General features: G+C 39.7%; 49 protein-coding genes (1 of these 49 running past the window's edge). 10 read left to right on the top strand and 39 right to left on the bottom strand.

Translation table 11 applies throughout. The features are described from left to right. From nrdD to lplA, 5 genes are all read right to left on the bottom strand, one after another. On the bottom strand, positions 1–474 hold the 5' portion of the coding sequence (gene nrdD, locus AC6FXG_RS00245; protein ID WP_500571089.1) for an anaerobic ribonucleoside-triphosphate reductase. It extends 1,674 nt beyond the left edge of the window; the window shows 474 of its 2,148 coding nt (coding positions 1–474); the start codon lies at positions 472–474; its stop codon lies beyond the left edge, outside the window. A gap of 383 nt (positions 475–857) precedes the next feature. Then, on the bottom strand, positions 858–2,216 hold the full coding sequence (brnQ, locus tag AC6FXG_RS00240) for a branched-chain amino acid transport system II carrier protein (protein ID WP_500571088.1): 1,359 nt from the start codon (positions 2,214–2,216) through the stop codon (positions 858–860). Positions 2,217–2,667: 451 nt separating this feature from the next. Beyond that, complete coding sequence (gene lpdA, locus AC6FXG_RS00235) at positions 2,668–4,062, bottom strand: dihydrolipoyl dehydrogenase (protein WP_500571087.1); 1,395 nt, start codon at positions 4,060–4,062, stop codon at positions 2,668–2,670. 17 nt (positions 4,063–4,079) lie between these two features. After that, a complete protein-coding gene (gene lipA, locus AC6FXG_RS00230) occupies positions 4,080–4,991 on the bottom strand; it encodes a lipoyl synthase (protein WP_500571086.1) in 912 nt (303 codons plus the stop codon). A gap of 4 nt (positions 4,992–4,995) precedes the next feature. Further along, positions 4,996–5,964: a lipoate--protein ligase gene (gene lplA, locus AC6FXG_RS00225; protein ID WP_500571085.1), complete on the bottom strand. Its 969-nt coding sequence runs from the start codon at positions 5,962–5,964 to the stop codon at positions 4,996–4,998. Positions 5,965–6,138: 174 nt separating this feature from the next. Between lplA and yedE the strand changes: the two genes are divergently transcribed. From yedE to AC6FXG_RS00205, 4 genes are all read left to right on the top strand, one after another. After that, entirely contained in the window at positions 6,139–7,194 is a 1,056-nt protein-coding gene (gene yedE, locus AC6FXG_RS00220; RefSeq protein ID WP_500571084.1) for a YedE family putative selenium transporter, read from the top strand. Continuing rightward, positions 7,194–7,400: a sulfurtransferase TusA family protein gene (locus tag AC6FXG_RS00215; protein WP_099950311.1), complete on the top strand. Its 207-nt coding sequence runs from the start codon at positions 7,194–7,196 to the stop codon at positions 7,398–7,400. The genes yedE and AC6FXG_RS00215 overlap by 1 nt, the downstream gene beginning before the upstream one ends. Positions 7,401–7,415: 15 nt before the next feature. Beyond that, positions 7,416–7,652 (top strand): putative Se/S carrier protein, encoded by a 237-nt coding sequence (locus AC6FXG_RS00210; protein ID WP_500571083.1) that lies wholly within the window; start codon positions 7,416–7,418, stop codon positions 7,650–7,652. Positions 7,653–8,121: 469 nt separating this feature from the next. Beyond that, positions 8,122–9,495: an MATE family efflux transporter gene (locus tag AC6FXG_RS00205; RefSeq protein WP_500571501.1), complete on the top strand. Its 1,374-nt coding sequence runs from the start codon at positions 8,122–8,124 to the stop codon at positions 9,493–9,495. Positions 9,496–9,684: 189 nt separating this feature from the next. Here the strand turns inward: AC6FXG_RS00205 and AC6FXG_RS00200 are convergent, their stop codons facing one another. From AC6FXG_RS00200 to AC6FXG_RS00180, 5 genes are all read right to left on the bottom strand, one after another. Beyond that, positions 9,685–10,887 (bottom strand): ATP-binding protein, encoded by a 1,203-nt coding sequence (locus AC6FXG_RS00200; RefSeq protein WP_500571082.1) that lies wholly within the window; start codon positions 10,885–10,887, stop codon positions 9,685–9,687. Between the two features lie 864 nt (positions 10,888–11,751). Then, positions 11,752–13,137, bottom strand: coding sequence for a tryptophanase (locus tag AC6FXG_RS00195; RefSeq protein ID WP_500571081.1), 1,386 nt, complete (start codon positions 13,135–13,137; stop codon positions 11,752–11,754). Positions 13,138–13,565: 428 nt separating this feature from the next. Beyond that, positions 13,566–17,462 (bottom strand): Rib/alpha-like domain-containing protein, encoded by a 3,897-nt coding sequence (locus tag AC6FXG_RS00190; protein WP_500571500.1) that lies wholly within the window; start codon positions 17,460–17,462, stop codon positions 13,566–13,568. A 334-nt stretch (positions 17,463–17,796) separates the two neighbouring features. Then, positions 17,797–18,567 carry a hypothetical protein gene (locus AC6FXG_RS00185; RefSeq protein WP_500571080.1) on the bottom strand — a complete coding sequence of 257 codons (771 nt, stop codon included), beginning with the start codon at positions 18,565–18,567 and terminating at the stop codon, positions 17,797–17,799. A gap of 399 nt (positions 18,568–18,966) precedes the next feature. Further along, complete coding sequence (locus AC6FXG_RS00180) at positions 18,967–19,116, bottom strand: hypothetical protein (RefSeq protein ID WP_500571079.1); 150 nt, start codon at positions 19,114–19,116, stop codon at positions 18,967–18,969. 759 nt (positions 19,117–19,875) lie between these two features. Here AC6FXG_RS00180 and AC6FXG_RS00175 point away from each other — a divergent pair. From AC6FXG_RS00175 to fic, 3 genes are all read left to right on the top strand, one after another. Further along, entirely contained in the window at positions 19,876–20,835 is a 960-nt protein-coding gene (locus tag AC6FXG_RS00175; protein WP_500571078.1) for a 2-hydroxyacid dehydrogenase family protein, read from the top strand. A gap of 433 nt (positions 20,836–21,268) precedes the next feature. Next, a complete protein-coding gene (locus AC6FXG_RS00170) occupies positions 21,269–22,654 on the top strand; it encodes a glycine--tRNA ligase (RefSeq protein ID WP_500571077.1) in 1,386 nt (461 codons plus the stop codon). Positions 22,655–22,657: 3 nt separating this feature from the next. Then, the gene (fic, locus tag AC6FXG_RS00165; protein ID WP_500571076.1) at positions 22,658–23,218 is read left to right on the top strand and encodes a protein adenylyltransferase Fic; all 561 of its coding nucleotides are present in this window, start codon (positions 22,658–22,660) and stop codon (positions 23,216–23,218) included. A 278-nt stretch (positions 23,219–23,496) separates the two neighbouring features. Here fic and AC6FXG_RS00160 read toward each other — a convergent pair whose 3' ends face one another. From AC6FXG_RS00160 to AC6FXG_RS00090, 15 genes are all read right to left on the bottom strand, one after another. Next, positions 23,497–24,114, bottom strand: a complete 618-nt coding sequence (locus AC6FXG_RS00160; protein WP_500571075.1) for a hypothetical protein — start codon at positions 24,112–24,114, stop codon at positions 23,497–23,499. Further along, positions 24,115–24,759 (bottom strand): DUF3841 domain-containing protein, encoded by a 645-nt coding sequence (locus tag AC6FXG_RS00155; protein ID WP_500571074.1) that lies wholly within the window; start codon positions 24,757–24,759, stop codon positions 24,115–24,117. A gap of 7 nt (positions 24,760–24,766) precedes the next feature. Beyond that, positions 24,767–26,023, bottom strand: coding sequence for a uracil permease (gene uraA / locus AC6FXG_RS00150; protein WP_500571073.1), 1,257 nt, complete (start codon positions 26,021–26,023; stop codon positions 24,767–24,769). A gap of 58 nt (positions 26,024–26,081) precedes the next feature. Beyond that, positions 26,082–26,606: a TDE2712 family protein gene (locus AC6FXG_RS00145; protein ID WP_500571072.1), complete on the bottom strand. Its 525-nt coding sequence runs from the start codon at positions 26,604–26,606 to the stop codon at positions 26,082–26,084. Then, positions 26,603–27,400 carry a S1 RNA-binding domain-containing protein gene (locus AC6FXG_RS00140; RefSeq protein WP_500571071.1) on the bottom strand — a complete coding sequence of 266 codons (798 nt, stop codon included), beginning with the start codon at positions 27,398–27,400 and terminating at the stop codon, positions 26,603–26,605. The genes AC6FXG_RS00145 and AC6FXG_RS00140 overlap by 4 nt, the downstream gene beginning before the upstream one ends. Continuing rightward, a complete protein-coding gene (gene citF, locus AC6FXG_RS00135; protein WP_500571070.1) occupies positions 27,400–28,857 on the bottom strand; it encodes a citrate lyase subunit alpha in 1,458 nt (485 codons plus the stop codon). Before citF ends, AC6FXG_RS00140 begins: the two co-directional genes overlap by 1 nt. Next, the gene (locus AC6FXG_RS00130) at positions 28,844–29,695 is read right to left on the bottom strand and encodes an HpcH/HpaI aldolase/citrate lyase family protein (protein ID WP_500571069.1); all 852 of its coding nucleotides are present in this window, start codon (positions 29,693–29,695) and stop codon (positions 28,844–28,846) included. The genes citF and AC6FXG_RS00130 overlap by 14 nt, the downstream gene beginning before the upstream one ends. Further along, entirely contained in the window at positions 29,695–29,958 is a 264-nt protein-coding gene (gene citD, locus AC6FXG_RS00125) for a citrate lyase acyl carrier protein (protein ID WP_500571068.1), read from the bottom strand. Before citD ends, AC6FXG_RS00130 begins: the two co-directional genes overlap by 1 nt. Continuing rightward, entirely contained in the window at positions 29,943–30,500 is a 558-nt protein-coding gene (locus AC6FXG_RS00120; RefSeq protein ID WP_500571067.1) for a Fe-S-containing hydro-lyase, read from the bottom strand. The genes citD and AC6FXG_RS00120 overlap by 16 nt, the downstream gene beginning before the upstream one ends. Positions 30,501–30,512: 12 nt before the next feature. Further along, positions 30,513–31,358, bottom strand: a complete 846-nt coding sequence (locus AC6FXG_RS00115) for a fumarate hydratase (protein ID WP_075573946.1) — start codon at positions 31,356–31,358, stop codon at positions 30,513–30,515. Between the two features lie 61 nt (positions 31,359–31,419). Beyond that, the gene (locus AC6FXG_RS00110; RefSeq protein WP_500571066.1) at positions 31,420–32,667 is read right to left on the bottom strand and encodes a methylaspartate ammonia-lyase; all 1,248 of its coding nucleotides are present in this window, start codon (positions 32,665–32,667) and stop codon (positions 31,420–31,422) included. Between the two features lie 28 nt (positions 32,668–32,695). Continuing rightward, positions 32,696–34,159 (bottom strand): methylaspartate mutase subunit E, encoded by a 1,464-nt coding sequence (locus AC6FXG_RS00105; RefSeq protein ID WP_500571065.1) that lies wholly within the window; start codon positions 34,157–34,159, stop codon positions 32,696–32,698. A gap of 16 nt (positions 34,160–34,175) precedes the next feature. Next, positions 34,176–35,633: a methylaspartate mutase accessory protein GlmL gene (glmL, locus tag AC6FXG_RS00100; protein WP_500571064.1), complete on the bottom strand. Its 1,458-nt coding sequence runs from the start codon at positions 35,631–35,633 to the stop codon at positions 34,176–34,178. 24 nt (positions 35,634–35,657) lie between these two features. Further along, positions 35,658–36,077, bottom strand: coding sequence for a methylaspartate mutase subunit S (glmS, locus tag AC6FXG_RS00095; protein WP_500571063.1), 420 nt, complete (start codon positions 36,075–36,077; stop codon positions 35,658–35,660). 342 nt (positions 36,078–36,419) lie between these two features. After that, complete coding sequence (locus AC6FXG_RS00090; RefSeq protein ID WP_500571062.1) at positions 36,420–39,809, bottom strand: S-layer homology domain-containing protein; 3,390 nt, start codon at positions 39,807–39,809, stop codon at positions 36,420–36,422. A gap of 198 nt (positions 39,810–40,007) precedes the next feature. Here AC6FXG_RS00090 and AC6FXG_RS00085 point away from each other — a divergent pair, with 198 nt between their 5' ends. After that, the gene (locus AC6FXG_RS00085) at positions 40,008–40,982 is read left to right on the top strand and encodes an asparaginase (protein WP_500571061.1); all 975 of its coding nucleotides are present in this window, start codon (positions 40,008–40,010) and stop codon (positions 40,980–40,982) included. Beyond that, complete coding sequence (locus AC6FXG_RS00080) at positions 40,982–41,866, top strand: ribonuclease H-like domain-containing protein (RefSeq protein WP_500571060.1); 885 nt, start codon at positions 40,982–40,984, stop codon at positions 41,864–41,866. Before AC6FXG_RS00085 ends, AC6FXG_RS00080 begins: the two co-directional genes overlap by 1 nt. 388 nt (positions 41,867–42,254) lie before the next feature. Here the strand turns inward: AC6FXG_RS00080 and AC6FXG_RS00075 are convergent, their stop codons facing one another. Together AC6FXG_RS00075 and AC6FXG_RS00070 are read right to left on the bottom strand one after the other, a co-directional pair. Continuing rightward, entirely contained in the window at positions 42,255–42,491 is a 237-nt protein-coding gene (locus AC6FXG_RS00075) for a hypothetical protein (protein ID WP_500571059.1), read from the bottom strand. Between the two features lie 80 nt (positions 42,492–42,571). Beyond that, on the bottom strand, positions 42,572–43,456 hold the full coding sequence (locus tag AC6FXG_RS00070) for a fructose bisphosphate aldolase (protein ID WP_500571058.1): 885 nt from the start codon (positions 43,454–43,456) through the stop codon (positions 42,572–42,574). 136 nt (positions 43,457–43,592) lie between these two features. On the opposite strand from AC6FXG_RS00070, the gene AC6FXG_RS00065 reads away from it, so the two are divergent. Further along, positions 43,593–45,002 (top strand): UDP-N-acetylmuramoyl-L-alanyl-D-glutamate--2,6-diaminopimelate ligase, encoded by a 1,410-nt coding sequence (locus AC6FXG_RS00065; RefSeq protein ID WP_500571057.1) that lies wholly within the window; start codon positions 43,593–43,595, stop codon positions 45,000–45,002. A gap of 48 nt (positions 45,003–45,050) precedes the next feature. On the opposite strand, the gene serS is transcribed toward AC6FXG_RS00065, so the two are convergent. The 12 genes from serS to AC6FXG_RS00005 form a co-directional block, all read right to left on the bottom strand. After that, a complete protein-coding gene (gene serS / locus AC6FXG_RS00060) occupies positions 45,051–46,313 on the bottom strand; it encodes a serine--tRNA ligase (RefSeq protein ID WP_500571056.1) in 1,263 nt (420 codons plus the stop codon). A 26-nt stretch (positions 46,314–46,339) separates the two neighbouring features. Beyond that, a complete protein-coding gene (locus AC6FXG_RS00055; RefSeq protein ID WP_500571055.1) occupies positions 46,340–47,272 on the bottom strand; it encodes an ATP-binding protein in 933 nt (310 codons plus the stop codon). Next, positions 47,272–48,279, bottom strand: coding sequence for a DnaD domain-containing protein (locus AC6FXG_RS00050; protein WP_500571054.1), 1,008 nt, complete (start codon positions 48,277–48,279; stop codon positions 47,272–47,274). The genes AC6FXG_RS00055 and AC6FXG_RS00050 overlap by 1 nt, the downstream gene beginning before the upstream one ends. Beyond that, positions 48,260–48,862: a GNAT family N-acetyltransferase gene (locus AC6FXG_RS00045; RefSeq protein ID WP_500571053.1), complete on the bottom strand. Its 603-nt coding sequence runs from the start codon at positions 48,860–48,862 to the stop codon at positions 48,260–48,262. Before AC6FXG_RS00045 ends, AC6FXG_RS00050 begins: the two co-directional genes overlap by 20 nt. Positions 48,863–48,885: 23 nt before the next feature. Next, positions 48,886–50,085: a carboxylate--amine ligase gene (locus AC6FXG_RS00040; RefSeq protein ID WP_500571052.1), complete on the bottom strand. Its 1,200-nt coding sequence runs from the start codon at positions 50,083–50,085 to the stop codon at positions 48,886–48,888. Further along, a complete protein-coding gene (locus AC6FXG_RS00035) occupies positions 50,085–50,339 on the bottom strand; it encodes an HPr family phosphocarrier protein (RefSeq protein WP_500571051.1) in 255 nt (84 codons plus the stop codon). Before AC6FXG_RS00035 ends, AC6FXG_RS00040 begins: the two co-directional genes overlap by 1 nt. 8 nt (positions 50,340–50,347) lie before the next feature. After that, positions 50,348–51,115, bottom strand: coding sequence for a hypothetical protein (locus AC6FXG_RS00030; protein ID WP_500571050.1), 768 nt, complete (start codon positions 51,113–51,115; stop codon positions 50,348–50,350). Between the two features lie 7 nt (positions 51,116–51,122). Then, positions 51,123–53,762 (bottom strand): phosphodiester glycosidase family protein, encoded by a 2,640-nt coding sequence (locus AC6FXG_RS00025; RefSeq protein ID WP_500571049.1) that lies wholly within the window; start codon positions 53,760–53,762, stop codon positions 51,123–51,125. Between the two features lie 325 nt (positions 53,763–54,087). Further along, positions 54,088–54,729 (bottom strand): pyroglutamyl-peptidase I, encoded by a 642-nt coding sequence (gene pcp, locus AC6FXG_RS00020; protein ID WP_500571048.1) that lies wholly within the window; start codon positions 54,727–54,729, stop codon positions 54,088–54,090. A gap of 20 nt (positions 54,730–54,749) precedes the next feature. Further along, positions 54,750–55,745, bottom strand: a complete 996-nt coding sequence (locus tag AC6FXG_RS00015; RefSeq protein ID WP_500571047.1) for a DUF979 domain-containing protein — start codon at positions 55,743–55,745, stop codon at positions 54,750–54,752. Further along, positions 55,738–56,412 carry a DUF969 domain-containing protein gene (locus AC6FXG_RS00010; protein WP_500571046.1) on the bottom strand — a complete coding sequence of 225 codons (675 nt, stop codon included), beginning with the start codon at positions 56,410–56,412 and terminating at the stop codon, positions 55,738–55,740. Before AC6FXG_RS00010 ends, AC6FXG_RS00015 begins: the two co-directional genes overlap by 8 nt. A 1,162-nt stretch (positions 56,413–57,574) precedes the next feature. Further along, the coding region (locus AC6FXG_RS00005) for an EF-Tu C-terminal domain-related protein (protein ID WP_500571499.1) at positions 57,575–57,671 on the bottom strand (97 nt) is incomplete at its 5' end.

Genomic DNA, 57,671 nt, shown 5'->3' with positions numbered 1-57,671 from the left:
GATGGCACCAGAATCGTGGGCCATTACAATATCTGTAGGCATAATAATTCTGCGAGCAATATCCTTAGAAACTTCCCCTGCAATGAGATCGCGTTGTGTTGAAACGATCTTTGCGTCCTTGTTGGAGTTTTCATCCATAACGCTAGTGTTGGAACGATTTAAAATTCCTACAATTTCATCGTCAATGGTATTTATCTGACGCTTAAAAGCTTGTACAGACCTATAGCTTTCATAGGCCTTAGCAGTCGCAGGGTTATTGTATTGTAAAAGCTTGTAGTAAACTTGCTCTTCAATCCCGTGAATTGTCATTGGCTCCTTTATAACACGAGCAAAATCTTCAATTTCATTTGCAATTCTTTCTGCTTGTCCTTCTTCGTAAACACCCGATGATGAGTGCATGGCCTTTTCTATGGCAACAACGATTTTGTTCTTATCAAAATCTACGCATTCGCCTGTACGCTTGATAACCTTCATCTTCCTGATCCTCCTGAAATGTTTTTATAAGTATCCACAATATCTTGTGGGCAAATTTATCAGCCACACTATGTTGACTAAGTTTATATTAGCAGGTCCACAAAAATAAATCAAGTCTTTTTGCCCATATTTTTAAAAAAAATATACAATATATTGTGCGTATTTTGAACTATTTTTTATAAAAAGCGGATTACCAAGCCTTTTGGAAGATGAAAATATCAATTGTTAAGATTTCTACATATTGTGCATGGGTCTAAGCGCTATCAGACTAAAATCGTAGACTATAATTGCAATTTATAAAAAATATTTTTCAAATAAAAAGAGCCAGGCCTGACCCTTAAAAAATCTTGCCTAGCTCTAAAAAATTATTTAATTTTAATTTACTATAAAGCTTTCTTGCTCTTTCTTGCTTCATAAATTGCAAAAGACACGCCAAGAACTATGGCAGGAATAATCCAACCAAAACCTTGAGATGCCAGTGGCAATGATTCAATAATTGAAATTGGCGTGTCAAAGTTTACTCTCTCAGGTGTGATGTTAGCAAAGAATGGACTAACCCTTATCGCTTCCAAAAATCTATTTATACTATCTTCTGCATTTAAAATATTTTGAATTAGAGACATTATAAAGGCTCCCAAGCATGCCCCCCTATAAGCGGACTTGTGCTTGATCAAATCGTCAGCCAAACTCATAACTATGAGGACAATCGTTACCGGATAAATTACTGTAAGGATTGGAACAGCAAAGGCAATCAGGGTATCTACGCCATTGATTGCAAAGAAAGCTGAGAAAGCACAGGTGATCCAAACTATTGATTTGTATGAAACCTTGTGGTTAAAAACAGCTTCAAAAAAATTTCCTGCAGTTGCTGTCAAACCAACAGCTGTTGTGATACATGCCAAGGAAATTGCCAGGCCTAAAATAACTCCGCCCCATGAACCCAAAATGCCATTTACCAGTTCTATAACGAGCTCAGCCCTGGATAAATCTTTTGGCAAAACTCCAGAAGAACTTGCACCCAAGTAAATAAAGCCGCCGTATACACAGAATAAACCAAGAGCAGCTATAAAACCCGAAATACAAGTCATCCTAACTTGGTCTTTTCTTTCCTCATAACCCTTTTGGGCAATAGATTGAATAATAATAGTTGCCAAAACCAAAGAACCAATACCATCCATAGTTTGGTAGCCCTCTTCAAAACCCCTCAAGAAGTTTTTTGTATTGCCAGTTACAACAGGCGAGCCAATAGGATTTGTAACCCCAACTATAATCAAAATCGCAAGCACTGCAATCAAAATTGGAGTTAAAATGGATCCGACCTTGTCGACTACAGACATAGCATTCAAAGTAAAATATAAAACAATTGCAAAAAATACAACTGCAGAAATAACTGGGCTTATACCAAATACAGGTTTAACACCAATTTCATAAGTAACCGCTGCTGTTCTAGGAATAGCAAGTAATGGTCCAATAGCCAAAATAATTATAAAAGTCATAATATTTGCAGCCTTGGGTCCTAAGTGTTTAAAAACGTCAATGGTCCTGCCGCCAGCCTTAGCCGCAGCTATAATTCCCAAAACCGGAAGACCAACGCCCGTCAACATAAAACCAGCCATTGAGCTGGCCCATTTAGTTCCCGCTATGTAACCAAGTGTTGGTGGAAAAATTAAATTCCCCGCCCCTAAAAAAATCGCAAAAAGTGCGAAACCCGTAATCAAAGTATCCTTTTTCTTCTTATTCATTTCACCAGATCCCTCCTCAATATACTATTATAATAGATGTTAACTTTCGATTCAAGTACTTATTTATAAATTTTTAAATTTTTCTTTAAAACTTTTTAAATAAGTAAAGTAATGACGGCGGATGTTATTGGATATGAATTTAATAAAATTTTATGATTGCATAATTAAAAACATTCTTAACAATAACCATAGGAGAAATATGTTCATCCATTATAAAATTCTCTTAATTTTTAAAAATAAAAAAATAATCGGTTTTGGCAACCATAAAGGATTGCCGCTACATACCGATTATTTTTCATTAACATATTTTTATTTATCTCTACCGTATTTCGCTGGAAAATTCGATGAGAAAGGCGATGTACAGAAATGTTGCGAATGAGGTGGGCTCGAGTGCCCTCCGCAGTGAGCGACATTTCGAAACAAGCCTTTATCGCGAATTTAACGCGAAATACTATTTTCCGCCGCCGGGAGTGTTGATACTCTTCCCTTCAAAAATCTGTACCGCATCCATAAACAGTTCCGATACAGTTGGGTGAGCGTAGATCATATCTGACAATCCTTCAACGCCGATGCCATTATTCATAGCAATAGCTGCGAAGTGGATCAGATAATCTGAGTAGGCACCAACTATGTGGCAGCCAAGGATTTCCTTGCCATCTTTTGAGGCTAAGATTTTGATAAAGCCTGCGGTTTCATCTGCTGAAACTGACTTTGAGTTTGAAGCGTAGAGGAATTTGGATTTTTCATATTCAATTCCCTCTTCTTTTAATTCTTCTTCAGTCTTACCAACCATGGCGATTTCTGGGATTGAGAAGACGATTGATGGAACGATTTCCAAATCTGTCTTTGGTTCAAGACCAGATAATTTTTCAACCAAGCTAATACCTTGGGCGCTTGCCAAGTGAGCAAGTTGGGTATTGCCGTAGACAACGTCACCAATTGCGTAGATATTTTTTGTTGCTGTTTCGAAGTTTTCATCGACCACAACTCCGCCGCGTTCGAGTTTAACGCCAGCAGCTTCTGCATTTAATCCATCTGTGTTGCAGTCTCTACCCATGGCAACTAAAACGTATTCAGCTGTGTACTCTTTAAACTCATCCTTGTCTCTCATCTTGGTCGTAACTTTGAGCATGTCGCCGTCTTGTTCAATCTTTTGAGCTCTTTGCTTGGTTGCAAATTTGAGGTTTTCATTTTTCAAAACAGAATTTAATCTCTTTTGAATTTCACCATCAGCCACCTTTAATAGATTATTGCCCATAACTGTTACATCTGTGCCAAAGCGTGAATATATGCTTGCAAATTCAAGGCCGATAACACCTGTACCAATAACTATCATGGACTTTGGAATTTCTTTTAAATTCAAGAGATCAGTTGAGGATAAAACCTTTGGCAAATCTGATCCAGGTAAATTCTTTTGGTCCTTAGAGCCTGTTGCAATTATAATTGCATCGCCTGTAAATTCCTTAACGCCTTCATCTGTCTTAACTTCAACAGTCTTTTCATCCTTGAAGCTAGCAAAGCCGCGAACGTATTCCATGTTTTTGTAACCTGAGAATAAAAATTCAACGCCCTTTCTTAGGCCATCAACAACTTGGGCCTTGCGGTTGAAAATTACATCTTCGTCTAAACTGTAGTCACCTGTCATAACACCAAATTTGCCAGCGTCCTTAACAGAGTCTACAGTTTCAGCAATCTTTACCAGGGTCTTGGTTGGAATACAACCAACATTCAAACATGTGCCACCAGTGTGACCTTTTTCGATTAATACAACTTCGTTACCCAATTGTGCAGCCCTAATAGCAGCTTCGTAACCGCCAGGACCTGCTCCGATAATAATAATTTTCATCTCTACCTCCTTCACCTTTAAGCATGTGCCGTTTCATTTAATTTATCTTGTAATTTTTGTTTTTCTGCCGATAAGCCTTCACTCGTGTCCTCCAGCATCTCTGCGTGGTAGGAGCTCCTGACAAATGGGCCCGAGCTAACTGACCTAAATCCCATTTCAAGGCCTATGTCCCTGTACCTGTCAAACTGTTCAGGTGTGACATATTCCTTGACCTCTATATGTTTTCTGGATGGCTGCAAATATTGGCCAATGGTTAGCATATCGCAATCCACTTCCCTCAGCCTCCTCATCATATCTATAACCATGTCTTCTGTTTCACCAAAACCGACCATCATTCCCGACTTGGTAATAAAACCCTTTTCCTTTGCATAACGCAAAACTTCCAAGCTCATATCCAAATCGCACTGTGGGCAAATGTAATCAAAATACTCTTCGACCACTTCCACATTGTGGTTAATAATGTCTGGCTTTTCTGCAAAAATAATATCCAAGAGCCTCTTGTCCCCGTGCATATCTGGAATCAACAATTCAACAGTAGTATGAGGATTTAATTTTTTAATCTCCCTGGTCACAGCCGCAAAATGATAAGCGCCGTAATCGTCCTTTAGGTCGTCCCTGTCCACAGAAGTTATAACTGCGTGCTTGAGACCCAGTTTTTTAACAGCTATGGCCACATTTTTGGGCTCCTCTGGATCCAAAGCCTCTGGCCTCTTGGTAGTCACATTGCAAAACTTACAATTGCGTGTGCAATTCTTACCCATAATCATAAAAGTTGCCGTCCGTCTGGCGTAACATTCCATTTTATTTGGACAATTTGCCTCCTGGCAAACTGTATTTAATGAAAAGTCCCCCAAAGTGTGCTCGACTGTATTTGAATTTTGATTGCCCTGGAGTTTAATCTTCAACCACTCGGGCTTTTTTAATGCCATAAAATCACTCCTTAATAGCCTTTAAAATATCATTTATAAAATATTCTTCTTTAAAACCTAAAATATATTTTTCTATATCGAGCTTAGCCGTAGCTAACTCATTTATATTCATACCCTTTAATCCAGATAAAAATTCTTTAATATCTCTTTCTTCAAAAAAATCTCCGGCCATTTTTATATTTTCTATTTGGTCTCCGTCGATCTCCACAAAATATTCCACCAAACCAAAGGGATATTTAACCGCATAATAGTGCTGGGCCTCTAAACTTGATTGGTCATTCATCAGGTCTGGAAAATTCTTTAAATATTTATTGGCCTCTTCCACCTCAGCCTCTGTCGGCGGACGAAATTCTTTAATATCGTGAAATTCGATTAAGTTATCGCGAATATAATTTATAAATTCTTGAACGTCCATATCGACCATAGATCCAATCTGCCCAATCCTAGATGAAACTGACTTAACGGACTTGTCTACAAATTTTATATCACGAGTTTTGATGGCCCCTTGCAAGAGGTCCATGTCCGCTCCAAACAAAAGGGTCCCGTGGTGGATAATCCTATCTCTCCACTTGTACTGGGCGTTGCCACTGACCTTTTTGCCGTCGATTAAAATATCATTCCTGCCAGTAAACTCTGCGTCTAATCCCAATTTTTTAAGGGCTTCAACCACTGGCCTTGCAAAAGTCTGAAATGAATTCGCCTCACCAGTATTTTTGCCAATAATAGAATACTGGCAATTATTTAAATCGCAGTAGACAGTTCCGCCTCCTGATAGCCGCCTTATAATATGAATATTATTCTTTCCTGTAAAGTCCGTATCGACTTCCAATTTTAAATTTTGATTGCGGCCAATTAAAATCGTTGGCTCATTTTGCCAAATCATAAAGACCGACTGGTCAGTATTTTTTAAAAAGTATTCCTCCAAAGCAAAATTAAAGCTGGGGTCTACACTTTTGTTTTCAATATAAATCATCTTATCACCACTAATATTATAACATAAAACTTTATTTTTTTGCACAATTAAATTTATTGCACTTAAAACCTCCCTTGCCCCATAAAATAAATCTATAGGTCCGCCAATGCTATAGATAAAATTTATTGGTAATAGGCTAAATTATGATATATAATTAGCTTAAGGAGGTATATTATGAAAACTAAAAACAGAAAACTAACATTACTTATCGCTGGCCTAATCATCGGCGTAATCGGCGGTTTGTTAGTAGTATGGGGAAACCCTAAAAACATGGGAATCTGTGTTGCATGTTTCTGGAGAGACGTTGCAGGCGGACTTGGTCTACACAGAGCAGGAGTAGTACAATATCTCAGACCTGAAATTTTAGGTTTTGTACTAGGAGCATTTATTTCATCTATTATAGGTAAAGACTTCAAATCACGCGGCGGCAGCAGCCCAATGATCAGATTTATCCTCGGATTCTTCTTGATGATTGGTGCCCTTGTATTCTTAGGATGCCCACTTAGAATGTTACTTAGAATTGGCGGCGGAGACTTAAACGCAATCGTTGGACTCTTAGGCTATATCGTAGGTATCTTAATCGGAATCGTCTTTATCAAAAAAGGATTCTCACTCGGCAGAGCTCACAAGCAATCAAAAATTGGCGCATGCATTATGCCAGCCATCGCTTGTGCACTCTTAATCCTACTCTTAGTTAAACCTGGCTTTATTTTCTTCAGTGAAGAAGGACCTGGCTCAATGCACGCTCCAATTATCATTTCACTGATCGCAGGACTAGTTGTTGGAACTATCCTACAAAGAACTAGACTCTGCACAGCAGCAGGATTTAGAGACGCATTTTTAATCAAAGACTACGCCCCACTAATGGGACTTGTAGGCGTAATTGTAGGTGCACTTATCGTTAACCTAATCGCAGGTAACTTTAACCTAGGCTTTGAAGGACAACCAGTTGCCCACTCCAACCACCTATGGAACTTCCTAGGCATGGTCCTAGTTGGACTTGCATCAGTACTTCTTGGTGGATGCCCAATCAGACAAACAATCCTATCTGGCGAAGGCGACCAAGATGCAGCTGTTACAGTTCTCGGACTTATCACAGGTGCTGCATTCTGCCACAACTTTGGACTAGCAGCTAGCCCAAAAGGAGTACCAACTAACGGAATGATCGCAGTAATCATTGGCCTATGTGTTGCCCTAATCATAGCCGCAACATCAAGGAGGGAAGCATAATGAAAAATATCGACGCAAGAGGACTTAGCTGTCCAGAACCAGTAGTGCTTGCCAAAGAAGCAGCAGACGCTGGCGAAAAACAAATCGAAGTATTAGTTGACACAGAAGTATGTAAGGAAAACGTATCCAGATTTTTAACAAACGCTGGCTACACAGTTACAGTGAAAGAAGTTGCTGACGAAGCAACCATCACAGCTAGCAAATAATAGGCAAGGACATACATGTATATCATAACAGTCCACCAACTGACTGACGCCCTCCTCCTAGAGGAAAAGGCCAAGGCAGTTGAGCTAGAGTTCAGACTCATCCCAGTCCCCAGAGCAATCTCAAGCTCCTGTGGCCTGGCTGGTAAAACAGACCTAGAGCCTGACAAAATCAAAGACCTATTAGAAACAAACAAAATAGATGCCGACGGCATCTACAAACAAAACGGAGAGAGTTATGAAAAAATTTCATAACTCTTTTTTTATGTGAAATTTTAAAACAACATTTATCTTTTATATTGATCTGCGGATGTACATTTAAAAATGCCTCACGCACTCAAGGTGCGATCGTCATTTTTCGGGCCACATAAAGTCGCCCCTACAAACGTCCTGAACAATACACATAGGAGAAATGTATTCATCCATTATATCGCCCTGCGTTGTAGCGGCCGTGGTTTATCCCGGCCATTTCGGCCGCGCGGGTTCGATGCCCCGCGGTCGAAGATATAAAACATGATTATACCTTTATAGCCATGTACCGTCCACTTTATTGTGGACATTCGAAAATTCGATTGCCCCTTGTGGGCATGAGAATTTGTCGTCCTTTTTCGCGATTTTAACCGTAAATTGTTTCGAAACGCGAACTATCTTGACATTTACATCCCAATTATATAAAATAGAATAATAAAACATACACACGACGAGGTAAATTATGACTGAACAAATTACATACAAAGATAATAAAACCGACTTCATAACCCATGGCGACATTACAAAAGTCATCATGCGTTTATCCATTCCCCTAATGATTTCCAACCTAATCAAGACCCTTTACGGGATCGTCGACGGCATTTACGTCGCCCAATTATCGGCTGAAGATTATGCTGCAACAGCATTTATCTGGCCACTTCAGTACTTATTTATAGCCTTTGGCCTTGGCATTTCTATTGCCGCCACATCTCTGATGAGCCAAAAACTCGGAGCTGGCAAAAGAAACGAGGCTAAAGTTTACGCCAACCACGCCATGGTCATTTCAATTTTAATGGGCCTGGTCTTTTCATTTTTATTATATATTATTGCACCCACAGCCCTCAGCTGGATGGGAGCCAAGGGCACATTTTTAGAAAAGTCTACAATATTTTTACAAATAAATGCCTTTGGACTTTTATTTGATTTAATATTTTTCGCCTATCAATCAATTTTAAATTCCCAAGGCATGACCAAGGCAATTACATCTATTTCAGCCATCTCATCCCTGTCAAATGTAATCTTGGACCCATTTTTTATCTTTGATTCAGTCCTTGGCATCCCTGCCCTCGGCATGGGACTTGAGGGTGCCGCCTATGCAACGGTTTTATCAAAAGTCCTCTTGGTTATCTTGGGCTACATTCACGTGAAAGCTAAATCAACAATCGAAGTCAGCCTCAAAGGCTTTAGCTTTGACAAAAATGTCGTTGCAGAATTATTTTCTCTCTCCGTACCAGCATCGCTCGGTTCTTCAGGTGAGGCCATCGGTTTTACAATTCTAAACGGCTTCATCCAATCCTACGGAACCACGACACTCGCTGCTTTTGCCATGGGCAATAGAATTTCTGACATCTTTAACCAAGCCGCCATGGGCATCGGCATGGCTCTCACTTCAATTATCGGCCAAAACTATGGAGCCGGCAACAAAGAAAGAACCAAAGAAATTTTCAAAAGAGCAAATGTAATCATCACTTACTTTTCAATCTTTGCTGCAACTGTTCTAATAATCTTCAAAGATCCCCTGCTCTCAATCTTTATAAAAGACAGAGCGGACATAGAACTGTGGAGGCAAGCCAGCGAATACATCTACTACGCTGCTGCAATCACCTTCTTTATGGGCTACTTCTCAGCCATCAACGGCTTTTTTCAAGGCCTCGGACAAACCAAACTCACCATGTTCTTGTCGCTTGCCAGACTTTGGCTCCTCCGACTCCCAATCATTATGGTCCTAAAAACCTATACCAACCTAGGCTCAACAGGCATCTGGATAGCCATGCTCCTCTCAAACGGCCTAACCGTCTTATTTGGATTTACAATGTATTTAAAGAAACGACAAAGCATGCTCAGCTAATAAAAACAAACAAAAATCGGGTCCCCCCGATTTTTTTGTGCATAAAATTATTACAACCTCTTACTAAAAACAAAATTTTCTGTAGAGTCCGGTTTATTCCGGACAAAAAATTTTGTTTTTTGCGTTTTTTTATTCCGTACTTTCAAAACTTAAAAAAAATTAGAGTTTTGAAAATGAGATAGAAAATAATTATTCTTCATCTCCCATCAGCCACCTAGCAATATCCATAATCTTAACTCCCTTATGCATATACATTGGGTGCCTGGTATTTGCGAGAATCACTTTTGGATAAGCATCCCTTATTGAAAGAAGAGGGTCCACCTCTCTTGCAAAAGTATACTCATTACTAATATTATCAGAAACTTGAATATAAAACTTCTCGTCTCCTTTCATAGCAACAAAATCCACTTCTTTTTGATAAAGAGTCCCAACATAAATATCATAGCCCCTTCTCAAGAGCTCAATGGCCACAATATTTTCGTAAGCCCTTCCATAATCGATATTCCTAACCCCTAAAATTGCATAGCGAAATGACAAGTCCGACAGATAATACTTATCGCTCGTCTGCAAATATTTTTTGCCCCTAATATCGTATCTCTTAACTTTATAAAAAACAAAAGCATTGCACAAATACTTAATATAATTACCAATGGTCACATGATTTGTGGTCATGTTATTAGCATTTAAAGTCCTGGAAATATTGCTAGCCGTGGTTAAATTAGAAATATTATCCATCAAAAACTCTGAAATGTTGTCAAGCAAAGCAAGGTCACTAATCCCATATCTATCGATCAAATCCCTCTTAATCAAGGTATTATAAACATCCCTAATATAGGCTACCGCATCCTCCCGGTCTTTATAAACATAAGAACCTGCCAGTCCACCCTCTATCAAATAATCCTCCAGGTGGTCTGAATAATTTCCCTGCAAGTCAAAGTATTCACAGTACTCATTAAAACTAAATGGAAATACAGAAATTTCTATAAACCTACCAGTAAAGAGGGTTGCCAAATCAGAGCTAAGTAAAAAAGCATTTGATCCTGTTAAATAAATATCATACTTCTTGCTGTTGTGAAAGCTATTTATTGCAAGCTCAAATTTATTGCAAAGTTGAACCTCGTCAATCATCAGGACATTATCCTTGTCAGCTTCATATTTGTCTTCCACATAAGCAAAAAGCCTCTGGTAGTCCTTAAGATTATCAAAGCTCAAATCATTAAAATCTATTTTTATAATATTTAAATTCTTTTCATTTTCTCTCAGATAAGCTTCAAAAGATTTCAAGAGCTCAGATTTCCCAGACCTCCTCAAGCCAGTTAAAATTTTAATGTCAGGAGTTCCCCTCAACCTCTTCAACCTATCCAAATACCGCGGACGATCAATAATTTTCATACAATAAACACCTCACTTTCAAAAGTCAAATAATTTTCATATCTTGAAAGTATTATAACATACACTTTCAAAACTTTCAATTTTTTAATATCTTGAAAGTGATTTGGACTTTCACTTTCAAAACTAAAATATTTTTAAAGTTTTGAAAGTAGAACATATAATAAATATACAATCTTTTACAAATGGTATTCATCCAAAAATCGCTTTGCGTTGTGTTAAAATTGAAAAATCGAACATTTTATAATAAATCCATTCATTCAAATATCGCTCTGCGGTGTAGGGTCCAGTTTATCTGGACCGAAGAGTCCCGCCCCAAACGTTAAATTTTAATTTAATGAATAATCTTATACAAATGACATTTATATCCTGTTGCGTTCTGCGTTGTAGCGGCCGTGGTTTATCCCGGCCATTTTGGCCACGCAGGCTCGATGCCGCGTGGTAGAAGACATATTCATGAATTTACCTTTGTAGCCATGTACCGTCTGGTTTATTCCAGATATTCGAAAATTTGATTGCCCCTTGTGGGCATGAGAATTTGTCGTCCTTTATCGCCCGAAGCATAAAAAATAATCGGTTTTGTCGACCATAAAGATCGACGCTACAGACCGATTATTTTTTATTTCATATTTATTTTTTATCTCTGACACAAGACATGCTTGCCAAGAAATTAAAATTTTTTGTCTGGAATAAACCGGACGCTACAAATTAAATTTTAATTTCTTTTAATTTCGCTTGAAACCTCTCTCCACAATTTCGCTAGAAAATTTTATAAATTTTCGTAGGCTGAGACTTTTTTACGACTGAGGTGGACTAATAGGTCCTCCGCAAGGAGAAAAAAGTCGAACACTGCGAAAATTTGAAAATTTAATGCGAAATTGGCTCTAGGTGTGCTTGGAAGTGGCGGAGAAGTTGTGGCTCCCACACAATCCTATACCCCGGCACATCCTTTGCCCTTTCCTTAATGGCAATTAAGGCATCTACAAGTAAATCTATATGGGCTTGGTTGTAAACCCGTCTTGGAATTGCAAAGCGAGTGAATTCAAAATCTGCCTTCAGTTGCTTTCCTGTATCCGGATCATTGCCCAGCAGATAAGACCCGATTTCGCATGTCCTGATGCCTGCTTCTATATATAATTCAACTGCCAGCGCATGGCCAGGGAATTCTGTATAATCCAAATGAGGGAACATTGCTGCTGCATCTATAAATACCCCGTGACCGCCGACTGGTGCTTGGTAGGCAATGCCTGCATCGTCAAGTTTTGATGCAAAATATTCCATTTGACCGATCCTGTATTTGAGATAATCTTCGTCAATACCTTCGTATAGACCAATGGCCAAAGCTTCCAAGTCTCTGCCCGACAAACCACCGTAGGTAATGAAACCTTCAAATGAAATTGTGTTGCCCTTGACCTTTTGGACCAGTGAATCATTGTCCTTTATGCCAATCAGTCCGCCCATATTGACAATGGCATCCTTCTTAGCAGACATGGTAAAGGTATCAGCGTACTTAAACATTTCCCTAACAATTTCCTTGATAGGCTTGTCACCATAGCCTTCTTCCCTTTGCTTAATGAAATAAGCGTTTTCAGCAAAGCGTGCTGCGTCAATATCAACAGGGATATTATATTTTTGTCCGATTTCATAAACTTCTTTTAAATTTTTAATTGAAACAGGTTGACCGCCTGCAGAGTTATTTGTAATAGTCATTACAATCAAGGCAACATTTTCTGGACCATGATCTTGGATCAACTTTTCAAGCTTAACCACATCCATATTGCCTTTAAAAGGTGCCCGCTTGCTTGGGTCCTTGGCCTCTTCAACTATACAGTCAATAGCCCTGGCACCTGCAATCTCAACGTGAGCCCTGGTAGTATCAAAAAACATATTTGAAATAGCAACCTTGCCCGGCCCCATCATAAGTGGGAAAAGAACCTTTTCAGCAGCCCGACCTTGGTGGACCGGTTGAATATAATTGTAGCCAAAAATATCTTGGCCAGCCTCAACCAATTTAAAATAAGACTTGCCGCCAGCATAAGCCTCATCACCAACCATAACGCCGCCCCATTGGTCAGCGGACATTGCGTTTGTGCCCGAGTCAGTCAGCAGATCAATGTAAACATCTTCGCCCTTCAAGTTGAACATATTGTAGTGGGCAGCCTTGATCTTTTCGACCCTCTCCTCACGACTAAGCATCTTGATCGTCTCAACCATCTTAACCCTAAAAGGTTCTGGTACATATTTAATAGCCATAAAAATCCTCCTGTTTTACAAAATTTTTATTCAAAATAAATTTAAAAATTTACCCGAATAAATAACTAACCTATGCCTTAATTATAACAATCCCACAAACCATTGTCAATAATTATAGAAATGTGATTGCGTTATAATTTGTGTTAAATCTCTTCATTTTTTGTATCGCTTTGCGGCTGTAGGGGCTACTTTATGTAGCCCGAAAAGTCTCGCCCTAAACGTTAAATTTTAATTTAATGAGCAATCTTATACAAATGGCATCTATATCCTGTTGCGCTCTGCGTTGTAGCGGTCGTGGTTAATCCCGACCATTCCACATCCGCGATCCCCCCTGTGGGGTGAGAGGGTGTGGGGCAACCGTATCATTCTATCTATGTACAAAAAAAGACGGACACTTTTGTGTCCATCTTTCTATTGCTCATGCAAGATTATCTTGCGTTTCTTTGGAATTTAACTCTTCTTAAAGTTTCAATAACTTCCTTATCATTTCTTAACTCAGTATCCCATTTGATATCGTTAAGATTTGTAAATTCGTTATCAAAGCTATCTGAATCGTGGAGCCATTCCATACCGTAATTTGCATAAGTGTTTGCTGCTGTGATTACATCATAGTAGAACCAATCAGATTTATTAACATCTTTGAATGTTGTTAGCCTATCAGCATTTGCATCGATATAGGCGATATCTGCAATTCTGCCAAAAGCTCTGTTAAAGATTGCTACTACTTCTGCTCTGGTAATAACCATATCAGCATCAAAGTTTACAAGTCCTCTAGTATAGATGTCTAACCATCCTTCTTGGTAAGCTGCTTCAACTTCACCTAGAGCCCAGTGGCCTGGTCTCATGTTCATGGTGTTGCCATCTTTAATACCAAGTTCTTGGAATCTTGCAATAGTTGCAATTAATTCTGCCTTTTTAATTTCACGGTTAGGATCGAATGTTCCCTTATCTGTACCTCTAAATACACCAGCTTCTGTTGTAGTTACGACAGCGTCATAGTACCAAGCATTTGCATTTACATCAGAGTAAGGATTGTATTCGCCCTTTCTTTGATATCCGTCATAGCGTAAAGCCCTTGCAAAAATTTGTGCAACTTCAGCTCTTGTAATACCCTTGTTTGGCATGAACATGTGATCTTCGTTACCAATTACATATTGACTAAATACATCTAGTTCTCTTTCTTCAGCCTTAACTTCAGGTTTTGAAGGTTTATATTCCTTATCCCTCAAGTAATCTGGAGATGGTTCATCATACCAGTAACCTGGATAATAAGGATAGTCTGGGTAATCTGGATGATCTGGATCTGTACCTGGTTTACTTGGATCTGTACCTGGACTTGGTTTACCGTTATTGTTATCATCAACATCTTTTGTATGACCTTCTACAGGTACTTCAAATGTTTTGTCTTTATCAAAGTCGCCATCTTTTACTGTTACTGTAATTGGTCCATCTACATTTGTTGGTGGAGTGACTTTGATCTTTCCATCTGCACCAATTTCTACTGGAACTGTGTTGCCATCTTCGTCTTTTGCTTCGACGGTTGTTGGTGTTGTGTCATCTTTGTTTGTTACTGTTAAACCTGTGTCTTGTTTTGTTCCATCTGGTTTTACTGTTTCTGGTGTGCCTGTTACGTCTGTTTTGTCAGTTGTACCTGGTGATGGTTTGCCATTATTGTTGTCGTCTTGACCCTTCTTGTGGCCTTCAACTGGTACTTCAAATGTTTTGTCTTTATCAAAGTCGCCATCTTTTACTGTTACTGTAATTGGTCCATCTACATTTGTTGGTGGAGTGACTTTGATCTTTCCATCTGCACCAATTTCTACTGGAACTGTGTTGCCATCTTCGTCTTTTGCTTCGACGGTTGTTGGTGTTGTGTCATCTTTGTTTGTTACTGTTAAACCTGTGTCTTGTTTTGTTCCATCTGGTTTTACTGTTTCTGGTGTGCCTGTTACGTCTGTTTTGTCAGTTGTACCTGGTGATGGTTTGCCATTGTTGTTGTCGTCTTGGCCCTTCTTGTGACCTTCAACTTCAATTTCAATTTCAATTTTTCCACCTGGTAGGTCTGAATCTTCTACAGTTACTTTGATTGGTCCATCTACGTTTGCTGGTGGAGTTACTTTGATCTTTCCATCTTCACCAATTTCTACTGGAACATCATTACCGTCTTCGTCTTTTGCTTCGACGGTTGTTGGTGTTGTGTCATCTTTGTTTGTTACTGTTAAACCTGTGTCTTGTTGTTGACCGTTTGGTTTTACTGTTTCTGGTGTGCCTGTTACGTCTGTTTTGTCAGTTGTACCTGGTGATGGTTTGCCATTATTGTTGTCGTCTTGACCCTTCTTGTGGCCTTCAACTGGTACTTCAAATGTTTTGTCTTTATCAAAGTCGCCATCTTTTACTGTTACTGTAATTGGTCCATCTACATTTGTTGATGGAGTGACTTTGATCTTTCCATCTGCACCAATTTCTACTGGAACTGTGTTGCCATCTTCGTCTTTTGCTTCGACGGTTGTTGGTGTGGTGTCATCTTTGTTTGTTACTGTTAAACCTGTGTCTTGTTGTTGACCGTTTGGTTTTACTGTTTCTGGTGTGCCTGTTACGTCTGTCTTTGTTGCTTGGTTATCCTTAACTGTTACTGGTACTTTTACCATGTCAGTTGATCCGTCTGGGTAGGTTATCTTAACTCTTCCAAAAGTTTCTCCTGCTTTTGATACATCTGGTTCTGTTTCCCATTCGTATGTTGTACCTTTTGGAAGTTTATCTTTATCTTTAATACCATCTTCTGCCTTTGGAAGAGTTCCCTTTTCAGTTTCTAATGGATTAGCTTCTGGTGTGTAGAAGTCTGCGTCTGATGGTACTACTATTGTTGCAGTTGTGTTGTCAACTGAGCCATCTGCGTAAATTACTTTTACTGGTACTACTATATTAGTTGCCTTGTCAGCATCTACTGCTGTGTATTTGATTTCACCAGTTGTTTCGTTAATAGTAACACCATCTTTAGCGCCTTCGCCTAGCTCGTACTTAGTAACTGTAGGTTTCTTTGCTACTACATTTCCATCATTATCTAGGAATTCTGGAGATGCCACTGTTACTTCATGACCAACTTGGGCTATCACTGACTTGTAGTTTGGTTCATAGTTTAGATTATCTCCTTGTGCAACTTTAATTGGTGCAACAACTTCATCTGTTGAACCGTCTTTGTAAGTTGCTACTACAGGGATTCTAACGGTTGTACCAGCTTGGTCTGCTGTTGGAGTGTATTTAATTTCACCAGTATTTTCGTTAATGGTTGCACCTGTTGGAGCACCTTTTCCTAGTGTAAATTTAACGCCATCTGGTTTTTGAGTTTCCTCGCCGTTTCCATCCTTGAAGTTCGGGGCAGTTACTGTTGCTTCTGTGCCTGCTTTTCCATCTGCTTCAGTATATTCTGGTTGGTAATCTTTATTTTGTGCTTCGCCAACATTTATCTTAGCTACAGCTTCATCAGTTGTATTATCAGAATAAGTTACCTTTACTGGAATTTCTACAGTCTTACCAGCGTCATTTGCGCTTGGTTTGTAAGTTACCTTGCCTGTTGTTTCATCAACACTTGCACCTTGAGGAGCACCATCGCCTAAAGTAAATTTCACACCTTTTGGTTGTGGATTTGCTTCTGGTTTTGTTGCTTCTGTGCTCTTTTCGTCTAGGAACTTAGGTGCATCTGTAGTTACTTCTGTTCCAGGAGTTGCATCTTTATCTACATAGGTTGGTTCATATTTTGGTGCTTGTGAAGCTGTCTTGGTAATTTCTAAAGGCACATAATCCTTGTGACCTTTTTTCATAAGAACTTCTTCACCCTTAGAGTTTAGCTTGTAGATATCATAAGTTACTTCTACGTTTGGTCCCATGGCTCCATCTTCTGTAGTTTGAGTTGCTGGAACTTCTTTTGTAGGAGTACCTGTGATTTGATTATTTTCTATAGTTAGGCCTTCAATGCTCTTTCCGTCCATGAATTTGGAAGTCACATTCTTAAATACATAGCCTTCGATTTCTTGTGGCTTAACTTCTTGGTTATATGCTTGTCCAACTTCCCCTTGAGCTAGAGGCGAATCTGTTACTAGGGCTCTGTAATCTCTTGACCCCTTGATGTCAGCACCCTCGTCTTGGATGGTTGTACTGATTTTTACAGAATATTTGCCGGCCTTTGTAGGTCTACCAGAAACAGTTCCGTTATTCGGATTAATAGTAAGTCCATCCGGTAGGCCTTCTGCTTCGTAAATTGCATTATCCATTGGTTTTGGATTGTTTATTGAGAAGTCCTCATATCTAGTTAGTACAAAGTTGGAGATTTGAACAACAAAAGAGTCGACGGCAATTAATTCTTGGTCTTTTCCGTTTTTATCAACTCTGTAAAGTTTAGCTGTAAATTCAGTTGTTTTCTTTACATCTTTGGTGTCGAAAGGTTCTGAAGGAATTTGGCCTGTTGCATTCGGTTGAACTGCCTTTCCTTCTTTAACAACCTTTCCATCTTGATCGTACCAAACGATTCTGAATTTTTCAGAAGTCTTTGAATATGGAAGGCCTGTTGTCTTAGTCTCAGCAACGTCGCCTGGTATAGCTGTGTTAGCACCTGAGTCGTAGTTGGTGATTTCAAATTTAACATTGTTTATACCAAAGACAAAGTCAGATTTTAAGACACTTGTTACGGCATTTGTAACACCTACACCAAAACCCTGTACCTGACCAACCTGAGTGGATACCCCAGTCAGAATTCATTGATGTGTAAAAGTTGTTGTTGTAAGGAGTCATTACACGAAGGTCATCTGTATCATCAGTAGATACAAACATCCAGTCGTAGTTGATATGCTTCCTATTCCAGTAGTTGACTAAGCCTCTGTTAAAGGTCCCTTCATTAGGGTCATTGGCTACGGTTCCTAATCTATTTACTTCTTCTTCAGTCCATTTGTGGAGGGAACCGTCGTATCTTCCCCCTACTTCTCTTTCATCAGTAGCTACTTCAGCATTTCTAGTAGTTCCCCAAGTACCATTAAATTGAAGGATGTATTTACCTTCTGCATTGGTCTTGGCAGTTACTGTCTCTGCAATCCATTTAGTTGGGTCTTTGGCTACTTGTTCTTTAACCCACTTTTGTAGGTCTGCTTCTTGAGCAGATGTCCATCCTCTTCCTCTGATTTTAGATGCATCAGATACTCCCATAAGCCTAGCTGTATCTGCACTATAAATTTGCTTCATAGCATAGTCAGATAGGTAGGATGCCCTTACAGTTACATCTGGAGCTGGAGTAGTGTGGTCAGCAACAAACTTCCATTGAACACCGCCTACACCAGATGTGTAGTCCCAAGATACTGTACCAGTCATATAACCACCGGTACTTGATTGAACTGGAGTTTCCTTAGCGTCCTTAAGGTGCATTTCTGCCTTTGGCTTTTGCATTAAGAGAATCTTCCAGTTTTCATGGGTATTCTTTGCTGTATTTGAACCAGATCCACCTTGAGTGATGGTAGCTGACCCTTGTGGGAAGATAACTTGTTCACCTGTAATGTATTGAAGTTGGTAGCCTTCTGGAATAGTAGTTTGATCTACCCAGAAACGGTACTTTTCATAACCTGCTGATACAGTAGGGTCGGCGTCAAATTAAATTAGTTTACCGTCTGCTGCTATATATGGTTTTAGACCGATATTTAGCCTACCATTAGCATCAGATACTGCTGTGTAAACCGGAGACACATAGCCACCTTTTTCAAACCATTGGAAGTAGCCTCTTACCCCTTCAATTGGTTTGAATTGTTGACCTGTTGCATCAGCTAAAGGAAGGTTTAGGTCTCCACCTGTTTACACACCGACAAAGGCGTGAACAGCATCTCTGGCATCGTTGCCAACGTCTGATTCTTCTGGCTCTGATGCATTTCTTGTTGCTGTACTGCCAGGTTCTTGTGCAAATACATTCAATGGTAATAGAGTTACTACCATTAATACTGACATTATTAGGGCGAGGGTTGGTCGCCACAAATGTCCTTTTGAATTTGTCATAATTCTTCTCCTTTTCTCTTAAATTTAAGAAGACCGGGGCTTGTGGCAAGTTTTTGCCTGTGTATTAGCCTGTCTTCTTATTTATATATTTATATTTATAGCTAGTCTTTTTATGCTGAATTTTATTTGTCAATATTTTCAAAAACAAAAGTAAGCATCAAAAGACATACTAACTAGTGTTTAGTATAACACAAGATGTAGGGTATGGCAAAGGTTGATTTAAACTTTTTCCAGTTAACTTACTTGAGATTTTTAGGCATTTGAAATTATTTTTTTTAAAATATATCTCTATAATTATTTTTATCTAAAAATTTCTATAAAATTTTATTTTCCTTTAATAAATATCATTTTATCTGTATATATAATAAGTAAATTATTTTTTAATTTATATAAATATATATTTTTATCGCAACTAATTATTTCTTTGTAACATAAGCTTAATATACCCGTTTTTTTATAAATGTGGTATGAGTTGATGAATCGATGGAAAATAATCTTTTATTGTTGAGCAGGTCGCAGAATAATCTTTTTGTAGAGGTTGATTCTATAAATCTTGACAGCGTCAGCATCGAGCGACGCCGTCAAGTGGCGACCATTACAGGATCGCCGTTACGCCACAGCCATAGCCGAGCGAGTGAATATTTTGTACAACTGAATAATATTTATTTTTATTCATATTGGGTATGAAGTGGATAGATAAAGGAGGGTTTTATGAAGAAGATTTTAATTACCATGCAGGTGCCTGAGCCTGTGGTGGATGAACTGAATAAGGATTTTGAAATTGATTATAATGATAGTTTGGATTTTTTGGACAGGGAGGATTTGATCAAGCGGGCCAAGGATGCAAGTGCCCTACTCGTCCCTTTGTCTGAGAAGATTGACAGGGAGATTATTGAGGCTTGCGATAATTTGGAAATCATCACTAATTTTGGTGCGGGTTTTGATAATATTGATATCAAGGCGGCGGCCGAAAAGAATATTGTGGTTACAAATGCGCCGGCAAAGTTCTCGACTCAATCGACTGCGGAGATTGCCATTGGTCTAATCATAGATGTTATGAGAGGGATTACTCGGGGCGAAGATTCTTTGCGCCAAGGAAATTTTAAAGGATGGAAGCCGACCTATGGTTTAGGGCCATCGGTCGCTGGCAAAACCCTGGGAATTTTTGGTATGGGTCGGATTGGCCAAGCTGTGTGCAAGAGGGCCAAGGCCTTGGAGATGAATGTGATTTATCATTCAAGGACACGTTTGGACGAGCAAAAAGAAAAAGAATTAGGTGCGACTTATGTTTCTTTTGATGACCTCTTGGAAAAATCTGATGTGATTTCCCTTAACTCTTCATATTCCAAAGATCTCCACCATTTGTTTGATGCGGATGCTTTTAAACAAATGAAAGATACTGCTTATTTGGTAAACACTTCACGGGGGCCGATAATAGATGAAGAGGCTTTGGTCAATGCACTAGCAGAAAAGACAATCGCAGGTGCAGGCCTGGACGTTTATGAATTTGAACCGACCGTCACAGAGGGTTTACTAAAACTCGACAATGTGGTCCTCTCCCCCCACCTGGGCAATGCGACCATAGAGGCACGGGAGGAAATGGGGATGATTGCAGCGAAGAATATTGGATTGGTTTTAAACGGAAAAAAGGCGGAGAATAAGGTGAATTAAATTATGTAAGGGACCGAAAGGTCTCTTTTTTGTGTAAATTAGTGGGCAGAATGCGATTGATGAATACAATTAAATTGCAATTATTAAAAACCATCTGCCGTATAAGGGCCGAACACCTCATCCCGTAAACGGGAATCGGGTCCGGAATGGCCACCATAAAGGATGGCCGCTACCTACGTTCTTATCAATATTCATTATATTATTTACATTGAGTCTTCATATATTATTCGTCAATATTCTTCGACCGCGGGGCATCGAGAGCCCACGCGGCCGATATGTCCGAAATAAATCGGACTCTACAACGTTCTGAAAAATATCCGTAGGAGAAATGTATTCATCCATTACATAGTGAGTTCATACTCTTATTTGTTCTTTGTGCTTGAAGTATGGCCTTTACTGTGGTATTATAAATATATATGTATAAGGAGGTATTATGTTAAAATCTATGGACACACTTGTATCTCTTGCCAAGAACAGGGGCTTTGTCTTTGCGGGCAGCGAGCTTTACGGCGGCTTAAGCAATACATGGGACTACGGCCCGGTGGGGGTACTTTTAAAAAATAATATAAAGAATGCTTGGTGGCAAAAATTTGTACGCGAAAGCCATTTGAACGTTGGTATTGACGCTGCGATTTTGATGAATCCAGAAGTTTGGAAGGCCAGTGGCCACTTGGGATCTTTCTCTGATCCGCTTATCGACTGCAAAGCTTGTAAGGCTCGTTTTAGGGCGGACAAGTTGATTGAAGATTATGCGCAAGAAAATAATATTGAAGGCATCAATCCAGATGGCTGGACCAATGAGGAGTTGGAATCTTATATCAGGGACCACAATATCGTTTGTCCAAAGTGCGGCAAGCTGGATTACACAGAGATTAGACAATTTAATTTGATGTTTAAGACTTTCCAAGGGGTTACCGAGGAATCTGCATCAGAAATTTATCTAAGACCGGAAACTGCCCAAGGGATTTTTGTAAACTTCAAGAGCGCCCAAAGGACTTCCAGAAAGCAAGTGCCTTTTGGTATTGCACAGATTGGTAAGTCATTTAGAAATGAGATTACACCTGGCAACTTTACCTTTAGGACTCGGGAGTTTGAGCAAATGGAATTGGAATTTTTTGTAAAACCAGGTACTGATGATGAGTGGTTTGATTATTGGAGGTCCTTCTGCAAGGATTGGCTACTATCACTCGGCATGAGAGAGGATATGATGCGTCTACGCGACCACGATCCTGAAGAGCTATCCTTCTATTCAAAGGCAACCACAGATATTGAATACCTCTTCCCATTTGGTTGGGGCGAGCTCTGGGGTATTGCTAACAGGACTGACTACGACTTGTCCAAGCACATGGAATGCTCTGGCGAGGATATGAATTATATGGATCCGCAAACAAACGAAAAATATATTCCTTATGTAGTTGAGCCATCACTGGGTGCAGACCGTGTTACTCTTGCATTTTTGGCAGACGCTTACAGGGAGGAAGAATTGGAAGACGGTACGACAAGGACTGTTTTGAAATTCCACCCACGCATTGCCCCATATAAACTGGCAATTTTACCGCTGACCAAGAAATTATCCGACAAGGCTGAAGAAGTCTACAAGGAAATGGTCAAGTACTTTGACTGCGACTACGACGAAAGAGGATCCATCGGCAAACGCTACCGCCGTGAAGACGAAATCGGTACTCCCTTCTGCCTAACCATCGACTTCGACACACTTGAAGACGACACAGTCACCCTAAGAGATAGGGACACTATGGAGCAAATCAGAATCAAGATTTCTGAAGTTAGGGAGTATGTGGAAGAAAGAATGATGTTTTAATTTATGAAAAAGGAAGAATATCTCAGCAAAAAACGCGCTTTGGAATTGTGGGATCAAGGCATCATAGATAATTTTGAGCCCGGAACCGTAAAATCCTTGCAAGAAATTCACGAATATTTGTTCAAGGATGTCTTTGATTTTGCAGGGCAAATTCGTGACGTGAATTTATCCAAGGGAAATTTTAGATTCGCGCCAGTCTTGTTTTTAAATGATAATTTAAAAATAATAGAAAATATGCCCCAGGAAAATTTTGACCAGATTATAGACAAATATGTAGAGATGAATGTGGCCCATCCCTTTCGCGAAGGCAATGGACGGGCGACAAGGATTTGGTTGGATTTGATTTTAAAAAATCAGATTAAGAAATGCGTTGATTGGTCCAAAATTGACAAGGGCGATTACCTATCCGCCATGGAAAGGTCGCCGGTAAATGCCCTGGAAATCAAGACCTTGTTAAGAGATGCCCTTACCGATAAAATCGATGACCGTGAGGTTTATATGAGGGGGATTCAAGCATCGTATTTTTACGAAGACCAAAGTGAATATAATATTTATGATATATAGGCGAAAAATAAAAGAGACCGAGTGGGTCTCTTTTTTGTGTACATGTTATATGGTGGCAATATAATTGATGAATACAATTATATTGCAATTATAAAAAACCATTTGCCGTATAAAGGCCGAACACCTCATCCCGTAAACGGGAATCGGGTCCGGAATGGCCACCATAAAGGATGGCCGCTACCTACGTTCTGAACAATATTCATTATAATATTTATATTGATCTATCATAGTTTTGTTCCACAAAAAATAGGTGCTAAGATCTAACACCTATTCACTTTCTATTTTTCTTTTAAATTTGCAGCCTGGGCCTGGAGTTTTTCAGCTATTTTTACTACGGCTTCACAGACTGGGAGGTCTTTGTAGTCTTTATTGGTTAGCTCTTGTCTGAAGGTTTTGTCTAGTTTATCAATCTCCTCTTGGTCTTCAGAAAGTTTTTCTATCAATGTATTCATGACTGCATTATAATAAGCATTGAGTTCTTCAAAAGTAAGGTCTGAGAACTTTCTGGTATCGTAAGCTGCGTGGTTGGAAACGGTAAAGGTATCTTTGAAATCTTGGACTGTGGCTTTTGGATTCATGCCATCAGTTAAGCCATCTAAAATTTTTTTAGGATTTTGCTTGTCCTCTTTGACCCCTTGGAGGGCACCGTCAACCATTTCAATGACTCTGTCATCAGCCTCATGCTCTTTGTAATATTCTGATTCTTTGGAAGCTGTGGCAACTCTTTCAATTTCTTTAATAATTTCAGATACCAATTTTAATTGGTCCTCTGTTGATAATTCTAAGACTAATCTCTCATCCTTTGGCAAGCGTTTAAATTCGTCTGCCATTTTATTTGTATTGCAAGCCGTGAACAATAGTGCACAGGCTAGCATTATCGCTAATACTTTTTTCATTTATTTCTCCTTGTATGCTTGAATGTGTTTTTCCATATCGTCTGTCATGTCGGCGGTGATGGCAAAAAAGTCATCACCCGGATAGATTATATGCTTGACCCATTCTTTTTTTATTTGCCAGAGGTTGGCCTGGACTTTGAAGCAGTCCCATTCGTCTATATCAAAAATCCTCTCCCATGAATCGACAATTTCCCTTTCGATTTCGGGATACATGCCCTTGTAGCGGCCGTCGATAAAATTGAATTTGTCCTTGCAACCCAAAGCCTTGATTTTCTTTTCAAAGCCCTCTTCATCGGCCTGGTCCTTGCCTATATATAAGTTGTTTAATACATAGTCCCATTTGATTGACGAAAAATACATCACCTGGTCGCTGGGAACTTGCAAGCAATAAATTACTGATTTTTCTACGGGCTTGAGGCAGTTTTCCTTGCTGACCGAGCACCAGATAGGATAGGCGATCCCGTTTGGCCGGGGCACAATTTTTTCTGCCATTTCGACAAATTTATTGTACTTGCGGGAAAAAAAGGGCGCAATATCCCCCATGTGAAGATCAACATAGAGCTGCTTGTTGGTCATGACTCCCTTGGAATTTAATTCATGCAAGGAATTTTCGTGCTGCCTGGTATAGAGGTTTACCAAATCCATGGGCCACCTATTTATTGATTAGGCCGACTTTATCCAGCAAGTGGAAGATAAGTGATAATACAACTGCAACGACAGATGCGAGTACCATACCTGATAGGTTGATGGCTCCCAGTTTTATGGTGAGTCCGCTGAGTCCAGTTGTAAAGATTACAGATGTTAAGATTAGATTTTTTGCATTTGAAAAATCAACTCTTTGGTCGACCAAAAGTCTAAGTCCACTTGATCCAATCATACCGTAGAGCAAGAATGTTACTCCGCCGATTACATCACCAGGTATAGTGGAAATCAAGGCTGAGAGTGGTCCAATAAAGGCCATTATAATTGAAATAACTGCAGCTCCTGCAATAACTTGAACTGAATATACGCCAGTAATTGCCATAACGCCGATATTTTCTCCGTAGGTTGTGGTTGGTACACCGCCGATTAGTCCTGAAAGTGCAGTTGAAAAGTTGTCTGCAAAGATGGACCTGTGGAGGCCTGGATCTTTGATCAGGTCTCTTTCGATTATGTTTGATGTAACAACTTGGTGGGAAATGTGTTCGGATAAAATTACCAGGATTACAGGTAGCATTGTGATAACTGCTTCCATGGAAAATTTTGCCAAATGAAATTCAGGCAAGGTGAAGAATTTAGCTTCGGCTACTGGTGTAAAATCAACCATGCCCAAGGCGACTGATGTGATATAGCCCACGATAATTGCAATTAGAATTGGAATGGTTGCCCAGAATTTTTTGAAGCAAACTGAACCAAAGACAGCTGTGAGTAAGGTAACTGCAAAAACTGCTATGTGTTTGCCATTTACTGATTCGGTTAAAATTTCTGCGCCGATTGCCCCGCCCCTGATGGTTAGGCCGACGAGTTCAAAACCGATGAGGGCAACTACTGCACCCATGGCGGCTGGCGGCAGGACGACGTCAATCCATTTGGTTCCGTATTTTTTAATTATAAAGGCAATGATCATGCCAATAATTCCCACGACTACAAAGGCGCCTTGGGCGTATTGCAAACCCTGTTGGGCTATAATGGCTGTGCCTGGTGCCAAAAAGGCAAAGCTGGATCCCAAATAAGCTGGAGCCTTGCCCTGGGTAATCCAAATAAATAATAGGGTTCCGATTCCATTCATAAGTAAAACGATGCCGGGGTTGATGCCAAAGATTATTGGCACGAGGACCGATGCCCCAAACATGGCAAAGGTGTGTTGGATTGAAAGTGGCACCAAGAGTTTTGCTGGCACCTTGTCTTCGACTTGGTAAATTTTTCTCATAATAGTCTCCCTTCGAAAATTATTTTAAAAAATAGAGCCAGGTTAATGGCTCTATAAATTATATTTCTTTGATGGCTTCTAGTATGCCTTCTTTGAATGGTTTTTCATTAAAAGTAACCTCTCCTGTGCCACCGAAAATATCGACTGCAATTTTAAAAAAGTTTACGATTAATTTATTGTCTTTGGTTGTGTATGTTTCCGTTGTGCCTGGAACAAAGATTAAATCGACTTCTTCAGCACCAGACTTGGTGGTGATGTCTGCGAGCTCTCCTTCAAAGGAAAGTTTTTTCATTGGGTCGATCATGGCTTGCATAACGCCAAGGTCTTCCATCATCCACATATTGTTGTTCCAAAATCTCTTTTCTTTGGCTGAACCGCCGTTTAATAATTCTCTGTTTGAAATAGCTGATAGGACACGTCTGACCGCTTGGTCGTCAAAGTCTGCATCATAGATGAGTTTCATCTCGTCTCTGTCAGCAACTGAAATAATGTAAGGCTCTGCAACCTTTTCACGCTCAGCTACGCTTGACCAAAAGAAAATCATCATCTCTACTACTTCAAAATTTACATTAATCTTCTTCAATCTTCTATCCTCCTTATATTGTGAGGCCCAATTTTGATGAGCCCTTGCTTTTTCAATCTGCCAATGGCTCTTTTAAAAGCTTGCTTGCTTAGACCGAACCGTTCGTAGATTTCTTCCGGACTTGACTTGTCGCCGACAGGTAGATCCGGATGCTTTAATAACTCTTCCATTATTATAACGGAATCTTGGTCAATCTGCAAGTGGGCCCTCTCTCTAAAGGATAAGGTCATCTTGCCATCTGGCAAAACTTCTGCAACGCGTGCTTCTATGTGGTCACCGATTTCGTAGGCACGATTTACTTCTCTTTGACGAATCAAGGAATCGTATTTGTTGTCAACGGCGACAAAAACTCCCAGGCCTTTTTTGATTGAATAAACTGTGCCAGATACATGGTCGTTTTCTTTATATTCATGGTCAGGGCTCAAGGCCTCCGCCACTTTCATGGACCCGTAGAGTCTGCCCTCGCGGTCACGCTTTATGGCCACCGCGACCATATCCCCTTTTTTAACATTGGGATATGAGTGGGCAAAGGGCACGAAAAGATCGCTTGGCATATTTATATCTAAAAAATATCCAAACTTGGTCTTGTCGCAAACCCTGTAGAATCTGAGCTCGCCTTCATGGGGCAAAAAGTCGACGGGCACGACTGTGCCTGCATTTTTGTCGGCGATTTCAACTTCGATTTCATCGCCCAGGTCCACATTTTTAAAGGTTCCCCTTAAAAGGGTAAAATCGTCACCCTTTACGTTGACGATTGCACCCTCATTTGTAAATTTTATAATTTTACCTATCATTAAACTTCGTAAATCTCGTCTATAATTGTACCGTCGCGGTATTGGCTATAGCCGATGACTCTCCTTCCTTCTTTAGGATTTATTTTAAAGTCGCCAATATATGAATCTTGAATCTTCTTTAATTCGCTGATGGTCATATATTTTACATTTGCTTCATCAAGAGCTTTTTTGATGTCGTCTCTTCTATCGTTAACGGCAACTCCCCTTTCTGTTACCAAAATATCAATGGTGGAACCTGGAGTTGTAATTACGCCAACGCGGTCGACAATTGTAGGAATTCTGGATTGGAAGAGTTTTGAAACGATGATGCTGACCTTGGCACCGTAAGCTGTGTCTTGGTGGCCGCCTGATCCGCCCATAATTACTCCGTCGTGGCCGGTCATAACGTTTACATTAAAGTCAGTATCAATTTCAGTTGCGCCAAGGATAACAAAGTCCAGGCCATTTACGATTGCGTCTCTGTCGACTGAAGCGTATTTTTCAGCGGACATGGAGATGTGCCTGTCGTCTTCTTTGATATTTTCAGCTGAGACTAGGTCAAAGCATTGGACGTCATAAATTCTGTCGAAGAGTCCATCTTTCATCATATTTACAAGGTCGCCTGTAACTCCGCCTGAGGCAAAGCCACCCTTGATTTCGTTTTCCTTCATGTAGTCGCCCAGGAATTTTGTAACAGCAAGGCTGACTCCGCCGGCGCCTGATTGGTAGTTCATGCCGTCTTTTACCAGACCAGTTGCAACCATAACTTCAACTGCCTTTTGAGCAATTCTAAGTCCAACTGGGTCCTTGGTTATACGTGTTGTACCTGAAACGATTCCCTTTGGATCACCGATTGAGTCGACCTTTAAAATGTAATCGATTCTTTCGCTTGGAATTTCTGTGTGGGATTCAAGGTCCATAAGAGTATCTGTAATGGCAACTCTCTTCTTGGCCATCAGTGAATCTGCAATTGCATATCCAAGTGTACCGCAGAAGGCGTTTCCGTCAACAGCGCTTACATTGCCGCGAATGTCGCAAGCAGGTGAAGCAATAAAAGCTACATCGATTTTTACATCCCCATCCATAATGGTCTTGGCACGTCCACCGTGACTTTGCATGAGGACCTTGCCCTTTAAAGCGCCCTTTGAAATGGCCTTGGCAACATCGCCTGACATATAAGATGCAACTACATTTGTAATTGTACCGTCTTCAATCATAGGAATGATTGGTGCATGGCATGGGAAGATTGATGAAGCAACCAAAGTGATGTCTTTGATTCCACGCTTGTGGACTTCTTCCATAACCATATTTAATACATAGTCACCATTTCTTAGGTGGTGGTGGAAGGATAAACTTGCTCCGTCTTTGATGTCGAGTTTATCAAAGAGCTCGTCAAAATTTTCTACAAGTTTATTTTGTTTAATAGTTTTATCTGGAGAATAATTCTTTTCTAACTTAATATCATTAAATAAGTTCATTGTATTCCTCCTTAAAGTTACCTGAGGCTACAAGATTGTCTCTTGCCCTTAGGATAACTGGCTTATCTACCATCTTGCCATCGAGTGAGAAGGCTCCCTTGCCTTCCTTCTTGGCAGTTTTTAGAGCTTCAAAAACTCTAAAGGCGTGTTCTATATCTTCCTTGGATGGGGAGAAAACTTCGTTAACGATGTCAACGTGACGTGGCGAAATAAGTGCCTTACCTGTCATACCAAGAGCCTTGGCATAGAGGGCATCTTTTCTTAGTCCGTCTGTGTCATCTGTATCTGTCCAAGGTGTGTCGATTGCTTCGATGCCGTTGGCCTTGGCAGCTGCAATTACCTTTTGTCTGGCGTATTCGATTTCCTTGGATTCCTTGGTTCTCTTTACACCTAAGTCCAAAGTCATATCTTCTCCGCCTAATAAAAATCCGCGCATATGTTTGGCTTCTTTGGCAATTTCAAAGCAAGTTTCAAGTGAGATTGCAGTTTCGATAATGGAATAGTATTTTTTATCTGTTCCTTCCAAGAAGGCGTCGAGTTCTTTAACAAAACTTATTGTAGCCTTTGGCAAAACGAAACCCTTGATGTCTAGGTCAAGCATGGCCTTGACATCGTCTTCGAAAAATTCTGTATCTGGGGCGTTGATTCTGACAAAAATATCTTGGTCGCCCTTTTTGTTCTTTAAAAATGATCTGACCAGGTCTCTGGCAGCGTCCTTGTTGTCAAGGGAAACTGCGTCTTCCAAGTCGATTATATATCCGTCTGCTCCAAGCACTTCTAGGCTTGTAAGCATGCCTGGGTTGTTGCCAGGTATAAATAAAAGTGTCCTGTATTTCATTATAAAGCCCTCTTTACTGCAGTTTCTACTCTGGCGCTAATGGTAAAATCCAAGGCGCCCCTATCGTCGATTCTAATTTTAGCTTTATCAATATTTAAATCCTTGAGTGTTTGTCTGACTACATTTTCAATTTGGTCTTTGAAAATATCTTCAACCACGGATTTAATTTCAATGATAAGATCATCGGCAGGTTCGATTTCTACGATTAGGTCGTTACTTTCAAGTGAACCTGCACGGCCTGTCTTAACTATTTTTGTTTCCATGCTAGATACTCCTCTACTCCCATTTCATAAAGGTTGTTGCCCTTGCTGTCGATAATAACTGTTGCTGGGAAGTCTTTGACAACTAGTCTTCTGACAGCTTCAGCGCCAAGGTCGTCGTAAGCGATGATTTCGCATTCCTTGATTCTATCTTTGATAATGGCAGCTGCTCCGCCAATTGCAGCAAAGTAAACTGCACCTGTTTCTTTAATCTTATCTATAACTTCTTGGTTGCGTCTGCCCTTGCCGATCATGCCAATGGCACCCAAGTCCATCATGATTGGTGAGAATGGGTCCATACGATATGAACTGGTTGGTCCAGCGCTGCCGATAACTTGACCAGGAGCTGTAGGAGTTGGCCCTACATAATAAATGCATGCTCCCTTTGGATCGAATGGGAGGTCGCGGCCAGCTGCGTGGTCATCAACGAGTCTCTTGTGAGCAGCGTCACGAGCTGTATAGATAACGCCAGAAATTAAAACGTTGTCCCCTGCTTTAAGGTCTGCAAGTTTTTCTCTTGTAAATGGAGTTTCAATTTTAATCATTATGCACCTCTCTTAAAATACCTTGGTTTCGTGTCTAACTGCGTGGCAGTTTACGTTGACAGATACTGGTAGGCCTGCAATATGAGTTGGATATGTTTCAATAAGAACTCTAAGGCATGTGGTCTTGCCACCAAAACCTTGTGGTCCAATGCCAAGCTCGTTGATTCTTTCTTCGAGTTTGATTTCAAGGTCCTTGTAGAATTCATCAGGATTATATGAATCCATTGGTCTCATCAGAGCTTTTTTGGCAAGGACTGCTGACCTGTCAAAGGTTCCGCCGATGCCAACGCCAAGTACGATTGGTGGGCAAGCGTTTGGTCCTGCCATGGCTGCTGTTTCGATAATAAAATCAACAACTCCGTCAAGGCCATCAGCTGGTCTTAACATTTTTTGTCTGGACATATTTTCACTGCCGAAACCCTTGGCTGCAACAGTAATTTCAAAATGATCTTCTTCAGGAACCATATCATAATAGATAACGCCTGGAGTATTGTCCTTGGTATTTTCGCGTCTAATTGGATCTTTGACCATGGACTTTCTTAAGTAACCTTCTTCGTAACCTTGTCTAATGCCTTCGTTGATGGCGTCTTCGATAAAGCCACCCTCAATCTTAACATTTTGACCCATCTTTACAAAGACAACAGTAAGACCTGTATCTTGGCACATTGGAATGGATTTATTTTCTGCCAATTCATCGTTTTCAATGATGGTTGATAGAGTATCTTTTGCAAGTTGCCAATCTTCAGCATCTCTTCTTTCTTTTAAAACTTTCATAACATCGTCTGGAAGCACAAAGTTCATATGTATACACATATCTTTAACTGCTTGTGTTATATCTTTTGTATTAATAACTTTCATTAAATACCTCCCATTAGTAATAGAGGGCTTTAAAATAAAGCCCCCTATATATTTTTAATATTTATTTTGCTTGTCTCATTTTAACTAGGCGTTCAACCCTGGACATTTCGTTGTTTACAAGCATGATACCTTCGTCAACACCCATGCCTGGTTTAGCAAGTTGTTGGAGGGCACCTGTTGCCATTGAAATGTTTGTTAGGATTTCTGCTGAACGGCTTGTTTCGTTACATGTACCGCCGCAGTAAGCACCAACATTATTGTCTTTGCAGTATTTAACAGCTTCGATTGTGTTGTTGATACCACCTAGGTCAGGAGTTTTAATTTGAATAACATGACCTGCTCCTGCGTCAACAAAAGCTTTGATGTCTTCAAGTGTGTTGCACCATTCGTCAGCTACAAGTTCAACCTTTGTTCCGTCAGCGTCAAGTCTCTTGGTTAGGGCTGCTAGAACTTCGATTTGTTTGTCCTTGTCACCCATATCCATTGGTCCTTCGATTCTGATAGCAAATGGTTTTGCAGCAGCTTCAACCTTCTTCATGTATTCAGCCATCTTGTCTACATCGTTGCCTGTGAAGTCACCGATTGTGCCGTAAACGTCGATGTGGAAGATTGGGTTGTAGTCTTTTCTTGCTCTGTGTTCGATAATTCTATCTCTTAGCCATTCGATGTATTCGAGAAGTAATTCGCCGTTTTTACCTGTCTTTTCTTCAACGTTGTTGAAAAGTCCGTGTGGTAGAACGTCTGCTTCTTTGATGATCATCTTGTCAGCGTTTGAATATCTATCGTCACCTGATTGAGCAAAGATTGGAACTCTCTTGATTTCTTCGCCTGTCTTGTATTCGTCGCGAACAACTTCAGCTCTTGTGACGTGTTTTGCTTTTGCAACTGCATCTAATAAAGCTTGGGTAATTCCGTATCTGATAGCTGTGTGAAGTCTGTGGCCGTCTACATGTAGGTGGTCAAATTCTTCAGCTAATTCTTTGAATGAATTCAATTCTTTGCCAATTAAGTGGTCTCTGATTTCTCCTTCGATTAGAGGGATATAATCTTCTGCTAGGAATAGTGGGTCACGTCCGCCTGCTCCTGAATATTGAACTGCTGCACAATCACCAAAGGCAACTTGGCCATCATCCAAAATTAGCATTACAGAAATTGATTCGCCAGGAATTCTGATTTTTGTAAAACCTTCTGTTTGTGGTTCTCCAACATAGAACATTCCGTCATGTCCTGCACCCATCTTGATTGCTTTTTGGTCGTCAAAGTAAAAACCTGTTTTACCGGCGCTTGCTACTACATCAACTATTTTCATAATACATACTCCTTTTTTTCTTATAAAATTATTTATTGGTTTGATTTGGTCTGCCGATTAGCTTACCAAAGCCAACTGCAAATATATCATCAACGGTCATTTGGAAGCTAACATCTCTGTTTTCATCCTTACCACGTCTTTCGAGTTTTGACCTGTTAATGTCTTTAATTTCCTTGGTAAATGGAATATTACCAGTTTCTAGATATCTTACACAGCCTTCAAAGTCTCTGGCTGGCATCATAAGTCCCTTATTATATTTTGAAGGTCCGAATGGAATATCAACAATACCTGCTTCGAAGCCCTTAACAGTACCAACTGCTAGGTCGCCCATGCCAAGTTCAAATAATTTGTCTAACATGCATTTGGTTTCAGCCTTGATGAGTTCAATTTCTTCTTTGAGTCTATCACTCATTGGAAGTTTTTGTCCTTCAAGCATGTTTAGAACCATCTTGGTTGCCTTGATACCATCTGCGTTTGCTTCCTTGGTTGGGATACCGATAGCTTCATGTGGAGTCTTAACTATAACTTTTGTTGCTCCAGCTAAAGCTGCAGTCGCACTACCCCATGAGATAACGCCAAATGCCTTGGCTTCGTCTTGTGGGAAACCGCCCATCCATTGGTGGAAAACCGTTGTAATAACTACATCATTGTAGCCATAGTGCTTCATGTATGCTTCTGTTTGTTCTTCAAGAGCTCTAATAGCAGCTACGTCTTGGATTAAGTTACCGCATTGGCCGTAACCAACTGTGATACTCTTTACACCTTGTTCAGCAGCTAAAAGTGCTTCGATAATTGCAACTGCGTTTGAAGTACTTGGTGGGCAAAGTGTTCCTGTTAGAGGTCCGAATGGTTCTCTGTTGATTTGAACACCGTTTTCTTCATAGAAGCCAACAAGTCTGTCGCAATATTGCCAGTCATATAAAGATTTTTCGATTGAAACAGCTTTTGCATATGGAATGTTGTAAGAGATTCCGCCACCTTCGTTGGATGTAAATCCACCAGCATGCATGATTTCTGCAAGTAATCTGGAGTCAGGTGTACCGTGTCTCATTTCAACTGGAAGGTCCACAGCTTCTACAACTCTTCTGGATCCTGCTACCCCGTGGTTAACACCTGGGAAACCGTTAAGTAATGAACGGCCAGCTTTTTTAGATTCATCAATACCCTTTTGGCATTCTTCATATCTGTTTTGTCTGGAATAAGCGTCAATTGTACTTGGTAGAAGGTCTGCTCCACCTTCATCTTGCAAGTGCTTCAAAAGCACAATGTGGTCTTCAATAAGAGCAACACCAGCTCTTGGTTGGGCAAGAGTTCTGCCTTCTGCTTTTGCTTTTTCAAGTTTCTTAGCAAAGTTTTTGCTATCTGGAAGAGCCTTTAAGTAGTCGATTGCCTCTTGTAGGTCAACATCCTTACCTGTTGGCCAACCATTCAGAACTTCTTCTCTTAAGTCGAAAAATTCTTCATCGGTCCATCTTTTATTTTTTAAATTCATATTATCTCCTCATCGTCTAATGGTGGCAGTTAAGTTGTTCTACATCAGTATACTCAGGCTCGTCTACATCGAAGCCCACAGTGTCAACTCCACCTAAATCTATAATATATTTCTTCATCATCCTAATTGCCATATTCTTGTCAATCATAGTTAACAATCCCATGCTTGATAGAATATAAGACTTATCCAAATAGAGCTTTGGTTGCCTTGGCTTTAGACTATTTAAATCGTCTGCCCTAAACTGAGCTGCCTTTAAAATTTCTGAATAATTCTTTGAGTTTACGATAACTCCGCCAGTACCAATAATGGTCTTTACCTCGCTAAGGTCCTTGCCCCTTTGTGAATAGACAACTCCCATAGGTGAGTAAACTGGCTCAACAACTCCAGCGTGGCGTTTAACTGAGAGGTCCACGCAAATCTTTGCAATGGTCTCATCAAAGTCAATGTCCTTTTGATCAGTTGAAACAAAAGATGTATTGGTATAGCGTTTCATAAATTCGCCTTCAACATCGATGCCACTTGTATCCAAGTAGCGTCTAACCATTCTGTTGCCTGCAGCTTCATAAACGCTCATGGCTGAGTAACGCATGCCCAAGTCACCTTCAACAGTCCTCTTGGCATAAGGTTCTTCCAAACCAACGGTAAATACGCCAGGCTTGGTTGGGTCCCCGTAACCAAGTGAGTGAATGTCTGTTGTAGCTCCTCCAACGTCAACCACAATCAAATCGCCAATTCCCTCTTCGTCATTGGTTCCTTGAGCCAAAGCCTCAGCTGCCTTCAAAACAGATTGAGGTGTAGGCATAGCAACTTGTGAAATCTCATCTTCCACATTTGCCATACCCCGGGCATTGGTAATGTTTTTCATAAAGATCTCACGGATTTCTTCACGAGCAGGATCAACATTGATTTCGTTTAACTTTGGCATGACATTTTCGGTAAAATAATAATCTACCTTGCCATCAAAAATCTTTTTAATTTCATCATAAGCAGCCTTGTTGCCAGCGACAACTATTGGAAACTTAACTCCATGGTCGGCAAGACCTTGGGCGTTGTGAATAATAGTTTCTGAATTTCCACCGTCAGTTCCGCCAGCCAGTAGCACTATGTCTGGGTTTAATCTCTTGATTTCGTCAAACTCCATATTATTTAGCTTGTAAGCGTAGTTTGCAATAACCCTGGCACCAGCTCCAAGTGCAGCCCGCTTTGCAGCCTCTGCAGTCAGATCAGGCACAAGGCCAATTGAAACCATCTTTAGACCGCCAGCCGCTGATGAACACGCAAGCTTCTTAACCACCTCATAAGGTTCCTTCACTTGAGCGTTTAATGCTTCAAGGGCCTTTTGATACCCCTCGGTAACATCAGTGGCAACAGTCGTATAGCTCTTGGCCGTTGCAACAATTTCTTCTTTTTCAATGTCTACTAATGTAAGTTTCGTAAATGTGCTACCAAAATCTAAAAATAGATAAGTTTTCATCTCTTTAATAAGTCTTCCTTTTAATTATTGAATCTTCAAGTCTTCTCTTAAATCTTTGATTGTAGTTTCTGGTGAAGTTCCTGGTGGATAAACCCTGTCGAAGCCCATCTTGATAAATCTTTCTTTAACTTCGTCCCAGTTTTGCTTACCAACAACAACATTGCCACCGATGTATAAAAGCACATCGTCAAGACCTGCTTCATTCATCTTGTCTCTCATGCCCATAACGTCAAGTTCGCCTTGACCATAAAGGGAGCTAACGCAAATAACATCAGCGTTTGTTTCAACTGCGGCATTGATGAAGTCTTCTTGAGGAGATAATACTCCGATATTAACAACTTCAAAACCCGCCTCTTTAAATGCATGGTCCAGGATCTTTAGTCCAACTGCGTGACAGTCAGAACCAATAACACCTAAAACCATAACTGGCTTTTTGTTTTTCATAATGACCTCCATATAAATAATAATTTTACCTACAGCTTAATTTTACCTTGAATCCAAGATAATTTCAAGCTCCTTTTGGACAACTTTTTAGCGAAAGTTCGTCCTAAAAAAATATTTTGCAGCATTTAAAATGCAACTTGCAAAAAAATTGCAATTTTGCAAGTTTAATGCAAATTTTCTTGAAATTTTGCAAGTTTCCAAAAAAAACTTGCAAAAAAAGTGAATAAAATTTTTAAAAAATTTTATTATTTTTCTTGCAAGCACAAATTGAAATTATTTTGTAAAAACAAAATAATAAAAAAAGAACCGCTCATAGCGGTCCTCTCTTCTAAAAATTCAAGACTAATATCTTCTCATTTCCCTTTGGAATTTTATTTGGTAAAGGTGGTCTATATATTTGTCGTTATTTAGTATGCCCTTGTACCATTTTACTTTTTCGACTGGCATGCTTGGTCCGTCATCTTCGATTGCGTGGTTATACCATTCGTAATCCGTTCTTTCTTTGTCCTTGTATTTTACAGCGTAGGTGTTAGCTGCTGTTAGAATTTCATAGTAGGACCACATGTCTTTGTCAATGTCTTTGAATGTCTTGAGATTTTTCTCAGTATCCTTTTTATCTTTTAGAATTTGTTCTATATATTTTTTATCTGTTGGTCTGCCAAAGGCTTTATTTAGGATTGTGGCTACTTCCTCTCTGCTGATGACTGCATCTGCATTAAAGTTTGCCCTACCGTCTTTGTAGAGTTCTAGCCATTTTTCTTCGTAGGCTGCTTGGACTTCTGGTTTTGCCCAGTGATCAAATTTCATTTCAAAGGCATTGCCTTCTTTGTTTATGAGTTTTTGGAAGCGGGAAATTGTTGCAATTAATTCTGCCTGTGTAATTTCTCTTTCAGGTTCAAAGGTTCCCATATCTGTTCCCTTAAAGACTCCTGCTTCTGTTGTGGTAAGAATTGCTTGGTAATACCATTTGTCTGATCTTACATCTGGATATGGATTGTAGTCGCCGTATGTTTTGTATCCGTCATAGGCAAGAGCCCTGGCAAATATTTGTGCCATCTCTGCCCTTGTGATACCTTTCTTTGGCATGAATTCATTATTTTCATTACCTTCCATATACCATCTGTACACATCTAGGTCCCTTTCAACTGGCTTTGCTTTTTCTGTTTCGTAGTAAAAGTATCCAGGATCGTATGGTTGTGGTTCTGGTTGTGGTTCTGGCTCCTCTGCCTCCCATTGAGCATAAAGAATTTTATTGCTAGAAACTTCTATTTTATCTCCTTCTTTATAAACAGTGCCCTTTCCATCAGCTTGAGTGTTCCATCCTTTAAACTCAAAACCTTTCTTGGTAAGTCCTGTTTCCTTTATTGACTTAACATTGTGCTCAGTCGGTATAATTTCATCATCTTCAGATTTAAGTTCTTCGCCATAAATTTTTTCTGCTGGACTTCCACCATTAGAATCATAAATAACTGTAACTAAAGGATTTACATAGTAGACATCGTAGTTGTTTAAAAGGCTGTCAACTTTTTCGTAAGTCTTCATATCAGCTTTAATAGCACGAAGTTGTCCCATTAGAGAAGTTGTTTTAAATTTAAGGTCAGGGAAATCTTTGTAGTTAGTAGGTGGGTTAAAGTATCCGTCACTTGCAAAGTTTTTGTCGAACACAACATCATCTGCAATAGTTAAGTTTTTATATTTTGTTTTTTCTGCAGGATTTGCTTGTGAAAACTTTTCAGTAACTATTGCGCCACCTCTTTTTGCCGAGTTCTCTTCAAATTTGGAGTTTGTTATATTTGCTGTTGCATTTTTTGTAATGTACATAGCGCCACCATATTCAGATGCGTTATTTTTATTAAAACTGCAACCATTAAAATCTACTGTACCTGCTTGTAGAACTGCCGCTCCTCCTAAACCTGCGGTGTTGTTTTCAAATGTATTTCCGTTAGCTTCGATAGTTCCATTATTTTTGACACTTTCAACCATGAATGTGCCGGCAGAAGTTACATTATCTTCATTTTTACCGTTGTTTTTAAATGTATTACTTGTAATAGCTACACTTGAATCTTTTAAATGGAAAGCAGAAGAAAATCTATCCGCAAAATTTTCTTCAAAGGTGTTACCTTCTATAACTCCTTCTACTCCTGTTATATTCAAAGCTCCGCCATCTTTCGCCGTATTTTTAATAAATGTATTACTTTTTATGGAAACATCCTTGCCTCCATTTACAAAAAGTGCACCGCCATGTTTTACAGTGTTTTCATTTGTTGCACTGTTGTTCTTAAAGGTACAGTTTTCGATGGCTGCATTATCTGCATCGTAGGCAAAAATTGCTCCTCCATTACCGGAAACATTGCCATCAAAAGTCGCATTCTTCACACTTACTTTATTAGTTGTGACGATAGCGCCACCCCATCTATCAGTACTTTTATTATTTTCAAAAGTTCCGCCGGCAATAGTTAATTCACCGTAGTCTGAAGTTGATGAAATTGCTCCGCCGTTTTTTGCTTCATTGCCTTTAAAAGTTCCACCATTGACAGTTAACTTACCGTAGTTAATAATGGCTCCGCCATATTCCTTTGATGTGTTTCCACTAAATACTACACCCTCATTTATAGTAAGCTCATTTGAATTATATATAACTCCGCCAGACTTTGCCTCATTTTTATTAAAGCTTGCTCCTGTTATGCTAGCTATTGCATTTTGACCGAGTCGAATAGCTCCTCCGTTTGTTTCTGCTTTATTATTTTCAAAAACTCCACCAGTAATATTTAATTTACCGTAAGATGCAATAACTCCACCTTCTTTAGAAGAGTTACCCTTAAATGTACCTCCGGATATATTTAATGTTCCATAAGAGCCAATAACTCCGCCCCGTTTTTCACAAGAATTTTCTGTAAATGTCCCTCCGTTGATATTTATGGTTGTATCTTTAGAATTATCACCAATAACTCCGCCAATTCTTTTGCCTGTGTTGTTTTGAACAATAACACCCTCTTCAATATTTAGAGTAGCCGAGCCTGTCATATATATTGCAGGTCCATCTTCATTTTTTGTATCTACAAAATTTTGAATAGTTGCTCCACTACCTAGAGTGACTTTGCCATTATTAGAGATAAAAAAACATTGGGTAGTTTCACTCCCATCTAAAGTAATATTATCAACAGTCAATTCAGCATCTGTTTGAATACCTAGTAATCCCCTAGTACCTTCTCTTTTCAAAGTAAAAGGGCCACCTTGACCAGATGTTAATCTAAATTTACTATTTGTTCTATAATATCCACCCATTTGATCTGCTGGTACAACTGCATCATTATTAAGATATATAGTATAGAAAGTAACTTTATCATTTACGTCCATAGAGCCTACGGCATCATAAAATTTATCAAATGCTCCTACTATTTGCTCTGTATCTCCTACTTTTTTCGTAACAGTAAATGTTTTGTTCCCATTTCCTTGTACACCATCTAAGATTTCTCCTTCTGAGATTTCCAATTCATTATTATCAAAAGAATTTTCATGGGCTTCAGTTGAATCATATCCTTCTGTTTCCAGCCTCCTGTCTTCAAGAGGTTCTGGATCTGGTGTGTCTGGTTCTTCTTCAATAATTGGATTAGAATCATCCAGCTCATTTATATTTACATCATAGAAATCACTTGCAAGTGCAAATATATTTGCTGCAGATGTGAACACAAATGCCAAAGTCAATAAGTAAATTATAACTTTATTTTTCATATTATCCTCCTTATGTTTAATAAATATAACAGATTTTCTATCTATTCTATAAATTAATTATACCCTTATTATTCCACAAATTCAAGTCATTGTCTAATGTTTTTACTAAAATTGAATGTATTGTTTTTTCTTTCAATTTTATTTTTTATCTTGATTTTATCCTGCAAATGCACTAAGATATATTTAGCGAGGTGAATTATGAAGAAAATTGTTGTTATTTTAACTGGCGGCACTATTGCTATGAGGATTGACCCCAAACTGGGAGCTGCAATTCCATCTCCAGTTGCCGATGAACTCATGAAAAACGTTAAGTCCCACATCCACGGTGTTTACATAGAGGAGAGGGAGATTTTTAATATTCCAAGTCCCCATGTCACTCCAGACAGAATGGTTGAGATTAGAAACGAAGTTTTAAAGGCCCTTGACGAGGAGGACGTAATTGGTATTATCGTTACACACGGGACGGACACCTTGGAAGAGACAGCCTATTATTTGGACGTGACTATAGATAACAAAAAGCCAATCGTCGTAACTGGTGCCATGAGAAATGCATCTGAGCTTGGCTATGATGGGGCTTTAAATTTAACTGCTTCAATTGCAACTGTCTTAAATGAAGAATCTGTGGGCCTGGGCACGCTTGTAGTTATGAATAACGAAGTGCATTCAGCTGCTCAAGTCACCAAGACCAATACCCTATCGGTTAACACTTTTAAATCTCCTGAGCTTGGACCTTTGGGGATTATAGATAATGACGAAGTCCTTTATTATAGGCGAGAAAAATCTGTCAACAAATGCTGTGTAGACAAACTTGAACACAAGGTCGGTTTGATCAAGATGGCTGTTGGTATTGAATCGGATATTTTTGATTTTTATATAGACCACGGCTACAAGGGTTTGGTCATCGAGGCTCTCGGCAGGGGCAATGTCCCTCCAGCAACTATGGCCGGCATTAAAAAAGCCATTGCAAAAGACATTCCTGTGGTTTTGGTCTCCAGGTGTGCAACAGGTCGTGTCCTTGGCAGCTACGGCTACGAAGGCGGTGGCAAACAACTCTTTGAAGAAGGCGTTATAAACGGCGGCTATCTGCCTGGACAAAAGGTAAGAGTTGCATTGATGGCCCTAATTGCGGCTGGCAAAGGTAAAAAAGAAATCGAGGAATTCTTTAAAATATAATGAATTTAATTGAGTACACAGACGATTTTTCACCCAACGGCTATGCCCACTCAAAGGACTTGTACCTGGATATAGAGACGACTGGCGTCCGCAGGTACGCGGACTTTGCCTGGTGCATCGGCTACAGCTATATAAAAAATAATGAAATTCATTCCAAGCAATTGTTATTAAATAATTCCAGCGATGAGCTTGCGAGTTTGTCTCTTCTCCAACATGAAATGGACAGGTTTGATCGGATAGTTACCTTTAATGGGGACGTCTTTGACCTGCCCTTTCTTTTTAATCGAGCCAAATCCTATGGTATGGAACTAAGTTTTCCAAAAGAACGAGTCGACCTCTACAAACTCCTACGCGCCAACAAAAAATTTATGATGTTGGATAAAATCAATTTAAAAACTGCAGAAATTTTATCTGGGATAGACCGCAATGACAATGTGTCAGGCTATGAGACTATCAAGCTCTATGAGGAAGTCGTAAGGACTGGCGACGAGGCCAAGAGAGATCTGCTATTGAAGCACAATTACTACGATGTAAGAAATCTGCCAATCCTTATGAAGATTTTTCTGCCAATAAAAAACGCCCGGACAATAGACTTGGACGAGCAAAGTTTTTTTGTAAATGATTTTAATGTGGTCGGCGATAGCCTGGAGGTCAGAATTTCTTCTAAAAATGAGAGCCTATCTATAAATTACTACGATGAATTTGTGGCCATAGATGGGAGCAAGCACGAAATTATAATTCGTTTTAAGATCAAAACTGCCCTAAAAGACGGAAAGGTCATATCCTACTTCGCGCACAACAATCGGGTCTTTCAAATGGAAAAGCTTTTTTATCCTATTATTAAAGAAGAAGTGACTGGGGCTTTGGAAAATATTTGCAAATAAAAATCGCCTTTGATCTTATAAAACCAAAGACGAATGATGATAAGGACTTAGTCATAAGTCCTTTTTTATTTTAAACTTTTGGCAAATAAAAAAGCCGCGAAAAACGGCAGGGCTAATAAGTATTTAAAATCCTTAAGCCTCATCGCTAAATAAAGGCGGGACCACGATTCCAAATACTAGTAATAAAACTAAAATAATTACAATTAAAATTATCAAAGCTAAAGCATAAACCATATAATCACCTCATGAATATATTATAGACCATAAGGAAAAAAACTTCAAGGCGAAAGGTACCCCCTTATTTCCTTGTACGGGTTTAAGGGGGCAATACAGAATTTCTAGATTTTATATTATATGGAAAAATAAATACAAATGAAGAGCCTGAAAATTAGTCCTCAGGCTCTTCATTTTTTTCGTCTTCTTTGTTTCTATTATCTAGCATTAGTTCTTGATTCTTTATTATCTCTTTAAGAAGTTTATTCTGTTCATCTAGATAATCGCTAATCATTGCTACTGAAAACCAAAATATTATAATGGTCCCTAGATGAATGTAAGGATTTGCAGATACTATATTGATTGCTATTCCAACAAGTACAACAATCATTAAATATAATTTATTTTCCATTCGTTTTCACCTCAAAATACTGGCATCCACAACCATCTAGCATCTGTTGAGAACAAAAATTCGCGAGCCCTTATCTAATCTTATTTACATGAAGCTTGGTAGATGCTATCTACTGATTCTTCTAATAATTTGTCGAATTCAAATTCGCCCATTTGTGCCTTGAGGCCTTCTGTGAGTGCGCGTGAGAATGATGCAACTACGCCATGGTTTTCGGCAAGTCTCTTGTTGGATTCTTCACGTGAGTAGCCGCCACTTAGGGCAACAACTCTGATTACTGCAGGATTATCATAGAGGCATTCATATAGGTTAGCCTTTTCTGGTAGAGTTAGTTTAAACATAAGTGCTTGGTCGCCCCAATTTTTTAATTCTTCGACTAAGGCTGCCTTTAGAACTTCTTCAGCTTCAGCTTTTTTATCCATGGAGATGGTAATTTCAGGTTCAACTATTGGAACTAATCCGCCATCTGCAATTCTCTTGGCGTATTCAAATTGTTGTCTAACAATTTCCTTGATGCCTTCTTCATTGAGCTCATTTATAACAGATCTCATCTTGGTACCAAAGATATTCCTTTCCTTGGCACGGGCAATCTTTTCATCCAAGTCTGTGATGTCCTTCATAAGTCTAACACCGTCTTTTTCATCAGCTAGACCAAGGTCAACCTTTAAAAATGGAACGATTTTCTTTTCTTCCCATAAGAAGTCTCCTGTATACTTGTCATCAATCTTGGAATCCATGGTTACTTCAAATAAAATAGCGCCGATAATCTTTTCACCTGTGAATGATGGTGATTTAATAATGCGTGTCCTCATTTGATGGACAATGCTAAACATTTCTTCATCATTACCATAGGCATCCTTGTCGATACCGTAGTTTAGTAGGGCCTTTGGTGTTGACCCACCACTTTGGTCTAAGGCTGCAATAAATCCCTTGTCTTCCTTCATTCTTTTTAACATTTCTTTGTTCATAGATTACCTCCAATAATTTATGTATTAATTATACCATATATGTCTAATTTTATCCAATATAAGGGAAAGTCCGTCATCAATTGCAAATTGAGCCTGGATATAGTAAAATAAGCCTAGTATATAAAAGGAGTAGACCATGCACTTAAGTAAAATTTTTAGTAGATTAAATATAGATGAGAATTATGATTTTGATATAAAAAAGATTGAGACCAACACAAAAAATTGCGACGATCACACCCTCTTTGTCGCCATCAAGGGGACCCGGGTGGACACCCACGAAGAAAAATATCTGATGGAAGCCTACAATAATGGCGCCCGTGCTTTTATAGTTGAGAGAGAAGTGGCCATGCCAAAGGACGCAGTTGTTTTTGTGGTGGAAAATTCCAGAAAAACCCTGGGCCTGGTCTCATCCAGCTTCTTTGGCCACCCATCCAAGACCCTACGGGTAATCGGAGTTACAGGAACCAAGGGCAAGACCTCAGTAGCTTTTATTATCAAAGAAATTATAGAAAAATACGGTTTTAAATGTGGAGTCATCGGCACGAGTGGAATTTTTTACGGTGACACCCATATCAAGACCAACAACACCACGCCCGATCCCTTTACTTTGCAAAAGGCCATGCGCGAAGCCGTAGACGCTGGCGTTCAGTACATGGTTATTGAAGTTTCCAGCCAGGCCATGAAGCAGTCACGAGTTTTTGGGACCAGATTTATGGCAAATATTTTTACCAACCTCTCGCCCGACCACATTGGGCCACTTGAACACGAAAATTTTGAAGAGTATAGGAAATGGAAGAAAAATATTTTATTATTAGCCAAGAAAACTATTTTAAATAAGGACGACGAAAATTATGAATTTATGATTGATGGCCTAAAAAATCCCCACGTGAGTGTTGGCAGGTCTGAGGCTGATTTCGTAATCACAAATGAAAGCGAAGACGCCTTTGATTTAAACGGCAAGCACATAGCGACCAACCTCCACGGTTCTTACAACAGGATGAACCTTGCACTTGCCCTGGCAACCTTAAATGAAATTGGTTTTTCTTTTGATAAGCTAGCGGGCTTGGCAGGAGATTTAAAAATTCCTGGCCGCATGGAAGTCTTAAATTATAACGGTCGCAAAGTCGTAATAGACTACGCCCACAATAAATTATCCATCGAGTCACTTTTAGACGAGATCAAATCATGGAATCCGAACAGGATTTTAATCGCAGTTGGCTCTGTGGGAGGACGGACCTATGAACGCAGGCACGAAATCCCCGAAGCCGCCAACAAATACGCCGATGAAATTTATATTACATCGGATAATCCCGACTTCGAAGACCCAGAAAAAATCTTAGACGAAATGGCCAAGTACTCGACCATCAAGACCCACACAATCGCCGACAGAAAAACAGCAGTCGAAACCATGCTTGCAGATTCCAAACCAGGAGACGTAATAGTCATCGCCGGCAAAGGCGACGAAGATTTTCAGTTGATTGAGGGAGAAAAAGTCCCATATTCAGACAAAAAAACAGTTGAAAATTTCATCAAAAGACATAAATAATTTTCCCCACACAAAAACCCCAGACAAAATGTCCGGGGTTTTCTTTTCTTAAAATTGATGGTTCATATATGGTTTTAATACGTCTGGGATTTCGATGGTCCCGTCTGCATTTTGAAAATTTTCTATGACTGCTGCGTAGCACCTGCCGACTGCCAGACCACTTCCGTTTAATGTGTGGACAAACTCTGGTTTTCCTCCGGCTTCACGGCGGAATTTAATGTTGGACCTGCGAGCTTGGTAGTCTTCAAAGTTGGAGCAGGATGAAATTTCTACATAGCGGCCATAGGATGGCATCCAAACTTCTATATCAAAAGTTTTGGCTGCTGAGAATCCCAAATCTCCGCTGCAAAGGGTGACAACCCTGTATGGAAGATTTAAGGGTTTTAAAACTTCCTCTGCATCGTTTCTAAGTTTTTCTAATTCTTCATAAGAATCTTCTGGCTTGGTGAATTTTACCAGCTCAACCTTGTCGAATTGGTGGTTTCTGATGAGGCCTCTGGTATCGCGACCAGCGCTGCCCGCTTCCCTTCTAAAGCAAGGTGTGTAAGCTGTAATTGCGATTGTCAAATCGTCACCGTCAAGTATCTCATCTCTAAAATAATTTGTCAGAGGAACTTCTGCTGTTGGAATTAGAAACAAATCGTCCTTGTTAACATGGTACATATCTTCTTCAAACTTTGGCAGCTGGCCTGTGCCCGTCATGGATTCGCGGTTGACCACAACTGGCAAATGCATTTCGTGATAGCCGTGCTTGTGTATGTGTAAATCCAACATAAAGGATGTGATGGCCCTAAGAAGTGTGGCGCCCTCTCCCCTAAAGATTGAAAATCTTGATCCAGAGATCTTGTTGGCCCTTTCAAAGTCCAAGTATTTTAAATCTGTGCCCAAATCCCAGTGGGCCTTTGGTTCGAAATCAAAGACGCGTGGAGTTCCAACCTTGTACTCTTCCCTGTTTTCGCTGTCATCGGTGCCAACAGGTACAGATTCGTGGGGTGTGTTTGGAATTTCAAGAAGAGTTTCTCTTAATTCTTTTTCAACTTGGCTTTGCCTTTCGTCCAAGACTTTAATTTCGTCGGATAATTTTCTCATATCAGCAAAAATTGCTTCTGTGTCCTTGCCTTCTTTTTTGAGGCGGGGAATTTCCTTGGAAATTTTATTTTGTTCGCTCTTCATATCCTCAACTTTGGAAATGATGTCGCGTCTTTCTTCGTCAAGTTTTAAAGCCTGGTCAAGAGGAAAAGTTCCCTTGCGTTTTTCTATGGCCTTTTTAACTTGGTCATAATCCATTCTGATTCTTTTAATATCAAGCATATTTATATCCTTTCTTATCTAAGTATTTATCTTTTCAGCCGCAAATTGCTGCCAGTAAATTCAATGTTTTTTGAATTGCCAGTTATCCTGGAAAAAATCCTATCCGCATAGCGTTTGGACAAGTCCATAAGGCTGAGATTGGAATTTATAATAAACTTCTTGCCAACGCTAGTCCTGTAATTGATGATGTCGTAAAGATATCCAGCGTTCATGTTGTTGGCCTGTTCTGTGCCCAGGTCATCGATTATGAGGAGGTCACAGGTCTTTATCATCTGGTCTTTTTGGTCCATATAGTCCTTGTTGTCAGCGGAATTAAACTGCCTATCCCTACAAAAATTCATAAGCTCAATGGCCGTTAGATACAAAACTGTAAAGCCCCTGTCCCTAACTTCACTTGCAATGCAACCAGTCAAATAGGTTTTGCCAGTCCCGCTTAGCCCGTAGAAAAAGAGCGAGTCCTCTTCGTTTTCAAAATTGGCCGCGTACTTTTTTGAGAGCTCATAAATCTTTTCCATATTGGCCCTGGGCGAAGATCCGTCCTTAGCCTGGTCGTCAAAGATTCCTATATCAAAGTTGGCAAAGTTATTATCCTTTATTATACCACCATTTTCCCCCAAATTGAAGTAAGCGTTTATAAGTTCTTTTTTGAGACACTGGCAGACTTTACCGTTCACATAGCCCCTGTCTTCGCAGAGCTTGCAATCAAACTCTGGCTTGTCTGCACCTTCTAATCCTAGGTCCTTTAAGAGCTTGTTCTTTTTATCTGTAATGGCCTCCATCTTATTTTCGTCGTAGACCCCTGTCAAGATTACCTCTTGGCTGGCCTCTATCATTTCATCTTCAATGGCTTGAAGGTCAGGGTGGGCTTGTAATATTTTTCTGTAATTTTCGCTGGCCTCGTTTAATTTTTTTTGTCTTTTTACATTAAAGAGGGATTCAACTTGATTTCTAATATCCATTATAAATCACCCTTCCATCCCAAGAGCGCTTTGAGGTCATCGTCATCGTAGTCATCAGTTTGCCTAGAGCTATCGTAATCAAAGCTGCCTGGTTTTTTATTTTCATAGGACTTGGTCGGCTTGTTTTCAATTGCCTTTAGGGCATCCTCAGGCGTCTTTACTCCCAGGTCGTGCCAATTTTCTATAACCGCATTTACATAGGCCACATTTGGCTCGCGGATATTTACAGTCTGTGCACAGGCCAGAGAAATTATATCGTCGCCATAACCATAATCGTATTTCCACTTATTTATCATATTCACAACCGCATCGGTCATGTCCCTGTGCTTCATATTAAGAGACTTTCTTACGGTTTCTATGTGGGAATTTAAGTTTGCGTCCATGTCGTCCATGTCGTCGATAACTTCGTCCAAAGTCATCTTACCTTGGTCATGCCAGCGTCTCAAAATCCCCTTTACATAGTCCAAATTTTTTATATTTTTCATATCATAGGTCAAACTCATAGCATGAAGGACCATTTCAGTATCCATATTAAACTCTTCCATCCAACCAATCAGGCGTTTCTTTTCCTCTGGTGCTAGCTGCCTGCGGACAATATGGTCGCAGGAGTTAAAGAAGTCTCTGATGGCCGGATCTTGGTTGAGCTTGATCAGATTTTCCTCTGGGCTAGGAGTTGATAATTTCACCTGGCTAGCGGATTCCGCTATGGCCAAATTCTTGAGCGTTAGTGAATCCACATCAAAGAAAATAATTTCCCCGTCACTGCCTTTTTTTACAATTCCTTCATCTACCCAATAGTTAAAGGCCTTGTCAATCTCGTCTTGGCTAAGGGCCAAAGTTTCTCTAAAGTCTTCATCAGTCACCATTAATTTATTTCTTAGCAAATAATAGGCGTAGAGATAGACCTTTACATAATTTCCAGGCGCCGCTGGTAAAAATGTAGAAAAAAATAAATTTGAAATCGACGTGCGTTCTGGCAGCACATTGTCAGCTTCTATAAATCTCACACCCATCACCTCCTATTTCCATGAGATAGTTTTTGCAAATCGTAAGACCAGGCAAAAATATAAAATGCTTTTTCATATCGCTTGTAATAGCAGATCTGTCTCCATCAAAGAAAGAATAAGACCGCTTTATATATTTAAAGCCCAGTTTTTTATATAAGTTTATGGCCCTCTCATTAAAAGCGGCCACAGTTAAATCCATCTTCTTAAAGCCCCAGGAAAAATATTTTCCTAAAAAATCTTTCATAATTTCAAAACCATAACCCTGACTTTGAAAGTTGGGATCCATTACCAGGCCCAGCCTGGCAGTGCCCTCTTCCCTGTCGATATTTTTTATAGATAAATAACAAATAACTTGGTCGCCTAGACAATAGACATAGTATTCATTGTAGGCGTGCTTGGTTTTTTCGTGGTGCCAATACATGCACTCCTCTGGAGTCCGCGGCCAAAAATCATAGGACTTAAGTAAGGGATTTTCATTGGTCCCCCAAGTCCTCATGGCCAAAACATGGTCCAAGGTCATTTGATCGAAGAAAAATTTATTCATAGTTAGATTATAAACCACAAGGGCAAAAACTTCAAGCAAAAACCCACGCTTGGGAGCATGGGTTAGTTTTGATAAATTTTATAATATTTTTTTGTAGAAAAAATTCTCCGCATGTGATGCAAGAATCTTTTTAAATTTTGGTCTTTTTTGTAATTGCAAGTGTAAGTCGCATTTTTTATATAAGGCTTTATGAGTTTTAAATCATCCTCGTCCGCATATTTTTTCAAGACGCTTTTTGCACAAAAGAGCCAGAGGGCTGGCTTTTCATTTCGCACTTGGGGGAGACTCTTGCCGTAAACCAAATCTTCTATTACATATTTGGCCAAGTTTTCTCCGCTAGCCGTCACCACAAATGACGACCTGCCTTGGCGGAGGTTTATTTCAAAAACCTTGTACTCATCGTCCCTGCAATCGTATTTAAAATCAAAATTTGCAAAGCCTCTGTATTCTATATCGGTCAAAAACTTTTCTATTTCACCATAGAGCTTGTCATTACCCATAGAAAAAAGTGCATTGTAATTGCCGATTTGACTTGGCAGGCACTCGTCAAGCACGCATTTTGCGTAGGATAGAAGAGTGACCTTGCCCTTTGAATCAACATAGGCATTAAGGACGCCCATGTCCTTTGAATCGCCTGGTATAAAGTCTTGGACAATAATCTCGCCAATGTAACCGTGGCCGTAAATTGTGTCGATAATTTCCCTGGCTTCAGCAATAGTCTCTGCCCTGTAGGCTTTCTTTTTGCCTGGAAAATCTATGTGGGCATAGGAAATCGAATCGTTGGTCTTAACTGCCAGTGGCGGAACTAAATCACAGGCTCCAAAGTCCTCGGCCTTGTCAATTACAAAGGTCTTGGGATATGGAAGGCCATGGACTTCTGCAAGCTTGTAAAAGTCGACCTTGTTTTCAAGTTTTTTCTGCATGTCTTGGCTGACCAAATTAAATAAAAAATATTTTTCCAAAAACTCACGATTTTCAATTGCAAGTTTAACATAGCCATCGCTGCATGGAAGCAAAACCAGCTTTACTCCTTGGTCAATTAGAGCCTGGCCTTGATCTTTTAAAAATTTTTCTATGCCAGCTCTAAAGCCATCGCCATCGAAGTCCGGATAAGTATTTACCTGGACAATCTTGGAGGCGTCTGTGTACTTGAGTCTAGATACGCCAAGAGCAATCGAAGTCTGGTCGTATTCCATGTGAACAGACCTGGCCATAGAATATGCATTTATATCCGTTCCTAAAATAATCGCTTTAAAATCCATTATAAATTCTCTTCTAAAAACTCCATTAATTTGTCCAGGGCTCCTTCGTTGCCATCTTGAACTTTGACTTTGACGGTGTCTCCTGCCTTGGCTGCCAAACCCATAAGGCCGATTAGGCTGTTGGCCTTGGCTGTTTTGCCATTTTTTTCAATTTCTACATCCACTCCCAATTCTTTGACCAAATTTACCAAAAGTGCGGCCGGTCTGGCGTGGATACCTATTGGATCTGTGATTTTAAATTCTCTTTCAATCATAAACTACCTCATTTTATTGGCTTATAGCCTTTCTTTTCAGCTTCTTCTTTGGTGGTAACAGCATTTTCCTTGTCAACCTTGTAACCATTAGTAATCATGTGGAGGGCCAAGGACTTTGGAATCGTAATTGACTTTTGACTGTCAATATTCATTACGTAACTTTCCTTGAGCCTTTCATTTTCGCCATCAATTCCCTTTAGGTGGAGGCGTTTGATCATATATTTGCCATTGGCCTTGTCAATATAAAAACGCAGGTCAACATCCTCGTTGGTCTTGAGATCCTTAAAATAATCGTGCAGGCCTCTTAGGTCCTTGCCCTTGACCCTTGCATTATAAATGAGTTCTGTGTTGGACTTTTTGTCTGCTTTTAAAATATCCTTGCAGGCCAAAAAAGCATCTTGGAGCTCCTGGTACCTGTTGGTTTTTTTATCATCAGTTTCAGTCCAAGCCCAATTGGAATCTGGAGTTGTAAAGTTGACCATGCCGTCTATAAAATAATAGCCATAGCGTTCCACAAACTCGTCGCTCTCACCTATAAAAGTCTTGGTGTCCCTATAAAATTCAGAGATTTTACCTTTGTTTTCTTCATCAAAGAGAATTAGGTCTTGGTCAATTACCAGCAAGTCCCTGTCCTCTGGATTTTTAATTTGCGTTAATACCTCAAGATAGGTTGGGGTCTCCCAAGCTTTTGTGATGTCCTCAACCGACTCGCTCTTGCATCCTAAAAAAGATAAGGCTGCTGCAAATGCTAACAATATAATTATTGGTTTTTTCATCTTAATCTTACACCTTCTTAACTGCATAAATTACGTTATCGCCAATCCTGTTTATATTGAGGTACAAGGCTTCCTTGTCCCCAGGATTTAAGTTAATATATCTGACGCCTTCGTCAAACCTGGTTGAGGTTGGCTCCTTGAGATTGGTTATTACAAACACCCTCTTGCCGGCGTCAACTAGGCTTTCAAAAGTTTCCTTAAGGAGCTGTCTTTCAATTGGATTTATAATTCCCAGCTCATCCTTAGACCCACCTGCAATTGATATCAAAATATTGGATTCGGTCCCGTTTTTAACCCTGGTGAGAAGCTCATTCCACTGATTAATATCGCTGGCCCTGAGTCCTCCCTTGGTATTTTTAAAGTTTACAAATAAAGTGTTGCCGTCTGCCACGACCATGTCTTTGGCAATGTTTGCTGAGTTTAGATTCGAATTTATTAGAGCAACTTTTTTGTGATTTGCAGTTGCATTTTTTATTTTTTCTGCATCTGCACCCTTGCCTGCAACCACGACTGCTATATCAGTCGAAGCCAAGTCCGCTGATCTCAAGTGGTCGTTAAAGAGAGTCCTTTGATCGGTAAACATCGCAGACGTATCTGGATTTATAACCGCAGCTATGTCTTTGATGAAGAAATTTCCCTTAGCGGAGTTGATATCTCCAGGATTTGAAATGCTGATTGATTTTAACTTTATATCGGTTCCTCCTGGAAGTTTGGCCCTCCATTCGGTGTAGCCGCCAAGTTTTAAATTTTCTTCAAAGACTTGTTCAGATTCAACTCCATCCACCACAACCTTGGTTGAGAGAACTGCGTCCTCACCATGGTTTTTAGTAAAAATTGAAAGCTCTGTGGTGTCCTTTGGCATGGTTGGCGGATTAGCAAAAGCTAAAGTGGCAACCTTGGTGCCTTTGACCTTGGCAAAATTATAATCAAGTCTTAGGACCTTTCTCTTGTCTTCCACAATTTTAATAGTAGAAGTTGATCCCTTTGGGCTGGCAAAAGTTGTGAGCCCATCTGCAGATCCCAGAGGATTTACGCTTTCCTTGCGGGCTGATGAAGTCACGACAATTCTATTCTTTGCATTGCCAAAAGCTAAAACTATGGCTCCATTTGTCTTGGAGCTATTTCTCTTAAAGACATTGTTAGTAATAGTGCCAACGCCGCCGACTACAGAAGTCTTTAGCTCGTGAGCACGGATAAGAGCCCGGTTACCAACAGCGTCAATACCGTAAACATTTGGAATCCTATATGAACCGCCAGCTGATAAACCCAAGGTATCTGTATCTAAGAGTAAAACGCTCGGACTATCCAAAACTTCCATGGAAACTGTTTCGCTCAAATTTCCGTAGGTGACTGTCAAATCCATCATGCCAGATTCAGTTGGCATAAAGCTGTGTTTGTTGACCTTGATAGGCAGGTTTGCAGTGAGCTTGACCTGTGATATGTCAGCCTTTACAGGGTTGCCGTTTATATCATAAGCTTCTATATTTATCCACTTGGTGGTGTTTTTAAATAATTTTTTGCCCTCGGTTATAACTTTAATTTTCACTGGTTGACCCACAGTTGAAGTGGATTTAACACCAACACCATTTAAAACTGAGCGTTCAGATGAAATGTGATTTACAACCTTGGCCTTGCCGGAATTTACATCCTTAATAGCCATAGTTGTTGAACCGCCACCGTCTAGGTTGACACCGTCGGTCGCACCAAAGGATATCAAAAGTTCCGCAAGCTCGGACATTTCCATGCCATGGTACTGGCTCCTGCCATCCACAGTTACCAGGAAGATATCCCCAGTCTGCTTGTTAAAACCAATAGCCGTACGCGGATGCCTGCCAGGGGCATCTATGCCTTCATTTACAATGGCCCCGTCTCTTAAAATGACAGCACCAGCACCAATGCCAAATTTAATATTATTTATATCGACACCAGTAATATTAAAGGTAATGTCCTCACCAACATTTGGCAGATAGAGGCCATCTTTAACATTTAAAACATAACCGTTATCAGGAATTTCCAGTGGATCACCTTGGTCAGCCCTGGCGATTACCTTACCATTAAGAACTGCAATTTCAGTTTGTGAATTGACTTTGCCGCCGCGGGATTTCTTACCCCAAGCGCGGGTGTACATGCCAGTTGATCCGTAGTTGTTAGGCTTGTTGACAATGCCAACAGGAATGGTCTTGCCGCCAACGCTTACGCTCATGGCAATATTTAACTTTTGAATGCTGGCTTGGTTATTGTTATCAATGGTTAAACTTGGTCCGTCCCCATTAGAATAAATGACTTGGCCGTTTTTAATAGCTGGTCCAAGTGGGAAGGCTGGATTGTAGTTAAAGAAGTCTCCATTGATGCCAGCAGTCACTCCGTGGCCATCAACCATCTTGGAAACCGCCATGCCTCTTGAAGTGGTGTCGTAATTGTAAATCGGCACCAGGCTAACAGTTGGATCATTTAAATTAAATTTAATAAGATTAATCCCCCTGACCCCATCAGAAGTAAATTGTAAAATCTCTTCATAATCTACCCCCTGGGCTATGGTCTTGGCCTCTTTCTTTTCTATATAATTGTATTGTGGCTTGGCAAAAGCAAAGGATGTCGACATGAGCATCGATAGGCACAAGGCCACAAATCTTTTTTTGTTTTTCAAATAAAAAACCCCCATTTAAATTTTAAAAAGTATACAATAATTATATACTTTTGCCAGACCATAGTCAAATAAAAATGGCAAAAGACACTTAATTGTAAGCCATTTGTAATTAAGAGCGAAAATTTTGCCTGCACTTATCTAATCATATCTTTGCAAATAAAAAAGCCATACTCTTTGTATGACTCTTTTAAAATTCTTTTTAAAAATTCTTGTAGAGGTCGATTTTATATCGGCCATTTCTCATATCTCATTATGAAATTTCCCTTGTATTAACACCCAATAAAAAAGGAGTAGGTCTCCCTACTCCCAATTCTTTCCTCATTGTCTAATGAGTTTTGCCACCGGTAACTTTGATATCTGAATCGTTTTCAACAATGGCTTCAATTGCAAGCTCAAGAGCTTTTACAATTATATCTAAAGCCATTGATGGCATATTCTTTTTGTCTGTAACTTGTTCAGGCAAAAATGGAATGTGGATAAAACCAGTTCTCATCTTTGGATATTCAGTCGCAGCTATGTGGGCAACGCCGTATAAAACGTGGTTGCAGATAAAGGTACCTGCTGTATTTGAAACGCTTGCAGGGATTTTGCCTTCCTTGATGTGTTCAACCATAGCCTTGATTGGCAGAGTTGAGAAATAAGCGGCTGGACCATCTGCAGCAACTTTTTCATCAATTGGTTGGTTGCCTTCGTTATCCTTGATCCTGCAGTCGTCGCAGTTGATGCCAACTCTTTCAACTGTAATGTCTGGTCTGCCACCAGCTTGGCCGATTGATAAAACTACGTCTGGTTTTACTTCCTCAATCTTTTGTCTGATCTTATCAACAGATTTTCCAATTACTGTTGGAATTTCCAGTTTGATAATTTCTGCTCCCTTAATTTCATCTGGTAATTTTTTTACAGATTCAATGGCAGGGTTGATGGATTCGCCTCCAAATGGATCGAATCCTGTTACTAAAATTTTCATTAAATCACTCCTTTTTCAGTCTAAAAACCAAATACTAACATTAATATAATGTGAACAACTATAAGTGCCAAAGCAACTGGAGCTTGAGCCTTCATAATTGCATATTCACTCTTTGTTTCGAGAATAGCTGCAGGAACAATGTTAAAGTTTGCAGCCATAGGTGTCATAAGGGTACCGCAGTAACCGCAAGTCATACCTAGAGCACCAATAACAGCTGGGTCTCCACCATTTGCAATTACAAATGGAATACCAACACCAAGTGTAATAACGGTAAAAGCCGCAAAGGCATTACCCATAATCATTGTAAAGATAACCATTCCCAAGCAGTAGGCAATTACGCCAAGAACTTTTGCTTCAGGAGGTACGATTGCAGCAACACCAGAACCAATAACTTCGCCAACTCCAGCAGCAGCAAAAACTGTACCTAGAGCACCCAGAAGTTGTGGTAAAAGTGATGAAGAACCGATTGTCATAAGCATCTTTGCTGTGTCTTCCTTGGTTTCCTTGAACTTAGCCTTTGTAATAATTAAAGCAATAATAATTGCAATTATTGATGAAAAACCAAGTGTTTGAGCAGCTGAAAATCCAAAGAAAACTGGACCTGCTTCAGTTTCACCTACAGGAATCTTGAAGCTCTTGAATTGAGCCATGATCATAGCAATAATACCAATAGAAAGTGCAGGAATAAAAATCTTGTTTCCTACTCTTTTGCCATATTTTACTTTTTGTTCTTCGCTTTGGCTTTCAAATTCACCAACTTGAACTTGTTTGGTCAAAGTTAAAGCGCCTAGTACTAGTAAAAGTCCGCCAACAATTGCTCCGCCGTGTTCAAGATTGTTAATTAAAAGCTTGCCTGTGCAGAACAAGAGACCAAGTAGAGTCCAGAAAAGAAAAGTTCCAGTAGGAGCCTTTTTGTTCTTAAGACCTCTAATACCGGTCATAATACAAACCAATCCACACAATACGTAGATGATTTCATCGATAATAACAGAATTTGCAGATATAAATTTAAACATTACGCATCATGTCCTTTCTTAATTTTCTTTCAAATAGATAGCATTGCAAGAGAGCTAGAATTAGCATAGCAAGGCCAGCTAAAATCGAAGACTTTGCAATGTCGCCATTTGTAACATCGAAACCAGCTTGGTTAAGAGTACCTTGAATCAAAAGTACACCAGAAGCTACAGGGAAAATATTTTGTCCAAAAAAGTTTCCGTAGTTTTCTGCAGCACCTGCTAAACCCTTGAGTTCATCTAACCTCTTTTCCGAAAGATCAACCTTCTTTGTAGCAGCACCTTCAGCCATAGGTAAGATAAGTGGTCTAACAAATTGAACGTGACCGCCAAGTCTTAGTGACAAAGCAGCTGCAGCCCATCTAATTAAAATATAAAGGCCAACTACGCCACCAGCACTAGCTGATTTCAACTTTTGAATAGCTTCCGCTGCCCTATCCTTTAATCCATACCTTTCCATAATAGCGATCAAAGGTAAAGACAGGAAGAAAAGTGACATGTATCTGTTGTTTACAAAACCCTTTCCAATTATATCCAGTACTTCTAAAAATGGAATACCAGCAATCAAACCAGTAACCAAACCGGATATAAGAACAACTGCTACAACATCAAGTTTAAGTACAAAGCCTAAAACTATGAGCAGTACGCCAATTAATACCCAATAGTTCATACACGAACCTCCTTAAATAAATTTGATTTTTTAGAATAATCATAAATTCAAGCGCCGCATAAATTATAATAATAGAATAAAACATAATATACACTTCACTTGATTAAATTATACCCTTTGATAAAATACATAAAACAAGAAAAATAAAAAAATGTTAAAATAAAATAAAATTTTACAAATGAGTGCAAGGACAAATATAAGACATAAAATTAAATACATAATTTTTCAAAATTAATCCCCAAAAATTTTGAAACGGAGGCATGGCCCCCCCAATTTTTAATGGTCGGGATGAACCACGACCTCTACAACGTTCTTATAAATTTACATAGGCAAAATATATTCATCCATATTTTATTTTTGTGCTTGTATAATTGAAAATTCCTCAATCCCACAAGGGGATTTCGGTATTTTTCGGTCCACATTCTCCTCAGATTGTTGCAACCAATCAGAAAAAATTCGGTCCACATAAAGTGGACCCTACACGCTTCGCTGGATTTTTCCTTCTTGGGCAACAAGTTGCGTGAGTCACTGCTAGCCAATCGAGCGTCGTTATCACTCGCTCTCTTAGGCGTGGCTGCAAGTGGACCCTACACGTGATACGCCTTAAAATACAAATGCCATTTATACCAATAACCTTCATTCAAAAATCGCTCTGCGATGTAGCGGCCGTGGTTTATCCCGGCCATTTCGGGCCCGATACCGGGTCCACCCCGGTTGAGGGTTCGACCCAACAATATGAATTACACAACCAAAAAAGCATACATAATTTATTTATCAATCAAAAATATTTACAAATACAAAATGAAACTAAAAAAGCAGCTACAAATGTAGCTGCTTTTTAATTTTCTGTATATTTTGGTAAGAACATCTCTACCAAAATTTAGCTTTGGCCATAAGATTCACCAATCGGTCAATTTCTTGGCGACCATTTCAGGATCGCCGCTACAGGAAATTGACCTCTTTGGCTAGGGCTTCGAAATTTGATGAATTTTTCTACTAAAAAAGCAACCACAATTACGTGATTGCTTTCTTATTTTGTGAGGAAAAACGGATGAGATTCGCGAAGTGCAGAAATTTTGCGAATGAGGTGGGCTCGAGTGCCCTCCGCAGTGAGCAAATATTTCGAAACAAGCGAATGTCGCCGTTTTAACCACAAAATTTATTATTCTACGATTTCTGTTACTACTCCCGCACCTACAGTTCTGCCACCTTCTCTGATAGCGAACTTTAATCCCTTTTCTATTGCGATTGGTGTGATG

This window comes from Ezakiella massiliensis, assembly GCF_059862345.1.
The sequence above is the reverse complement of the archived record's forward strand: the minus strand, read 5'-3'. Positions and strand labels throughout refer to the sequence as shown.

What these genes read in the sequence shown, in the direction of transcription:
- brnQ (WP_500571088.1), bottom strand. Translation starts at nt 2,216, where the DNA reads ATGAATAAGAAGAAAAAGGATACTTTGATTACGGGTTTCGCACTTTTT.
- lpdA (WP_500571087.1), bottom strand. Translation starts at nt 4,062, where the DNA reads ATGAAAATTATTATTATCGGAGCAGGTCCTGGCGGTTACGAAGCTGCT.
- lipA (WP_500571086.1), bottom strand. Translation starts at nt 4,991, where the DNA reads ATGGCATTAAAAAAGCCCGAGTGGTTGAAGATTAAACTCCAGGGCAAT.
- lplA (WP_500571085.1), bottom strand. Translation starts at nt 5,964, where the DNA reads ATGATTTATATTGAAAACAAAAGTGTAGACCCCAGCTTTAATTTTGCT.
- yedE (WP_500571084.1), top strand. Translation starts at nt 6,139, where the DNA reads ATGAAAACTAAAAACAGAAAACTAACATTACTTATCGCTGGCCTAATC.
- AC6FXG_RS00215 (WP_099950311.1), top strand. Translation starts at nt 7,194, where the DNA reads ATGAAAAATATCGACGCAAGAGGACTTAGCTGTCCAGAACCAGTAGTG.
- AC6FXG_RS00210 (WP_500571083.1), top strand. Translation starts at nt 7,416, where the DNA reads ATGTATATCATAACAGTCCACCAACTGACTGACGCCCTCCTCCTAGAG.
- AC6FXG_RS00200 (WP_500571082.1), bottom strand. Translation starts at nt 10,887, where the DNA reads ATGAAAATTATTGATCGTCCGCGGTATTTGGATAGGTTGAAGAGGTTG.
- AC6FXG_RS00195 (WP_500571081.1), bottom strand. Translation starts at nt 13,137, where the DNA reads ATGGCTATTAAATATGTACCAGAACCTTTTAGGGTTAAGATGGTTGAG.
- AC6FXG_RS00185 (WP_500571080.1), bottom strand. Translation starts at nt 18,567, where the DNA reads ATGCAAAAGCCAAAGGCAGAAATGCACCTTAAGGACGCTAAGGAAACT.
- AC6FXG_RS00180 (WP_500571079.1), bottom strand. Translation starts at nt 19,116, where the DNA reads ATGTCAGTATTAATGGTAGTAACTCTATTACCATTGAATGTATTTGCA.
- AC6FXG_RS00175 (WP_500571078.1), top strand. Translation starts at nt 19,876, where the DNA reads ATGAAGAAGATTTTAATTACCATGCAGGTGCCTGAGCCTGTGGTGGAT.
- AC6FXG_RS00170 (WP_500571077.1), top strand. Translation starts at nt 21,269, where the DNA reads ATGTTAAAATCTATGGACACACTTGTATCTCTTGCCAAGAACAGGGGC.
- fic (WP_500571076.1), top strand. Translation starts at nt 22,658, where the DNA reads ATGAAAAAGGAAGAATATCTCAGCAAAAAACGCGCTTTGGAATTGTGG.
- AC6FXG_RS00160 (WP_500571075.1), bottom strand. Translation starts at nt 24,114, where the DNA reads ATGAAAAAAGTATTAGCGATAATGCTAGCCTGTGCACTATTGTTCACG.
- AC6FXG_RS00155 (WP_500571074.1), bottom strand. Translation starts at nt 24,759, where the DNA reads ATGGATTTGGTAAACCTCTATACCAGGCAGCACGAAAATTCCTTGCAT.
- uraA (WP_500571073.1), bottom strand. Translation starts at nt 26,023, where the DNA reads ATGAGAAAAATTTACCAAGTCGAAGACAAGGTGCCAGCAAAACTCTTG.
- AC6FXG_RS00140 (WP_500571071.1), bottom strand. Translation starts at nt 27,400, where the DNA reads ATGATAGGTAAAATTATAAAATTTACAAATGAGGGTGCAATCGTCAAC.
- citF (WP_500571070.1), bottom strand. Translation starts at nt 28,857, where the DNA reads ATGAACTTATTTAATGATATTAAGTTAGAAAAGAATTATTCTCCAGAT.
- AC6FXG_RS00130 (WP_500571069.1), bottom strand. Translation starts at nt 29,695, where the DNA reads ATGAAATACAGGACACTTTTATTTATACCTGGCAACAACCCAGGCATG.
- citD (WP_500571068.1), bottom strand. Translation starts at nt 29,958, where the DNA reads ATGGAAACAAAAATAGTTAAGACAGGCCGTGCAGGTTCACTTGAAAGT.
- AC6FXG_RS00120 (WP_500571067.1), bottom strand. Translation starts at nt 30,500, where the DNA reads ATGATTAAAATTGAAACTCCATTTACAAGAGAAAAACTTGCAGACCTT.
- AC6FXG_RS00115 (WP_075573946.1), bottom strand. Translation starts at nt 31,358, where the DNA reads ATGAAAGTTATTAATACAAAAGATATAACACAAGCAGTTAAAGATATG.
- AC6FXG_RS00110 (WP_500571066.1), bottom strand. Translation starts at nt 32,667, where the DNA reads ATGAAAATAGTTGATGTAGTAGCAAGCGCCGGTAAAACAGGTTTTTAC.
- AC6FXG_RS00105 (WP_500571065.1), bottom strand. Translation starts at nt 34,159, where the DNA reads ATGAATTTAAAAAATAAAAGATGGACCGATGAAGAATTTTTCGACTTA.
- glmL (WP_500571064.1), bottom strand. Translation starts at nt 35,633, where the DNA reads ATGAAAACTTATCTATTTTTAGATTTTGGTAGCACATTTACGAAACTT.
- glmS (WP_500571063.1), bottom strand. Translation starts at nt 36,077, where the DNA reads ATGAAAAACAAAAAGCCAGTTATGGTTTTAGGTGTTATTGGTTCTGAC.
- AC6FXG_RS00090 (WP_500571062.1), bottom strand. Translation starts at nt 39,809, where the DNA reads ATGAAAAATAAAGTTATAATTTACTTATTGACTTTGGCATTTGTGTTC.
- AC6FXG_RS00085 (WP_500571061.1), top strand. Translation starts at nt 40,008, where the DNA reads ATGAAGAAAATTGTTGTTATTTTAACTGGCGGCACTATTGCTATGAGG.
- AC6FXG_RS00080 (WP_500571060.1), top strand. Translation starts at nt 40,982, where the DNA reads ATGAATTTAATTGAGTACACAGACGATTTTTCACCCAACGGCTATGCC.
- AC6FXG_RS00075 (WP_500571059.1), bottom strand. Translation starts at nt 42,491, where the DNA reads ATGGAAAATAAATTATATTTAATGATTGTTGTACTTGTTGGAATAGCA.
- AC6FXG_RS00070 (WP_500571058.1), bottom strand. Translation starts at nt 43,456, where the DNA reads ATGAACAAAGAAATGTTAAAAAGAATGAAGGAAGACAAGGGATTTATT.
- AC6FXG_RS00065 (WP_500571057.1), top strand. Translation starts at nt 43,593, where the DNA reads ATGCACTTAAGTAAAATTTTTAGTAGATTAAATATAGATGAGAATTAT.
- serS (WP_500571056.1), bottom strand. Translation starts at nt 46,313, where the DNA reads ATGCTTGATATTAAAAGAATCAGAATGGATTATGACCAAGTTAAAAAG.
- AC6FXG_RS00055 (WP_500571055.1), bottom strand. Translation starts at nt 47,272, where the DNA reads ATGGATATTAGAAATCAAGTTGAATCCCTCTTTAATGTAAAAAGACAA.
- AC6FXG_RS00040 (WP_500571052.1), bottom strand. Translation starts at nt 50,085, where the DNA reads ATGGATTTTAAAGCGATTATTTTAGGAACGGATATAAATGCATATTCT.
- AC6FXG_RS00035 (WP_500571051.1), bottom strand. Translation starts at nt 50,339, where the DNA reads ATGATTGAAAGAGAATTTAAAATCACAGATCCAATAGGTATCCACGCC.
- AC6FXG_RS00030 (WP_500571050.1), bottom strand. Translation starts at nt 51,115, where the DNA reads ATGAAAAAACCAATAATTATATTGTTAGCATTTGCAGCAGCCTTATCT.
- pcp (WP_500571048.1), bottom strand. Translation starts at nt 54,729, where the DNA reads ATGAAAATTTTAGTAACAGGATTCGATCCATTTGGAGGCGAATCCATC.
- AC6FXG_RS00015 (WP_500571047.1), bottom strand. Translation starts at nt 55,745, where the DNA reads ATGTTTAAATTTATATCTGCAAATTCTGTTATTATCGATGAAATCATC.
- AC6FXG_RS00010 (WP_500571046.1), bottom strand. Translation starts at nt 56,412, where the DNA reads ATGAACTATTGGGTATTAATTGGCGTACTGCTCATAGTTTTAGGCTTT.